The organism is Micromonospora sp. IBHARD003, from assembly GCF_056106285.1.
In genome coordinates this window covers 1-57671 of record NZ_JBWBBX010000002.1, presented here as the reverse complement: position 1 = coordinate 57671, position 57671 = coordinate 1, and the positions used below count along the sequence as shown (strand labels likewise).

Genomic DNA, 57671 nt, shown 5'->3' with positions numbered 1-57671 from the left:
CGCTGCCGCAGGCTCCCGGGTATCCGGGGAGCGCCCAGGACACGGCGCACATCACCATCGCCAAGAGCCGGTGGGAACAGCAGCTCGCGCAGCTGGGGCCGTCCGCGGCGTTCGAGATGGCCGTTCCGTACCCGCTCGGCGATCCGGAGCGGGACGAGGTCGGACGGACGCTGCGGGAGGCGCAGCGGCTGCTGACCGTGGGGGAGATCCGGGCGTCGATCCTGGAGGTCAGGCGGGCGCTGGAGTGGGTCCGGGAGAACGTCGACTGGGACAACCCCGGGCCGAGGAAGCAAGGCAGCCAGTGCAACCAGACCGAGCGGTGGTGGCGGATCCAGGACGCCCTGTACAGCCAGACGTGCGGAGCCCTGCACAACGACGCGGTCACCAAGGACTTCAAGTACGACCGGGCCGAGGCGGAGACGCTGCTGGCGATGACCTCCGCACTGCTGCGGAACGTGCCCGGCACCAGCGCGTGACGGGACGGCCCGGCGCCCGCCCCGCGACCGAGACGAGGACCGCATGGCAATCGAGCACAACGGCATTGCAGGCCCCTACTTCGAGTACGACGGGCTGCCCGTCCTGCACGTGGTGGACAAGGATCTGCCGCTGATCCATCCGTACGGCCCGGTGACGCCTGGCCGCTACGTCACGCCCGGCGGCGGCCGGCTCACCATCCGCCCGGCCGAGATGCGCGCCCACATCCGGATCACGCTGGATCACCTGGGCTGTCCAGCCCAGCTCACCGACGAGAAGAACGGCGCCTTCAAGCGGCTCGCCCTGGCCGCCGAGGGGTACTGCGTGCAGTCCGGGTGCCGACACCGCGCCGCGTACGCGGACGGGGTGTTCCGCATCTTCGAGGTGCGCAACGGAAGCATCGCGCTCGCCGCGTTCGTGCGCGCCGCCCTCGCGGTCGAGCTGGGCGACTTCGCTCCCACGGACCGGCTCGTGCAGGAGGCCGAAGCACTGGCCGGTCCTGTTCGCCGGGAGGGCGAGGAGGACCAGGCCAGCGGCGGCTAGACGCCCCATGTCCGCCTGCTGCAGCGATACGGGCGAGCCCCTGAAGGCGGGTCGGTGCGGCGCCACGGGGGAGCGCCGCACCTGCGACCAGCGTAGCGATCCACCCCTCTGCCGGGGCTCGTATGTGCGACCGGACGGTAGTCCTGCACCCATGGCTCGCCTCTTGAGCACGGCATGCGCCTTCTCCACCCACTCCGGCGTGTCGCAGGCGCCGTGGAGGTTCTGGGATGAGTCCGGGGCGGACAACTTCGGAGGGGGGCGTGGGGCGGGGACGCGAGCGTCGCGGGGTGTTCTCAGTCCTCGTCGTCGGGGATGTCGTCGTCCTGGGCTGCTGTCATGTGGCGGACGTTGATACCTGCCTGGCAGCGGGAGGGGCCGATGGTGGCGTGCAGGCGGGTGAACAGGTCTGGGCGGATGAGCAGGTCCGCTCCCGCGACCACGGGCAGGAGCGGTTCAAAGCTTCCGTCGTGGACGAGGTGGCCTTGCCACTGGCGGCAGATGAGTGCTTCCCCTGCTGTGTCGCTGAGGCTGAATCCGCAGATGCCGCCTGTGGGTTGGAGTCCGAGTGCCGCCACGACGCTGGCGGCGGGTGCAAGGACGTACGGGGGCAGGCCAGGGCCGCTGCGGCGCGGGGGTACGTCGACCATGGGCGTGGCGCTGGCGTCGGTGATGGCTACGAGGGCCTGGTCCGTGGCGCTGATGTGCTCGGCTGCCGCTCCCGCCTGGGTGAGGGCAGGTGCCAGGCGCTGCAACGGGCGGGTCCACAGCTGCCAGGGAGCCTTAGAGAGGGGCAGCGTACCGGGTGGTGGATCGTCGTCGGCAGCTTCGAGACCGATGATGATCAGTACTTGGCGGGCGGGCTGGTCTGGGTAGCGGCGTGCGGGCGTGCGTTGCCGCTCGATCAGTCCGATCTGGACCCAGCCCGCGTGTGGCCCGTCGTCCACTCGGGCAAAGGCCAGGGCGGCTTCCGGCAGGGACCGCAGGCCCGCGACCGAAGCGAGACCGAGTGGCGGCCAGGGCTCTTGCTCCTGGTGGCTGTCGCTGAACCAGGGCGCGGGATCGAGTGACCAGCCCAGCGCTCCGGGGCGTGTCAGGGGCCGGGGGATGCGGGCGAGTTCGCCGCGCAGGGCCGGTCGGGAGTCATCGCGCAGGCGTGCGGCCGTGCCGCGTTCGAAGGCCTGGGCGTTGACCAGGTGTCCGGCTTGGGCGAGCGCGGTACGCAGGCCTGCCGCGGCCTTCTGCAGGGCGTCTTCGGCGGTGGCCCGATCAGCGAGGTAGGCGTCGGGGAACCGGTTACTGCTGGGGTGGGTGAGCAGGTCCAGTTGGGTGCGCATCAGCGGCTCGACATGGCCGGGGACGGCCGCGGCCACGAGGTCGATGACGGCCTCGCGCAGCCCGGGAGCGGGGCCAGCGGCGTCGATGCGGGCGCCCAGGTAGTGGTCGACGAGGCGGGCCGCATAGCGCCGGGGGTCTTTCATGCGCTGTCCTGGGTGCCGAGTTGGGCGGCGATAGTTTGGGCGAGTGTCGGATGGGCCGCGGTTGCCGGTGGGGAGGGCGGCTGGTGTCCGGCGCGGGTGAGGACGGCGGAGGCTTCCACCCGCACGGACAGCATGTCGCTGGTGCCCAGGGCGACGAGCTGCTCATGCAGAGCGGCATCCAGGGGCCCGTCCGGCAGGTGACTGTGCAGGACGGTCAGGAGCCAGGTCAAAGGCCCGGCGCCGAGGTCGAAGGACAAGACGTGTGCCAGCGCGGCCAGTGCCTGGCGGGGGCGGGCGGCCAGCAGGACAGTCGCCGCGAGCAGGGCGCGGCGTTTGTCGCCGCGTTCGGGCAGGGCGATGGTGGCCAGGGCAAGACGGCACAGCGCGGTGTCGATGTCGTGTTGTGTGGCCGGCTCGGGCACCGGCTGGTAGGCGCCGTCGCCAAGGCGGGCATCACCGGGCAGACGGTGGGCGATGACGTCATACGCGGCGTCCCAGCAGGCGAGCGCGTCGGCAGCGGGGGGCCGGGAGGCGTCCGGGGGCTGGATGGCGAATGCCGAGACCAGGGCCTGGCTGATGCCGATGGTGCGGCTGTAGGACGGGTTGGCGACCGCGTGGGTCACCTGGTTGGCGAGGTCCTGCCGCGCGACAGCGGCATCCGCGGTGTGCGCCTGCTGCCATAGCTCCAGGCGGTCGTTGCCGGCGAAAGAGCGCCATCCGCCGCCGCCTCGGATCTTGGTGTAGGCGAGCATGCCAGCTGTCGCGGCGAGCGGGCCGAAGACGTCGGGGGCGATGCCCTGGCGCAGATAAAGCCCGGCCGCCACATCGGCGAGGACGTCAACGGGGCCGGAGGCGTTCATCTCCTGGGCGATCCGGTGCAACAACTGGGCGGCCACGTCGGGCCCTTGGCGTTCGGTGATCTCCACAAGCCGCCATCCGACCGCGTTGGCCAGCGCATCGGCCGACCACCGGGGCCCCGGCGGATCGTCGTACGCCTTGCTGCTGCAGTCACGGACCGCGGCGAGGACACCGGCTGCGCCTTGCGGCAGCGCGGGGCGCTGCTGGGCGTGCAGATAGGCGCCGGTGGGGTAACGCCCTTTGGGGCCGGACCAGTTGCGGGAGGACTTGGTGGGCACGGGCCTGGGTGCCCAGGGTGGGCCGCCCTCACCGCCCAGATGCTGTGCCGCCGCACGCAGGGCAGGGGTCGGCGTGTCCCCGGTCAGGTGCGATGCGTGGATCAGCGTCTGGTCGTCATAGGTGGAGGTGATCGCGTTGGCCAGCACCGGCAGGAGACGCAGAGCGTGGGCCGCGTCGTCGCCGGGCAGGTCGGCGAGCCTGCCCAGCAGGGTGATGTCGGCGTCGAGATTGCGGCCGCGGGGGCCGGCGGCGATACGGAGCGCTGCCAGGACGATGGGGTCGGCTGCGTCGGCCTGCATGGCCAGCAGCTGCTGGTGGGCCACGTCCACCCGGGCATCGGGCAGCCCCGGCTCGGTCAGCAGCACCCGGGCGGCCAGCTGCGCGGCGACTCGCGGATCCAGGCCTGCGAGAAGTCGCCACCACTCCTGTGGTGTTCCCGCCGTGCCCCGTCCGTCGGTGCATTCTGCAACGAGATACACGAGCGGCTGCGTACGTGCCAGCCGTACCCGTGCCTGGACGGGGTCGGCCTGCACAAGCTGGGGGAGTGGCTCCAGCAGTTCCTCGATGGTGATGTCCTTGTGGCCGCCATAGGCGCCCATGTAGCGGGCGGCACGTTCCCAGCAGCGCCGCGCCTCGTCCGGGTCGTCGCAGGCGAGGCTCACGCGGGCCATCTCGAGTTCGAAGTCGGCGTCCTCCGCATACATGGAACGGCGGTCGGCCTGCGCCGTGCGCAGTGTGCGCATCAGCTCGTGGATGATGTCGGACCCGGCCTGGCCCACGCTGTGGGCCAGCAGGGACAGCAGCTCCGTGGTGATCAGGGGACCGGACCCGGCCATGCCCATCAGGGATGTTGTGGTGCCGTGACTGACGGTCTGCAAGGACGCGATGCCCAGGGCGACGTCGTTACCGCGCAGCAGGGCGACCGCCTCGTGCAGCACCTGCCGCACGAGCCGGTGGATGTCGCCAAGCTCGCTGGCATTGGGTTGGCCCGTGAACGTGGCAGCGTGCTGGGCCAGTTGCTCAAGCGCCACACGGGCGGCAGTGGACGCACGCTCGGCGGGGATCCGGCCCGCATCGACGTCGCGGCCCAGACCGAGCGTGGTGACGGTGAACCGCAGCCAGGCACGATAGAAACCCTCGCCGTCCAGGAGGGCCAGCAGCCGGGTGGGCGCCTGCGGATCAGCGGCCTGGGCCACCTCCAGCAGCTCCAGCCACCTGCTGACCGGCCCCGACAGATCGCCGTAACGGCCAGTCAGCACCGCGTGGGTTGCTTCCTGAAGCACCGTGGTGACGTCGTCCCCGCGGAAGACCTCCTCGGCCAGGTCAGCCACCGGCACGCCCTGGTCCAGTAGACGTCGTAGGCCGCACGGAGCGCTGGCCCAGGCCGCGACGGCCAGTGTGCGCGCCGACGGCAGTATCCCGCCCGCGCCGTCGTGGGCGTCGGCGAGATGCAGCAGAAGGGCCGCACGCCGCTCGGGACGCTCGATGAGCGCCGCGCTCTCCAGCAGCGGCTCGGCGCCGAGGCAGTCCAGCAGCACACCGAGCGCCGGTTCGGGGGAGTCCAATGCCTCCTGATCAAGGAACCGGGCCACCCGCTGAGCGAGCGTGAGCGGGTGGCCTTCCGGCGACTCGCGCTTGTCGGCGCCGTGGCCAGGCAGCCTGATCTGCCCACGCAACTCCGCCAGGAACACCGCCTCATCGCCCGTGGAACCGTCGTGGCCGGACTTACCACCGCGATCCTTGTCCCAGGCCGTCAGATACGCCTCCCACGGGGCGGCGAACCCGGCCCGGTCGACCGCCGCGCACAACTGCAGGCCCCACCGCGCCGACAGCGTCGGCACACCCTCATACAGCAGGCCCGCCGCCACATGGTCGGCTCCCGACAGCGCCACCAGCACATCCGCATACGGCACCAGGGAACCCGGCAGGCCTTCTTCCTCATAGGTCGACCGCGCCCGGCTCAGTTCGATGCAGCGCACCAGCGTCGGCCAGTCACGGCACGCCGCCGCCCGCCGGGCGACGACGGCCAGGGTGTGGACGATGGCTTGCGGCGGCTGCAGGCCGGCGATCGCACGGGAGAGGAAGTCGGGCCCGATCAGCAGGGCCAGGTCCTCGTCACGTCCCAGAGCGGACAGGAGTTCGGGCAGGTGCCGGAAGGCACGCGCGTCCGTGAAAAACCCGCGCTGGGAAAGCCACTGGGCGGCCTGGGTCCGGACCTGGTCCACCCATCGGGAGTCACCCTCGGCCCGGCGCACGAAACGGCTGAAGCTCTCGTGGTGGATCTTCAGCCCGCCGATCCCCGGCTGCTGCGCGATGATCGGTGCCACCCTGGTCAGGGCGGCACCGATCATCATCGCCGGCATCGGGAAGATCTCCCCGAGCTCGTCCGCGCTGACAGCGAAGTCGCAGACTGCCAGCGTGCTGACCGCGTAACGCTGCTCGAGCGTCAAAGCCTGCAGCAGATAGGCGTAGTAGTCGTCCAGGTCGTGCGCCGATGACGGAACCGCGCGCAGCCGCTCAAGGGGATCACCCACAGCGCCCGGCGCAAGCGATGCGCCAAGACCAGGAGCCGGGCCCACGGCCTGACGGCACAGATACGTGGCGTAAAGAGCGTTGCCTCGTGAGCGCTCCTCGATCAAGGTGACAGCGGCCTCAGCATCCGTGGCAGCCCCCAGAGCAGCAGCCGACGGCGCCAGCGCCGACAGCACACCCAGACGCTCCGCCAACGCACCCAGCTCGGCGCGGTCGAGAGGGGGAACGGTCAAACGGGCGGCCCGGGCGTCGACCGCCTCCAGATGAGGGCCGGGCTGACTGGCCAGGACCAGAACGGCGCCGGGCGGCAGGCTGAGCGAGGTGAGTTCCTCGACCAGGCAGGCCGCCGGATCCACCGGCCCACCGAACGCGCCGCCACTGCTGTGCCCAAGGACCCGGCTGACGTGATCGATCCCGTCCACGACCAACGCGACGGGCCGATCCGGGAGCAGGCCGCGCACAGCCGTGACCGCTGCCACGAGCGTCTCCTTGGTGGCCGCGTAGCGGGGCCTGACCTGCGCCACCGCCTCCGGTGCGGCGCTCTCCAGCTGCCGCAGCAGGCTGCCGATCACCACCTCGGTCAGCACCCGCTCACCACGGTCGGCATCCGCAGCGCCGAGCCAGCAGTGATGCCGTACCGCCAGCCAGGTCTGGGCCAGTGCGTCGCCGAGCTGCTCGCACAACCACGACTTGCCGATGCCGGGAGCGCCGGTGACCACCACGACACCGCCCTGCTGCGCGGTGTCCTCCACGGCCGTGACCACATTTGTGAGCACGGCGGGGCGGGCCACCTCGGTGGCCCGGTCCACGGGCTGGCCCTCACGCACGGCCCCGAAGTCGGTCTCCAAACCCAGGCGGGGAAGCAGGTCCTCGACCGTCACCGTGCCCGTCCGGCTGCGGGCCGCCTTGGCCGTCTCGATGAGAGCCAGCGCCACGTCCTCGGCCGTACGGGTCCGGTTCGGCGGCCGTCCGGCACCGAGTTCCTCGGTGATGCGATGCAGCAGGGCCGCCTCGGCCGGCCCGGGCTCGCGGATGTTGAGCGAGCACGCCGCAACACCGGTGTCGACGATCAGACAGGCACAGGCACGCTGGAGCACCTCGTCTCTGACAGCGGCGAGCATGGATTGCCACGGATTGTGGGCGCGCAGCGCAGCGGCGTCGAACCGGAACCGCTTGCTGCCCAGGCCGTGCAGTGCCGGGCCCGGGTCGATGCCGCTGCTGACTGGCTGCAGCACCCGCATCAGATCAGGTTCGTCCGGCTCCGTGTCGCGGACCACGAGACGGTGTGAGGTAGCGGGCTGTGAGGTGAGGTCACGGTCGATGGAGGAGAAGAGGAGATCCAGGCGCAGACCCCGGCTGTCCTTGATGAAACTCTCCGCCGACAACGCGCGGTCGTGATCCGTGTGCTTGATCTGCAATCGCTCACGGCTGCCGGTGCCCCACTCGCACGTGGGCCTTGACCCAGAATCTTGGACACGGGCTATGCGGCTTGGGCCAGGGTAGTTGATGTTGTGTCGAGTGCTGTCTCGTAGGCGATGGGACTCCGTTGTCCGAGGTGGGAATGACGGCGTCGGGTGTTGTAGCGGTTGAGCCAGCGGAACGCGTCGAGACGGGCTTCGCGTTCGCTGGACCAGTGCTTTCGGCCCTGAAGAGCCTCGCGTTTGAACGTCGCGTTGAAGGACTCGGCGAGCGCGTTGTCCGCCGAGCTGCCGATCGCGCTCATGGACTGGCGGACGCCGGCTTGGCGGCAGGCGTCGGCGAAGGCCCGGCTGGTGTACTGGGCGCCGTGATCGGTGTGCATGACCGCCCCGGAGAGGCTGCCGCGGGTGCGTTCGGCGGCGGCCAGGGCGTCGATGACGAGGCCGGTGCGCATGTGGTCCGCGATCGCCCAGCCGGCCAGGCGGCGTGAGGCGAGGTCGATGACGGTGGCCAGGTAGAGGAACTTCCCGCCTTCCAGCGGGAGATAGGTGATGTCGCCGACGTACTTCGTGTTCGGCTCGCTTGCTGTGAAGTCGCGGCCGATGAGATCCGGGGCCTTCGCCGCGGCCGGGTCCGCGACCGTGGTGCGGTGCCTGCGGCGCAAGCGCACGCCCGCCAGACCGGCGGCCCGCATCAGCCGCGCGATCCGCTTGTGGTTGACGCGCTCGCCCGCCTCGCGGAGCTCGGCCGTGATCCTGGGAACGCCATAGGTGCCATCCGACTCGCGGTACACGGCCCGTATCCGGGCGGCGAGGCGGGCGTCGGCTGCCTGCCGGGCGGCCCGATCCGCGGCGGTGCGGCGCCAGTAGTAGAAGCTGGAGCGGGCGATGCCCAGGATGGTGCACAGCCGCTTCACGCCGTAACGGCGCTGATGGTCGGCGACGAACTGGAAGCGGTTCACCAGCGCGTCTCCCCGGCGAAATACTTCGCCGCCTTCCGCAGGATCTCGCGCTCTTCCTCCAGCTCACGGACCTTCTTGCGCAGAGCGGCGTTCTCCGCCTCCAGCGGTGTGGGCGGCTCGGCGGGCGCCTCCGCCCGCCGCCCCCGGGGCCGGCTCGCACCGGCCGCTCGGACCCAGTTCCGCAGGGTCTCGGGGCTGATCCCCAAATCGGCGGCGACCTGCCTGATCGTCGCCTCGGGCCGCGACTCGTACAGCGCGACCGCGTCCGCCTTGAACTGCGGCGGATAGTTCTTCATGACCACGAGATGTCCGTTCTCAGATCCTCAGGATCCAGTGTCTCGTGTGTCCAGGATCAAGGGTCAAGGCCCCGTGATGTCATCGAACCGGTCCCCGGCGAACATCTTCGTGTCCACGGTCACCGACCTCGCACGTCCCACCGCCAGATCCACCAGACGCAGCGCGGTGAGCAGATCCTGGTAGGCGTAACCGAGGTGTGTCGGGCGCAACCCCATGGTTACCTCCAGCGTGGCGTGTCTGCGCCCGCCACCCCCCCCCGGCGCCCGCCACACTCACCCTAGGCGCTTCCGGTCACCAAGACCGAAACCGGCCGCGCGGGATGCGCGGACGCGGTATAGCGGCTCCCAGGCCCGGCTTGATCTCAGGGCGCCCCCTGGGCTTGCCCTCGATCTCTCACAGCGGCCATGTCCAGCGACGCGAGCCGTAGGCACCTCGTCTTCAGATGGGAAAGGAAGCCAAGCCGCACACCGTGGCCGATGCGGTCACCTGACCGGGCCCTGACCTCAACCCGCCTGCGCCAGGGCGGTCATGGGCTGGCAGGGGGGTCTTTGTAGGCAGCCTCGATCGCACCGGCGTTGATCAACGCGATCCGCAGCTGTTCATGTTCGGCCGCGCCCTCCGCGGTGCTCTGGGCAAAGAGCAAGGCCGCATGCCCTTGGATCTCCTGCCGGTGGAAGACGTCCACCTGGGCGCCGAGCATGGCCGCGGCGATCAGCAGGGCATCGGCCGAATCGGGGTGGCGCGCTGCACGCTCGGCGATCGCGTAGGGCGCCTCCACCTCCGGCTGCCGGGCAACGGTGCGGGCGGTCAGCTCCAGCCAGACGGCATCGTCGAGCCGGTCGGCGTAGGCAAACCGCCCCGCACCGATGAGAGCAGCGGGCTCCAGCTGCGCCTCGAGCGCACAACGCCACAACGCGGCCGCCCGCTCGGGCCACGGGCTTGTTTCCGCGCAGCGGATCACGGCTTGGGCGAGGCGGGACAGCAACTCGGACACCGCTTGGGGCCCGTCGGCCTGCCCGCCGAGCTCGGTCAATAGCGCAGGGACCGGGCCCAGGGCTTCCGAGCCGGTGAGGAACGACAGGATGATCTTGTCGAGAGTGGGGATGCCGTCTGGGCCGGCCGCCGTCTGCAGCAGCGCCGTGCGATCCAGGCGTGCCAGGATGCCGCTGTGCGGGCGCCCATGCCGCAGCCAGGTAGCGGCGGGCCGCCAGGGAGCGTCGAGCGTGCAGAGCTGGTCGGCGTGCTCCTCGGCCCAGGCCGCATCGACGTGCGCCAGTTGGCCGAGACAGAAGCCGATGACCGACAGGGCCTGATCATCTGGCTCGCCCTCCAGCAGCCGGGCCAGCACAGCACGGACCGGGTCGGCCAGCTCCTGGCCGGTGCGCTGGGCCTGCTGGAGGCCCCAGGCGATCAGCGACAGCAGCGCCGCCCCGCCCGGCTGATCGATCGCTACCAGGAGCGGCTGCGGAGTGTCGGTACGGGGCTGCGTCCAGCCGGTGACCAGGCCTTCCAACCACTCGACGGCGCCGTCTGCCGCGCCCGATGAGTCCTCCAGCAGCAGCCCGTTCTCCCACGCCCGGTGCAGCAGGTTGCAGATCACCCGCTCCAACTGCCCTGCGCCCGACGTGTCCTGCCCGGCCGCCGGCCGGGCAGCGAAGGCGGCCAGAGCGATCGCAGCGAGCTCCCCGTCTGCGATCTTCCCTTCACGGGCGGCCCGGTGCAGGGAATTGAAGTAGGCGGCCAGCACGGCTGGATCGTCGGCCGCGGCGGCCACGCCGTCCGCATCGCGGGCCCACAGCTGCGGATCCTGGGCCACCAGGTCACTGAGCAGGCCGGCGCGAGCGTCACTGGCGTCGACGTCGGTGCGCTCGACGGCTGCGGTGGCCAGGTGGCCGACCGCGGCGGCCGGACCCTCCTCCGCCGCACGGGCAGCGAACGCCTCCGCTGACAAACCGCCGTGGCTCTCGATCCAGGACGTGACGCGCATGACCGGCTCCGGACGCGCAGGTGCGGGCTGTCCCGCCATCGCGATGAGCGTCTCCAGCAGTGGCCGCCACGGCTCGAGCACCTCCGGGGCCAGGACCTGGGACAGCTCCCAGACGGTGCGCCAGGCAGACGGCAGCGAGGCGTGCGCCGTCTCGTAGGCGTTCTTCCAGTCGGAGATCTCCTGCGCGGACGGTGCCTGTCCGAGACCCTGGGCCAGCACACTGTGCAGCCCGGCACGGTGCTGGTTGGGGCAGGCGTCCTTGAGCAGGGCGAGGAAGTCCGCGACATCCGCGCGCGGGGATCTGGCAGCCGCAAGCCGGCCCGCCAGCGGGAGGGCCTGCTCCCACCAGGTGCCGGACGACGCCGCATCTGCCCGATCGTGGTCGTAGCTCTCCAGCAGGACGACCGCGCGCAGCCGGTCGGCCACCGGGCCGGCCGGCAGCTTGTTGTCCAGCACCCGCAGCCGCTCGGACAACGGAACGCTCAGCCGGGCGTCCTCGCGGGCCAGGTCGAGTACGGCGCGCATCAGTGTGAACAGCACGCTGTGCGGCGGATCGGCCAGAGAGATCTCCCGCAGATCGTTGACCAGGCTGACCTCCCACTTGTCAGCTTCCGACAGGTGCACGGCGAGCACGGACGCCAGGGCGGACCGGATGATCACTCCCAAACGGTCCCCGTCAGACCGTAGTTGGCCCTCAAGGTGGGCGGTCTGGGCCAGAGCGCCCGCCAGTTGCGCCGCCTCCCAGGACTCCTGGGCGCCGAAGGACGGCTGACGCAGCACGTCCTCGACGACGCGGACCCACTGCCCGGTGCGGTCGGACACCGGGACATCCCGCGCCCAGTAACTGATGCGCAGCAGCACATGGCGGTCCTGCCGTGCCCTGGTGATCTGCTGCAGCACCCCACACGCCGTCATGCCCGCCTCGGCCACCAGGCTCACCGCCATGCCGACCGCGCCCGGGCCGCGCGCCTCGATTGCGGCAAGATGCTGCTCCACCCACGCGCACACCTGCGGTGGCTCGGCGGCCAGTTGCCGCCGCAGGTAGGGCAGGGCCGGCCATCGGGACGCCTCCGGCAGCAGCCGGTCCAGCGACAGCAGGCCAAGCCAGTGCCGGCTCACCGCGGCACGGAAGAAGTAGCTGCCAGCACGCGGATCCGACATCGATGCGATCTCGCCGGCATCCCGCGGCGACGGCTGCTCGCTCGACGCCAGCTGCCGCAGCCGCTCGGCACGCTCCGGAAGCCCCAAAAACAGCTGCTCGAAGGCCGCCACCACGCCCTCGAACCGCTCGCGGGACTCCTCGGGCGTGGCGCCCGACCCATGCAGGACACCAGAGGTGTCCCGGTAGAACCGGGTCCAGGAGTTGCGTACGGCCTCGGCCTCGGCCAGCCCCATCTCCTGCCGCGTCAGCTCCTGCACCAGGTGCCCGATCTGGCGTACGCGCCGCCCGCCCGGATTGTTCTCCTCCGCCCGCAGCGCATCGACCACGCCGGCGAGGGCGTCCAGTAGCCCTTCGGGGACCTGGTTGTCAGCGCGCCAGGCTTCGACGGCCGCCTTGGCGGCGTCCGTGACGGCGTTCTTGGCCGCCTCGATGCCCTCGATGTCCTTCGGCGCCAGGTTGAGGATGCTGTCGATCGCCCCTCGGCAGCAGGACTGGGCGACCTCGTACGGAGCGTTCCACCGGGCCGGATCAGACAAGACCGCCCCCGCATCCCGCAGGAGGTGCAATGCCCGCTCACCGTGCGGCCCTTGAGCGGCCAGCGCCATGGACAGTTCAGCAGAGACGGTGAAGGTGGTGCGGCCGGAAGTGCCGCCCGCCGAGTCGTTCGCGACAGTCACCCGGCCACCGTAGCGGCCCCTTCTGCGACAGCAGTCCCATGCCGCGGAGCTCAACGGCGCGGTCCCCGGGGCTTCTTCTGTCCCAGTGACAGACGTGAGCCGCGTCCTCTTGACATTTTATTCATGATTAGCGAATCATGAATCATGTCTCAAGAAGCCTTGGAGCGGCTGCGGGAGGCGTCCGTGCCGGTTTTCGGCAACCGTTACCGGGCGGAGCTGATGCTGGCGCTCGCCTCGGCGGACGGGCGCGGGGTATGCCTGGGTGACCTCGCAGTGACCCGTCAGGTGCAGTCGAGCGTTTATCAGGCACCGATGAGGGCCCTGGTGGAGGCGGGTCTGGCCCGCAAGCTGCCGCGTGCGGCGGGGGAGAGGCGCCGCTGGTACCGGCGCAGTGACGATGACGCGCTCTGGCAGTGTCTTGAAGGCCTGTTGAGCTGTTTGGCACAAGCACCCGTATCCATGCGGGTTGGATAGACGACGGGGCCGCCGCGAGCGGCCGGGGCCCGGTGAGGCAGGGTGGAGGCCATGGCGACCTTGGCGAACTCCGTGATCGACCGTTCCGTGCGGACGGCATCTGCCGCTCTGCTGGAGACGGGAGCGCAGGCCCAGGTCGCGTCCCTGCAGGGCGTGGAGGCTTTGTTCTTCTACCGGCTGGATTCCGCCGAGCACGCCCGGCGCCGGCATGCCGCCGCGGCCCGTCTGGACCGGATGGCGGCGCTGGAGACGCTCCTGACCCTCCCGGTGGGCATCCCCGTCCCGCTCACCGGCCTCGATGCCGACCAGCGGCGCGCCGTGCGGGCCCTGCCGACCGGGTGCGCGGATCGTGACCGCACGTCGGTGACCCGGCGCGCGGTGCGCCCGGCGCGCATCGATCTGGCGGTGGTCCGAGCCTCCGGGGGGCGCCAGGGGCTTCGTGATGCCGGCCGGTTCGCCCCGTTCTGCCGCCGCGCCATGCTGCTCACCCGCCGCCCCGCACATCTGGATGAGGCGCTGGCCGAGGCGGACTTCTACGGCATCGGCGTCTTCCTCGCCACCGGTGACGGCGTCGAGATGCTGCTGGAGCCGGCCCCGTACCGGCCGCTGCGGCATACCGCTGCCGCATGGTGCTTCGTGGAGGAGCTGTATCAGCTCTTGCGGTAGTCCTTCACGCCCGCCCGCAGCGGTGCCGCCTCATCGGCCGGGGCGGCCAGCGCCCACCGCTTGAGCTGCGGGGGAGCCTTGAACAGATCCGGCTGCAGCAGCTGCGCGTTCAGCACCGGATACCGGTCGACGGCCGTGCGGCAGCGTTCGTGCCACCACTGCTGGCACGCGCGGCCGGGAGCGAGTGCGGTCAGGGTGCGCAGCCACTCCATCAGGACCGCCACATTGTGCGCCGCCGCCCGCGCCTGCCGGTCGCCCGCGTTGCTGGCGAACGAATCCAGCGCCCGCACCCCCTCGCACGCCGCGCAGCCGCAGACCGGGGCAGCGGCGGCCGCGAAACGGTCGGCCAGTGTCTTGCCGAGGAAGAAGTCCATCAGCTCGGGAAACAGCACGTGCGGCGACTTCGAGAAGCCCTTGCTGGTCTTGGCCTTTTCGCCGGGGGCGATGATGTGCCGCAGCCGACTGCCGGCGCCGAACGCCGTGAACGCCGCCCCCGCGGCCAGTGCACCGAAGGCGGCCAGGTCGGTACGCAACAGCGCTGCCCCCGGCACCTCGGTGACGATGCGTCGCAGGTGGTCGACGGCCCTGGGGTGACGGGCGAGCGGGTCCATCTGCCCTCCCAGCATGAGGGCCTTGGGCCCCGTCAGCAGCCGCAGGAAGGCGATCAGCTGCCGCACGGAGTCCTCCTCCCGCAGCCAGCCCACGTCCACGGGCGCGGCGAAGACGACCTGCGGATCCTCCAGAGCGGCCACCCGGTGTACCGCCGCCTTGAGCGCGTCGGAGTCGTCCGCGTGGAGGTAGCCGGTTGGGGTCATCGGCGCGGTGACGCCCATGGCCCGCTGCTCCGCCAGCGACACGGCCAGCGGATCGTCGAAGGCGAACGTGTCCTGGGACGCGTGGGGAAAGGGTTCCTCCTCGCTCGCCGCCCGTACCTCGTACACGGCCGGGTCCACCAGTAGCGGTCCGCTGAACTGTTCCTCGCGGCGCAGCCTCCTTGCCTGGTGCAGCGCGTTGGGCCCGCACAGCACCAGCCCGCTGCGGCCCGCATCGAGCTGGGTGCGGAAGAAGCCGACGCGGGCCGGGCTCACGTGCAGCAGCATGCGGCCCTGCAGGACGCGCAGTGCACCGGTCAGGGCCTGGGGTGCGTCGGGCGGCTCGGTGAGATCCGAGCGTGGACGCGGCAGCGGAGCAGACGGGTCGATCATGGCCTCACCTTCGAAGCGGCATGGGATAACGAGCGGTTGCCTGCCACGTACAGGCGCTCAAAGTCCTCGGGCAGCAGGCGGGCGCAGGCTGCCGCCTGGTCGATTTCCAGGCCACGGTCCGACAGCAGGGTGTCAACCAGAGCGTCCACCCGCCGCGGTCGTTCCGGCGTGATGTCGATCGGTTCGGCGGTGCGGTAGCCGAGCGCCGACATCTCCACCGCCACAGTGCGGTACTGCCAGTCGCTGAGGGCGTTCAGATCGACCGCGCGCCGCAGCAGGGCGCTCATCGACACCCGCCAGATGCGCTTGAGCTCCGCCAGCCGTGCAAGATTGACTCCGCCGGTGAACGCCTGCCGTATGTCGGCCGCGGGCATCAGGAACTCCGAGGCGAAGGCGTCGGCCTGCTTTTCCTGCTCTCCTGCGGCGCCGGGTTCGGTGTGCATCACCAGATGCCCCAGCTCGTGAGCGACGCTGAAACGGCAACGGTCGCCCGGAGCACGGTTGTTGACCAGAATCAGCGGCATCTGGCGGCCATCCCACTGACTGACAGCGTCCAGTAGTTTGCTGCCCAAGTCCCGTACCACGACCCAGCCGCCCGCCGCTTCGATGGAGCCGATCACATCGGCCACGGGCCCCGCGGGCATTGCCCACTCCCGGTGCACCTGGCGCGCCGCGTCCCTGGCTGTCGTGAAATCGTCCAGGGCCACCTGTAGGAACCGGTGCCTGCTGTCCGGTACCGCGGCGGCACCCGCCATTCCGGACACCTGGAGCCGCACCAGGGCGAGTTGGGCGTGAATGCGCCGCAGCGCCGGCGCGGACAGTGACGCCCGCTTGCGGTGATGGATCAGCCCGACACCCACCCCGCCCACCTGCGGGTCCACACACAGCAACTCCGGGGGGTAGCCGAGGGCGGCGGCGTACAGCACCAGCCGGTCCTCGCCGACTGCCAGCCGTCCCGACTCCGCCTTGCTGACGTACCCCTGGGAGACGACAGTGGCCCCGTCCGACGCCTTGGTCATGGCATCGGCGACCCCGGTCTGCGTCATCCCCCGCGACTCGCGCGCGAGCGCGAGCATCCCGGGATGCGCCTGCAGGTCACCGGACGTCAGCACTCCACACCGCCTCAGATTAGACCTCGGAACATTAACACGAAATATTCCTGGACTGATTCGCGGATGGCGTTGTGCCGGTCACACCAACTCCCGCCCGACGGCGTCCTTGTGGCCGCCGGCACCGCGCGCCAGCGCTCCGCGGCGTGCTGGGACCGCCACCGGCGCTGCCCGGGCTCGCCTTCCTGCACATGTGCGGGGCCCACTCCTGGATCACACCCATGTGATCCAGGCGGTCACTGCCGCCGCTGCCGCGAGAGCGACCACGACGGCCCACCCAACGGGCACGCGGCGCAGGGGCGTTCGCCGGCCCCGCCCGATGACGCTGGCACCGGCCCTCCCGCCGTGCTGTGCGAGCGCGACCGGCGCGTGCACCTCGACGGAAGCGTGATTACCGGCATGGATGTTGATGCTCGGGAAGCTCTCCAGGACGCGCGCGACCTGCTCCGGCGCCGGGTCCTGCTGGCCGCGCGGCATGGCGGCCCTCAGTTCGTCGGCCAACTGGACTAGACATGCGCGGACTTGGTCCAGGGCGCTTTCCAGTGCCGACACGTGCACGGGCCAGTACAGAGACCGCACGCACGTGCTCCACACGCAGACGTCGGCGATGAGCCTGGCCACCAGGCGGGCGCTGTCGATGCCGTCCCGTATGGGTCCCGGACGATGCCGCTGACGGAGCGCATCGAAACTACAGCCACTACGGCCACCCTTGCCCTCGTCCGGCCGGGCCTGAAGCCATAGGCTCAGGCAAGGTCTCCCGCATCCCATTCCGGCGGAAGACGCTTGAGCCGCAGCCGTGCCTCGATGCCCAGGTGTTCATGCAGGAGAGACTTCAGGGCCCGACCATCGACGAGATCGATGCGACCGGAGCGGGCTGCAAGCGCACGGCTGCTCGCTCCGAACCAACCGGTCGTGACGAGGACGCCCCGGACAGCCTGCACGTCCAGCATCTGCCCGGCCAAAGCGTGAACCGTCTCAAGCGGCACAACGTGCTGACTGCGCCGTGTCTGCAGCACCCAGCGCTCGCCGGAGCGAGACCTGTCCCGGAAGACCGTGGTCGCTGCTCCCGGCCCGATCAGCTCCCGGGGCCCCTCTGCGGGGTCGTCGTGCAAGTTCATGTAGAGGCGGTGGACGAGGTCGCTGAGGTCCTCCGGATCAAGATGCGCAAGATCGATGCGATCGTCAACCACCGTTGTGGCCGGGGCTGGCGTGTCGTGGCGGAGCGCGGCGTCGTACCACGCCTCGTCGCTTTGGTAGGCAGGGTCTCCCTGGTGGAAGCGCTCTGCCCAGGTGGCGGCAGTCTCGTGCAGGGCCCGGACGCCGTCCCCGGGAATCAGGCACCGCAGTCCGGGGTCGTTTCTGCGGAATGCGGCAAAGAGCGTGGCCAGGGGACTGGTGTTGGACGCGAATCCCAACTTCTGGGCCCGCAGGGGAGCGAGCGGGCCCGGTCCGCGGATGGCATGGACGACCCCACGCCATTCCGGACTGTCGTAGTCGAATGCCGTATGGGTGAAGTTGACGGGTACATGATCGCAGTGGATCTCGCCGACCAGCCGCCCCTTTGCGGGCGAGTCCACCGGGTACTCCACGATGCCCTCAAGATCTTCAGTGAAGGAGAACAACCGTTTGTCCCTGGCAAGGATCTTCCGGCCGTCACGGAAGAAGTCGATGCCGTAGTCGCGCTGGTGCAGGTAGCGCTGAACGCCCAGCCACCCCCACACGCGGTGTTCGGTCTGCTCCAGCCGCGTTCCCTGGCACTGCGAGCAGGACGACGAGCCGAGCGGGCTGGCGTGCCAGCAGTCCTGGCACCGGTACAGCGTGGCCAGCACCATGTCGATCTTCTGCACAGCGCTGATCTCCTGACCACGTCTTTGGACGAAGCGGTTCTCTCCCCAGATGCACGGCTTACGGGGAGCCACCACAGCATCGGACACGGTCAGCTGGATCTGCTGTTCGCGCAGCAGGTAGCTGTAGACGTCGCCCAAGTGCCGCCGCAGACGGTGTTGCATGTTGGGGGGCCAGGCGGAGCGCAGGGCTTCGATGGTGATACGTGTGCCCTGCTGCCCGGTCTCCGTCTTGGGTTCTGCGCCGATGGGGACCTGCCAGGAGGAACCGGAGACGAAGGAAGCCAGATCGAGAGTGAAGACGGTCCATGCAGGCTCGTGTCGCTGGGCGGTGCGCAGCGTGATGCGTGAGCCCAGTCGAAGACAGGCCGCGAGGAATCCGGGGCCGAACTCGTTCTGCTCCAGGGGCCTGCCAGTCCAGCTGATCCGGAACAGCTGTTGGATGGCTGCACGGTCGAAACCGGCGCCCGGGCAGGAGATGGTGATCGTGCCGCGTTCGGGCACGGTTCCATCGTGCTGAAAGTCGACCGTGACCGAAGCGGGGAGCCCCTCTTCATGGCCTTTCCGGACGACGTCCACCACTTCTGCCACGGCGGCCCAGTCGGACAGGGGCAGATCACCGAGGACCGACAGCAGGGCCGGAGACGGCACCACGGCCAAAGGCTGCGGGGCCGTCGCCTTACGCTCACTGCGCAAGTGGGCCTGGGCGCGATCCCACGCTGCTGCCCAGCTGGCAGCGTCGTCGCCGCCCACACCCACGACGTCGACGAACGCCACAACCAGCTCCCTGCGCGGATATGATCTTCCGCTAAAAACGCTGGCCAAGGTAGTGCGCCTCAGTCTTCCCCCGCTCCGCTCGACCAGTTCACGCAGGCTCGGCCGGCCAGCCAGAACACGCAAGTGCCCCATCGCCACGCGCAGTTCATCGAAGGTGCCCACATGCGCGACTGCGATCACATCCGGGACTGGGTCGGTGCCCTCCGCGGCCTCTTTGGCCTTCAGCCACAGCACCCTGGCCGTGCCCACGTCCGTGCCGCAAGCCCGGGTGAACGCCTCCACGACCGGCCAGGACGAGCGCCAGCCGTTGGCTGCCCGGTTGAGACGCCCCCTGCTGAAGCCGGTAGCCCGCACGAGCTGCTCGTAGGTGAGGCCGGAGAGGTGGCGCGACCGCCGCAGCCAGCGCGCCACCTCCGCCATTTCCGGCACCCGGGGAACAAGTTCCATCTCCCGTCGCCCCGCCATGACTCGAACCAGCCGTCACATGCGGTCGTACGCCGACGGCTTCACCGCGGCCACCACCACCGCGGCCACCGTCTCGGCCACGAGCGCCTGGGCCACGCCCTGCCAGGCCGACGCCGAACCCAGCGTGCTCAACACCACGATCAGCACGGCGACAACCATCACCACATCGGACAGGTGACACGGCACCGGTGTGCCGTCCCCCACACACAGCAAAGCCTTACTCATGCGTGAACTCCCTTGATGCACCTCGGACATGTGTGCCACTACCGGCAGGAGGTTTGGGGCCGGCCCGCCGCTGCACACATCCCAGATCGTGCCGGACCAGCCCCCCTCAGCACCACCCGGAACCAAGAGTTCAAGGTATTGTCCCAACTCTGTCCAGAACAGGGACCTGATGCCTTTTACCTGCTCACAGACCTCTTTCGGCTAGCCGACCCGAGGCAGAACAACGATGTACCGCCTGTGTCCAGGTTTCGGGTTGCTTCCTGCGGCCAGCCTGGGACACCCTGGTGGCAGGATCTGGGCACCTCGGACAACGCCGTGCACGGAACCCGGACCGCAGCGCATTTGGGGTGCGCCCGGTCAGCGGTGAGGCCGCGCGCTCAGCGCGCGGCCCGCCCGCACTCCCATGCAAAGCGGCGCCTGAGCGCGAAGGCGCCGCGTCTGCTCGAGCGCACACGGCACACTGGGAATCATGATCCCGGTACAGATTTCCGTCGGCCTCGGCGAACACAAAGACGCTGCGCGGGCGTTGCTTCAACGCGAGTGGCCCCTGGCGGATCTGCCGTCCCCCGTGAACGAGCCCCGCATCTGGACCATGATCCGCTCCGGCTCGAACGCTCTTTCCGGGTTGGCCGTGGTGGCCAACGGATTCAGAGCCCCGGCGGCGTCAGCCGACGGCCCGCGTCCCTACCACCCCCGGCTGGAGTACCTGGTGGTTGACCAAGAGGCGCGGGGCGAGGGCTTGGGGCGGCAACTGGCCCGTCGCGTACTCGAGGACGCCAGCAAGGGCGCGCACGACGTCCTCATAGAGGTAGAGCGCACGCGCCCGGACGCCGTGCGTTTTTGGACCCGGCACATGCACTGCACTCTTCTGCCCGAAGCTGAGCAGACCGACCTCAAGATCTACCACTTGAGGTGGTCTCCCGCCGAGAACTGACACCTGGGCGCCAAGGTCCCCCGGGCATCTGCGGGAGCAGTGATACCCGACCGGGCCTGCGATGGCGACAGCCGTCTTTGCTTCCAGGCGCACGGGAGGCCAGTCGAAGCCCACCCGGTGCAGGACCACCGCAGCTTTGCCGCTGGAGGAACAGCGCCGCATGTGAGAGAGCCGGACGTCCAGAGACAGGGGGCTATCGGCTGTCGCCGCGGCCGATGCGGATGTCGTCGAGGAGCCGCTTGGTGATGGCCTCCGGTTCGTCCTCGGTGGCGGTTTCGATGGCTTCCTGCGCGGCCTGGCAGATCAGGTCGCTGAGGGAGGCGATGTAGCCGCCGGTGCGCTGGTGCAGGTACTTGGAGAGTTTCAGCAGGGTGCCGGGCTTGTGGTCGTACAGGCACAGGTCTTCCTCGAAGCCTTGGACGACGCTGTGCCAGTCGTCGCCGTAGGGGATGATCCCCGCCCACAGCACCGGCAGGTCGCTGAAGTAGGTCTTGCCCTTGAACACGTCGGGCAGATTCTTGCGCCGCCTGTCGTAACGGGCCTCGTGGACGATTTCCCGGGCGCCGGTGCCGCAGAAGATGAGTGTCACGTTGGTGCGGTCCTGCAGGGCCTCGAAGTAGCTGAACGCGTTGGCGATCTCGTTGTCCTGGATTCGGTTGATGCCGTCGATGAGGACCAGCTGTGTCTTCGCCTGGCGCATCACGTGGGCGACGGCCTCGGTCATGTCGGCGGTGCGGCGGTTGCGGTCGTCGGGGTTGAGGGTGTGGTTGAGACCCAGGAACTCGGCCAGGGGCAGCGACCAGTGCAGATTGCTCTCCCGCTCCGGCGGGACGGTGACGTAGATGACCGGGATGCGGTTGGGGTCGGGGCCCAGGTCCGATTCGATCAGGCCCTGGAAGCCGCGGCCGATCTGCACCAGCAGGGTGGACTTGCCGGTGCCCCGGTCCCCATCGATGATCATGTCCGTAGCGCGGCCGATGCTGCGGAAGCGGTTCTTGCGCAGCTGACGCCGCGCATCGAGCAGGCCACGCCACAGGGCAGGAGTGACCACGGGCAGCATCTCGGCGTGGTACATCAGGCGCGGGTCCCGGGGCCCGACCTCGGTGCCCTTGGGCGCCCAGTCGGCGCGCTCGAGCGGGGCGAGGCGACGCGAGGCCGCGAGGTTCCAGCCCTCCCGTGTGGTCAGCAGTGGAGGGTCGACGGGCTGGGTCACGGCCTCGGCTACGCCGGGGCCGAAGACGCTGATCAGCTTTTCTCGGTTCATGATGCTTCTCCGTCGTCTTCTTCGGCACCGGGCTCTGCGGTGGGGGGCGGAGCCGGTCGGGGGAGGGGTGGCTGGGTGATGCCGAATACCTCGGCCGCGCCGCCGCGCAGGCTCAGCGCGCCCGTCCGGTACGCCCGGGCGGATTCCTGCACACCCTTGCTGCCGGTGGCTGCGGGCTGGCCGGCAACGGCCGGTTCGACGTCCGTGTCGGTCTCCATGCCCGGGTCATCGGGTGGCGGGGGAGGGGCGGGACGGGGTGCGTGCAGGAAGTGTTCGGCGGCCATGGTTAGCGCCGGCGCCCGCACCACGGTGGCGGGGTCGGGGTCGGGGATGCCCTCGTACGGGTCGGCCGCGGGTACGTCCAGGTCGAGGGCTGGGCCGGTGAACAGCTGCGGCACCTGCACAGTGTCGGGGTCCGGGCCGCGTCGGGCCCGCTCGCGCAGACGGGACACCTCGCGGGCGATGCGCCGCTGATCCTCTTTGTGGCCGCCGTCCTCAAGGACGGCGAGGGTGGCCTGCTCCCAGGTCCATTCGGTCCAGTCGTCGCCGATGAGTCGCTGGTGGATGAACTCCGCCTCCACCCAGTCGTCCCGGTGGTGGTCCCATAGCCACACGAACCGCGGCGCGTAGGGGCTGTAGCGGATCTGCCAGCGCCTGCCCTGCCCTGGGATCCCGGTGTGCCGGTTCTTGTACTCCTGCAGGGCCTGGCTGTTGTAGATGCGGTTGCCGATCCTGACGCCCTTGTCGGTCACCTTCAGGTAGTTGAACGGCAGCAGCTTGCGGTTCTCGTGCGGCGTCAGCGTCAGCGGCACATGGCCCTCGGCGGCCACCAGCGTGGCGTACATGCGGTTCGGGCTGATCGTCAGGCCGGGCAGGAACGGGCTGCGCAGTCCGTCGTGCGGTTTTTGCTGCCAGTCCAGGGCGATCCACTCATTGAGCAGGTCCTGCAGCTCGTTCAGGCTCCACAGCGGCCCCTCGGTCACGTGTTTGCCACGCCGCTTCAGGTCGGAGCCGGTGTAGCCGGTGACGTACTGCGAGAACCTCCTCTTGATCGCGTTGAAGGTGCTCTCGATGATGGCCTTGTCGGTGGCGGTGCGTTCCCGGGCCGGGCGGACCTTGATGCGCAGCATCCGGCATACGTCGTCGAAGTGCTCGCTGTTGAAGATCTTGCCGTGGTCGACGACGACCATCCGCGGGCGGATCACTGGCCGGGCGGCCGCACCGGCCATCCGCGGATCGCACGCCACCAGATCCGCGTACGGCATCTCGGAGTGCTCCGCCAGCGCCCGCGGCGACCAGCCGGGCCGGGCTGGCATCGGGGCCAGGGCCTGGGCCAGCATGAGGACTGCGTCGAAGGAGCGGGTGGCGCGTCCGCCCAGCCGCCGTCCCCTGGGTCCGCGGCCCGGCACCTTCGGCACGATCATCGCGCCGATGATGGTCCTCGACGCCACGTCGATCGCCGCGGTCAGCTCCACCTGTACGGGCCGTCCGTCATCCCCGATCGCGATGATGTCCAGGCCGGTGGAGTCGATCTGCACCTGCTCGCCCAGCCGCCGTGCCAGGGTCGGCGTGTAGGGGGGAACGGCGCCGTTGGCCTCGTCCAGGCGCCGGTCGGTGGGCCAGTGCAGCGAGGCCACGTTGATGCCCAGCCGCCCCAGCAGCCGGTAGAAGGTGGCCCTCGAGATCATCAACTTGTCGTACTCGGCCTCGTGCTCACGCCACACGGCGGCCTGCAGCCGCTCGTACAGCCGGCTGGCGTCCCCGTCGGATTCCCCCAGCCCCGCTTTGACCTCCGCCAGCAGCAGCTTGACCACCCGCTCGTCGGTGCGCCCCCAGGGCGAGCCCGGCACAGTCTCGCGGATCAGCCCGAACACTCCGCGCGCCTGATACGCGCGCCGGCGCCGCTCGATCGTGCCGGCCGAGGCGTGCTTGAAGCCCAGCGTCTTCATCTCCGCGGCCTTGGCGGCCAGACGCTGGCGCACGGTGAAGCGGCCGGGGTCGTAGCCGGGGCGCGGCACCGCGCCTTCCTCGGCATCCGGGGGCACCCCGTCGTCGATCTCCCGAAGATGCCGCTCCCAGTCCCGCACCAGCTTCGAGTCGGCCTCCGACAGCAGGGACAGGCGGCTGGTGTCCGTCACCTGTTCCCGCTCGAGTTCCTGCAGATCCTCGTCCAGGAGAGCGAAGTCGTCGGCACCGACCACGGCCTCGACCAGGGCACGGGCATCCGCTCCCTCCTCGCCCAGGCAGCCCAGCTGCACTTCTGCGCCCTGCAACACCAGGACCCGGTAGGTGCCGCCCTGCCAGCGCAGCCTCGCCCCGAGCCGCAGCCCGGCCTGCTCTCGCGTGTCCGCCTGCCCCACGGCTGTTGCCATCGCCTTTATGCCTCCTCGGCATCAGCCGCCTGGCTGGCCCACACCGGCGAGGTCGGCAGCAGCGGCTTGGTCCAGTCACACGTCAGCTCGCCCGTCCACACCAGATGCCAGGCATAACCGGGCGCGTTCAGCCCGAGGCCCGAGGCGGCCGCGCCCGCCTGCAGTGGGCGCGGTGTGGCGAACACCTCCAGCAGGACCCGGCGGACGTGATCGTCGGGGGCGAACTCCGGTCCGCTGAAGTGCGCGGCACTTTCCAGCGAGGACCGCAGCACCCCCTGTGGCACCTGCAGCGGGCGTATCTCCCAGCCCGCCTCGTCGCCGGCCTGCCGCAGCACCCGCTCCTCCACGTCCGTCTCGTCGCGGGGCGGGTGCGCGAAGACCAGCCTGCGTCCGTCGCGGGTGCGGGCGACGAAGGCAGGCTCCACGGTGCCGTGCCGGCCCTCCAGCTCCCAGTGCACCTGCACCACACCGGACTGGAAGCACACGATGTCCGCATCGAAGTCGAGGAGCATCGCCGCGTCCATCTGCACCGTGCTCGTGCACCACACCGCCTGCCCGGTGGTGGCCGAGGCCCATTTGGTCAGGATGGAGCGGCGGCCTTTGTAGGCGCGCGGTTCGGACAATGGCTGCCGCTCCTCCAGCGGCACGCCCCGCACGCCAGCCGGTTCATCGCGGCACGTGCGGCCTGCCGCGCTGCGGTACTGCACCTGTATGTCCATCGGCCAGGACAACCCTTCCGCACCTGACATCCCGCAGGCCACGGCGGGAACAGTGCTGGACCGATGCTAGGCGACGGTCCGTATGCCCTGGCAGCCTGTCCCTGAGCTGCAGCCCGGACAGGGCTGGAAGGGACCAGCACGTCGTTGCGGCACGTACCCTGTCAGCCGTAGGGGCGGGGGCCGTTTCGGGCCAGGACTTCCCATGGGACACAGGTCAGTTTGTCTACGGAGGCCATCTCCGGCACGTCCCGGTGCGGGGCGCCCGGCAACTGCTGCCAGCGCTGTGCGGGATCGGCCTGGCGGCGTCTGAGCGGTGGATGCTGTCGGCTCCACGCGGCCAAAGCCGCCCCCAGCTGCCAACCCAGGTCCCTGGCGGCCTGGTCGCGCCAGTGCTGGTGTTCGTCGGGCTGCAGTCGGTGCTCCAGGCGGTGCCGTTCAAGGCGGGCCATCCGGGTAGCGACGCGGACCGCGATGGGCAGCAGGCGCAGGGGCGTGGTGCGGCTGCTGCCCAGGCGGGGCAGGCGTACGGCCTCGTGTGCCAGGACGCCGAAGGCATCCGCGACCAGCAGACGGCCCACCGGGCCAGCGCCCACCAGCCGCAGCCGACGTCGTTCGGCCTGGATCACGTGCGGGCCCGGTGACAGGTCGATGTAGGAAATCCTGTCCTCGCGCGAGTTGTCGTGGAAGCGGCCGTGCCGTACGCAGATGTGCCACGGGTCCGGTCTGATCAGCCACACTGGATCCAGCACACCGTGACGGGCCGCGCACAGCGCACATCCGTGCACCAGGAACCCGCTGAGCGGCCGCCACGGCCACTTGCACGCCGGAGCTCCTGACCCGTCGGGCAGCAGATGCTCATCCCGCAGGCTCGTCAGCGCTCTCGTCAGTTGCGCCAGCGGGCGCCTGGCTAGAAGCGCCAGCCGCTGCCGCGCAGCGGCGTTGAGATATAGCTCGCTCTCCCCGGGGTCGACGTCGGCGGCGGAGCGGCCCTCGCCCACCGTGGCTAGAAGGTGGGAGACGGACTGTCCGTGACGGGCGGCCAGCCGCGTCACGAAGGAACCGGTCGACTCGCCGTCCACCAGAGGCATCAGGTAAGGCAGCGGCCGTATGCGCTCCACCACTCACCTCCACCGCACATCGTGCCTGCGTGGATGTCCCGCCTGCGGCGGGAGTGCGCTGTGATCTCGGTAACGACTTTCCGTATCAGCTTTGAACAGCTGATACGGCTGACGCAAGGTCGACTCTGTGCCCGCCGCCCCCACCAGCCGGTATGCGGGCGGACAGTTGCTGACTGCACCGTCCCGCGAAGGGAGCCCCGGCTGTGGCGGACAGAGGCGTCAAACAATTGCGGGTCTACCAGCGCGAAGCATACGACGCCGCGGTGCGGGCCCTGTCTCGTATGCCCCGGGCCACGATCATTTCCGCCACTGGCACCGGGAAGACGATCACCGCCATGCGGATCGCGGAGCATTTCGCCGGGCAGGGGCACATCCTCGTTGTCGTCCCCTCCCTCAGCCTGGTCGGCCAGACTGCCTGGCACTGGCATGCCGACAGTCGCATCGCCCGCATGCTCGCCGTCTGCACGCTCAAGGCGACCACGGTGAGCTTTTCCGGGGACCGTCTCACCGCGACCACCGACCCGGCCCGCATCGCCCGCACCCTGGCCGCCTCGTCCGGTCCGGCCGTCGTGTTCACCACCTACCAGTCTCTGCCCGCGATCGTCCGCGCCCACCGGAACTACCAGCTGCCCCCCTGGGAGATCGTGATCATCGACGAGGCGCACCGAAGCAGCGGCAGCAGCAACAAGCAGTGGGCCATCATCCACCACGACAGCATGATTCCCGCCGAACGCCGCCTCTACATGACTGCCACACCCCGCGTCTGGAAATCCGAGGACCCTGCCAAGGAACGGCGGCGCCGCCGCACCCTGCAGCCTGGGGAACCGCCCGAGCCGCTGGCTTCCATGGACGATCCCTCCATCTACGGCCCCGTTGTCTACAACCTCGGCCTCGCCGACGCCATCGACCGCGGCATCCTCGCCGACTACCGCATCGTCGCGCCGGTCATCACCGACGACGACCTGCATGACATCCTCACCACCGACGACATCTCCCACCATCCCAACGGCCTGCGGTTGGCTGCCCTGCAGGTCTGCCTGCTGCATGCGATGAGAACTCACCGCGTCCGTCGTGTCATCAGCTTCCACAGCCGCATCGCCTACGCCCGCCAGTTCAGCGAAACGCTGCCTCGCACGGTCGCGGCCGCCGCCTCCACTACCCGGGTGCGCCGCCTGTGGACCCGCGCTTTGTACAGCAAGCAATCACCGCGCCTGCGCGCCGAGTTCCTGGCCGAGTTCGAAGGTATTCCCCTGCTGCGCCGCCGCTCAGGCCCCGCCGACCAAGTCGACGGAGCCGTGCTGTCCAACGTCCGCATCCTGGGCGAGGGCGTCGACGTGCCCGACGCGGACGCCGTCCTGTTCGCCGACCCCAAGCGCAGTGCCTCCGAGATCATCCAGGCTCTCGGCCGCGCCCTGCGTCAGCCCCCCGGAGCAGGCAAAGTCGCCGTCCTGATCATTCCCGTCTACATCGGTTCGCGCCAAAGCACCGAACAGGCCATGCTCTCTTCGGAGTTCGCCATCCTGTGGGAAGTCCTCAACGGGCTGCGCACCCACGACTCCCGCTACTGGCGGCGCCTGGGCGGCGGCCACACCGATATCCGGCGCATCATCCCCCGCCCCCCGCCGCCCGAACGTGCAGGGGAGGTTGCCTCTGTCACCCAGTTGCGCACCCACCTGGTCGACACCGGGCTGTGGGAGATCGGCTGGGAGGCCGCCGTGCGCTTCTTCGAACGCCGCGGGCACCTCGACGTGCCCAGCGAGTACACCGACCGTGCCGGATACCCCCTGGGGCTGTGGCTCGGTCAGCAACGCTCGCTCTACGCGCACGGAAGCCTCGACGCCCAGCGTGCCCTCGCCCTGACCAGCCTCAACATCTCCTGGCCTCACCCCGAGAACAGTTTCGAAGCCCGCCTGGAGCAGGCCATCAATTTCGCGGCCCGCCACGGCACCCTGACCGTCACCCGCGCCCCCACTCCGGACGAGCGGCCGCTGCTGAGCTGGCTGGCCCGACAGCGCCAGCTGGTCGCCGACAACAGCCTGCACAGCGACCGCATCGATGCCCTCAACGCCGTCGACCCCTGGTGGAACCCGCCCTGGGGCGTGGCATGGCAGCACGACTACACCCATCTCACCCTCACCCCGCGCACCGCCCCCGCCACCCCCCTGCCGGCCTCCGGCCACGAGGCCGGCACCTGGCTGGACCACCAGCTCAACCAGCTGCACACCCTGCACCCCCAGCAGACGCGACTACTAGCCCAACTCGCCGCCCAGCACCCGCACTTGCACCCTCACGCCATGCTGCTGCTGCCCGACCCCGCACCGCGCGCCCGCGCCTTCAGCCGCGGCCTGACGGCGGCCCGCCAGTACCAGCGGCGCGAAGGCCACCTGAATGTCCCGCTCTCTCACCGGGAAGACGTCCACGGCGACGAGGTCCGCCTCGGCCAGTGGCTGCGCAAATGCCGCAGCAACACCGCACAGATGACCGCGCCTCAGATCACCGCGCTCACCGCCCTCGGTATCGACCTGGACCCCGTCTTCCGGCCCGTCCCCACCGCCGTCGACCGCACCGAGGACCCCATGGACGACGACGCCCGGTGGCCCGGAGAAGATCTGTCGTGGACCCGACCGCCTCCTCTTGCCCTTCGATGAGCGCACCCGTGCATACCATCGCCTCACCCGCCGGATGAAGGAATCCTGGTGCCCCCAGCACGCATCCACCGGATCTCACGATCCGGTGGATGCGTGCTGGGGTGGGGGTCTCTCCTCGGCGCCGGCCGCCCCATGCCGCAGGATGAAGGCCGGTGCGTAGGCGACTGCAGTGCATACGAGAAGGCGGGGACGTGCGAGAGCTGCAATATCTGTCAATCGCGAAGCTCGATGACTTCTACGAGCCGCCGCGAAGGAGGCTCACCGATCGCGCCGTCGACGCCGAAGCCAACGTGCTGGGCGTCGGTGCGCGCGTCGCCTTCGGGGAAGGAACGCCGATGGAGCTAACGCCTGCCGAACGCCTGGAACCCGTGCTGGAACATCTCAGCAAGCAGTGCTGGGCGCGCGTATGGGAGCCCGCGGCTTGCGCGCACTTGGGACTCGACGCTTGGCTCGAATTCCGGGGCCCGTTCCGCTACGGCCCCGCAGCCAGAGATGTCGGATTCGACGACCGCGGCGTCTTCGCCTACGCGTCACTGGAAGAAGGCCACTGCCCGCACCATGACGGCGAGTTCTGCCCTAACATCGAGCTGCTGCTGTGTGGCTCAAAGCAGCACGTGAGGGATCATCGCGATCATCCGCCGACCAGGATGGGCTCCGGCTCGGACTGGCTGCATGACATGGCGGCCGACTTGGTCCAACGAGAGGCAGACGGGGACACGACGCCCCCGGAAACATTGGCCTCCACCAGGCTGAGCGATCAAGAATTCGCCGCCAGGTCTGCCTTCTCCATGATCTCGATGTTCTACCGGACTCCTGGGTACCTGCGCGGTCATGCCCCCGTACTGTGCAACTTCCCGCCAGAGCGGCTGCGGCACCGAATGATCGTGGCCACCCCCTTGTATGTGGAGGCCGGCGTGCAGCCCGTTCCGCCACTACCCCAAGCCGGGGATGCTGAGCGCCGTAGGCGCTGGTGGCGACCGCAACGCCTGCACGCCTCTCGTGAATCCGATACCGCTTGAGCACGTGCACCTGCCGTGGCGTGTGCTCGTGCACCGCTTGTTACCCTCCTGGTGGGCTGACTGTATTCGGCGCAGTTCTCCGCTGCACAGGAGTTCGGGGGGTCAGGACGCCGTCGGCCAGGAGCTGGCGTCCTGCCAGGCCACTCGTACGTGCGTCAGGAACGCCGGTGCTTTCTCCTGCTCAGAGGTCATCAGTCGTGCGTTTCTTGACGGTGCGGTGCCTGGCCCGCAGTCAGGAACGCCGCGCGCGCCAGCTCTTGCAGTTCTTGGCTGCCTGTGGAGATGGTGGTGCAGCTCGTCGCCCCGTCGCCGAAGCGCTGCGCGCTTTGCAGGCAGTGCCAGGTGTCGCCGAGCCTGGTCGGCGACACCCCTCGCGCGCTCGAGGTGCTGTCCGCGGCGGGCGCAGCTGAGGGTCGAACGGGCGGTGTGGAAGGGATGAGAACGAAGCTCTCCGTGTAGGTCCACCTGCGGAGAAGGCGGTGTCAGACATGGTCGGCGTTCGTTGGCAGGGTTCAGAAACTGCCAGCTGTTCAATGAAACAACAATACGTTGTTTCATTGAACAGTTGGGGTATGGTGCCCCCCATGACACGAGACGCGCGCGATGAGGCCCGGCGGCGGCTGGCTGGACTGCCGGAGGACGCCACCGCCCACTGGGCTCCGGCATGCCGTCTGGAGCAGGACGCCGCTCTGCTGGGACGGCTGCTGACAGCTGCGGCCGGCCAGCAAGGCGGCGGGGCGGCAGACGTCACTGTGGATGATGTCGGCGCAGCGCTCAACCTGTTCGAGGACATGCGACATCAGCTGGACCGGCTGGAGTCGCATGTGGTCATCGAGGCCAGGCGCCGAAGCATGGACTGGCGCCAGATCGCCGAGCGTCAGGGACTGAACTCATCGCAGGCTGCTTCACAGCGCTATCAGCGCCTGATGACCCGCCTCGAAGAAATCCGCCAGGGCGTCAGGTAAAAGGGGAAGCACAGATGACCGACCAGCCCCAGGAACTGCTCGCCGCTGTCGACTCACTGCTTGCCGCCGTCGACAACGGCACCGTGCTGCCCCTGCCCGCCGAGCGAGTCCGCCTGCGGGAGGCGGCCGGGCTGACCCAGGCCGCCGTCGCTCAGGCGCTCGGCACCCGCGTGCCGAGCGTCGAAGCCTGGGAGGCAGGCCGGGCCGAGCCGAAGGGCCAACGCCGCGAGGCCTACCGCCGCCTGCTCGACGGTCTCGCCCAGCGCCATCCCGCGCCCGCCTCGTCCTCCGGCACGCGTGCAGCCCGTCACGAGCCGTCCCCTGCCCTCCAGGTCCAGGACACATCGTCCTCACCCACGCCGAAGGCGCGCACCGTCCAGGCGAAGGGGTCCATCCCCGATGACCGCTCGCAGTTCCCGAACGGGCCGCTCGCGGTGCTGGACGCAGACGGCACCGCTTACTGCCCGGGGGGAGTGCAGGTGCCGTGAGGCTGCACCGCCACGGCAAGGACTCCGATCCGCTGATCGTCCTCACCGCCCATGCCGCTGCCCGTTTCGGACTGCCCCCCGCCCTGGAGGACCGCCGCGCGCTGCGCCTGGCCGACAACCACCCGGTGGTACGTGAGCTCGCTCGCGCCAAGTGGAAGCTGACCCGCCGCGGCTTCGGCCCCTGGCCGCGTATCTACCGGCCCGCCCAGGATGGGCGCCGCCAGTGCGTCCAGCTGGCCGTCGTGCCCTGGGGCGCGTTCGATGCCCGTACGTGGGGGAGTGCTGACCAGCTGCCGGCCCCGGAACTGGCCCAGGTACTGGGCGACTACGCCGCCCGGGTCATCGTCCCGCGCGGCTCGGCCGCCGTGTGCGGCCTGGAGCTGATGACCGCGCTGCGTCCGCCCACCCGCCCGGTCAAGGACCCCGTTACCGGCACCTGGACATCGGGCCCCAACCCCGGCGCGCTCACCCAGCCGGTGGACCCCGCCCCGCCGGAGGCCCCCGACGAGCACCCCGTCGTCGCCGCCCGCTACCCGCGCGGGCATCAGCGCACTCCCGCGGAGGTCCTCGACGAAGAAGCCTTCGAGTGGATCCGCGACCCGGAACAGCTCACCGACGACGAATGCGCGAAGTCGTTCGCGGTGGGCATCGACGTCAACATGGCCTTCGCCGCGGCCGTCAACCGGCTCACCGTCGGCCTCGGCGCCCCCGTCCACGCGAGCCGCCCCCGCTTCGACAAGAAAGCGCCCGGCAGCTGGCTGGTCGACCTCTCCCACATCGACTTCGACACCCGCCTGCCCAACCCCTTCACCCCGCACGGCCTGCGGCCCGACGGCCCGGCCTGGTACGCGACCCCCACCGTCGCCTACGCGACTGAACTCGGCTACGACATCACCCCACTTGAAGCCTGGCTGCGCCCGGAGTCCGGTCCCTACCTGGACGGCTGGTACATCCGGCTGCGCGACGCCTACCTGGCCATCATGGAACGCCTCGGCGTCACTGCGGGTATGAACGAGACGGACTTCCTGGCCGCCATGGAACACCACAAGGACGCCGATCCCGCGCAGGCCGCCGTCCTCTCGGCGATCAAGGCGACCGTCAAGGGCGGCATCGGTAAGCTCCGCGAACGCCCCCAGGGCGCCGGCTACCGGCCCGGCGAGCGCTGGCCCGCTCTGGAGCGCCCCACTTGGCGGCCCGACATCCGCGCAGCCGTCATCGCCGCCGCACGCGTCAACATGCACCGCAAGATGCTCAAACTCGCCGCCACCGGCCTGTTCCCGATCGCGGTGCTGTCCGACTGCGCCGTCTACCTCTCCGACGGTCCCACCCCGCTGGACTTCCTGCCCCGCACCCCCGAGGGCAGGCCGCTGCCTGGCGGCTTCCGCCTCGGGGTGAGCCCCGGCATGGTCAAGCACGAAGGCACCCAATCACTGATGTGGGCGGTGAAGATGCTGGACCAAGGCCACAACCCCGCCCGGCACATCAAGGGCACTGACGCCGCCGCGGGCGGGGAGTAGGAACCGCACGTGGGCATTTTCAGCGACAGTCTCGACAAGGCCACTGCCAACACCTTCACTCGCCCTGTGCCCAAGTCCCCGCAGGCCCAGATGCGTTTCCTCGTCAAAACCGCCAAGGGCACCCGGGCCGCTGCCGAAGCGCTGGGCATCTCCCAGCGCACCGTCGAGCGCTACCTCAAAGGACAGATCAAGCAGCCGCGCCCGGACCTCGCTATGCGTCTGGTGGACGAGGTGCGCCGCCGCTGGCAGCCCCGGGTGCGCGAACGTGCCAAGAGACACGCCGCGACCACCGGAGGCATCGTCATCGAAACGCGCGCCCGGTTCGGCTTCAGCGCCGCCCCAGGCACCACCGACGACGCCCGCATCCGCCTGATCACTCAGCAGCTGCCGCCCGATTACGCGGCCCGCCTCCTCGACGCCCACACTGCAGGCGCCACTGACCAGCAGCTCCAGGAGATCGCCGCTGAAGGCCTGCAGGAGATCTACTTCAAAGACCGCGGACGACGTGCCCCCGGCCTGCAGGTGGCCTTCACCGACATCGACTACGTTGAACTCGACTTTTGAGGGATGGTCAAGGAATCTGCCCGCACGCCTCTGTCACCTATGCGGGGTTGTTGCATTTTCGCTCCGGCGCGGAGCGCCGGAGCGTCTGGCTCTATCCATGTGAACGGGTTCTGGATCAACTTGTTTGCTGCTGGCAAGGCTGCGACACGTGTCGGCCCGACGGGTGCCGCGCGGGCCCTTCTTCACACGGATCAGCGGGGCGCGCAGGGCAGTGGCCGGGTCGTCCAGCGTACGCGTTGCGCAGGGCGATCTCGAAGTTGCTCAGGCGCGCAGGACCGCGCAGCTCACGCTCGTGTTCCACTCGTTGGGCGGCCATCACCTCGGCGCCTCGTGCTGCAGTGGCCTGCGGTGTGCGACGGCGTCGCAGCCAGGCGGTGCGCGCGGGCCGGTCGTGATGTCGGGTTCGGCATGGCGCGCCCTGGTTCGATGGCGGGCGTCGGGAGGGGACCCGCTTCACGGTACCTCGTCGGCGGACTGTGTCACTGGGTGGAAGCCCGGGGAGGGATTCTCCCCGGGCTTCCCGGCTGTCGTCCGTAGCGGCGGCAGCTCTCTGCGTCAGGATGCCGCGCTGAACGTCGCTCCCAGCTGGCTGAGGAGTCCGACGTAGTCCTCGAGGTGCCAGCTCTGCACGATCCGGCCGCCTTCCACCCGGTGGATGTCGGATGCGTTGAACTCGACCTGCCTGCCCGTCGCGGGGATCCCCATCATCTCGGCCTTGTGGGTGCCCCGGGCGACGGTACGCACCGCCGCCCGGTCGCCGGAGACGACAACGTCCTCAATGGTGATGGTGATGTCGGGGAACACGTGGCGCAGGAAGGCGATCGTTTCCTTGAACCCCTCGGATCCCGCACTGACGTTGGGGGCCAACGGGTTGTTCTCCCAGTCGGGCGCCAGTACTTCATCGACCAGCTTCGGAGTCCACGACCGGTACGGCGAATCGGGTAGCCCCGACGAAGTCCTGCGCAAGTTCCAACTGGCCGGTGACCAACTCGCTGACCGGATCCATGACTTCGTACGACGCGGCGCCGCCACCCGCCCCACCGCTGGAAGACGACTCCTATGACGATCGACAACACGCTCCGCCCCCGCATCGTGGCCACCCGGACCCTGCCGGACACAGCGCTCGCGCGACTGCGTACGGTCGGTGACGTGTGGGTCTCCCCGCACGACAGACCGCTCAGCCCCTCGGAGCTGGGGCGCGCCGTCGCCGGGGCGACGGCCGTGGTCACGATGCTCAGCGACCGGATCGACGCCGCTGTACTCGCCGCGGCCGGCAGCGGCCTGCGGATCGTGGCGAACACGGCCGTCGGCTACGACAACCTCGACGTCAGAGCCATCGCCCGGCACGGAGCGGTGGTCACCAACACCCCAGGCGCCCTGACCGATGCCACGGCAGATCTCACGCTCGCCCTCCTGCTCGCGGGGACACGGCGCGTCGCGGAGGGCGACCGCCTGGTGCGCTCCGGGGCGGCGTGGACCTGGGATGTGTCGTTCATGCTCGGCACCGGGCTGCAGGACAAACGGCTCGGTGTCATCGGGATGGGCCATATCGGCCGGGCCGTGGCCCGGCGCGCTGCGGCCTTCGGGATGGAGATCGTGAACTCCTCACGTCGCGACTCCCGTCCTGAAGCGCTCTCCCTCCCAGTCGGGCTCGACGAGTTGCTGGAGACCTCGGACGTCGTGTCTGTGCACTGCCCGCTGACTTCGCAGACCCGGCACCTGATCGACGCGGTCGCGCTGGAGCACATGAAGCCCAGTGCGTTCCTCATCAACACCGCCCGCGGAGCGGTCGTGGACGAAGCGGCACTGGCCCAGGCGCTTTCGACGGGCACGATCGCCGGCGCGGGCCTCGACGTGTACGAGAACGAGCCCGATGTGCATCCCGGGCTGCGCACACTCGACAACGTGGTGCTCGCCCCCCACCTCGGTTCCGCGACGGTGGAGACTCGCGCGCGCATGGCGGAGCTCGCGGCGGACAACGTCGTTGCCGTCCTGTGCGGCAGGGACGCGATCACGCCGGTCTCGGTGCCGTGATGCGGACAGGCCGCGACGGCTCCGTCAAGCCCCCTCACCGCGCCGCACGGGTCGCCGCCGGTGCCAGAGCGCAGCCTCATTGGCTGTCCGGATGAGAGGAGCAGGGAACTCCCTGCGCCGGTCGGCGCAGGGAGCTCTCGCGCCGAGTAGTCCGGGTGGAGAGGCGGCGGCGGACGGAACAGGGCCGTCTCATCTTTGTGGTGTGGCGCGGTGGGGCGGGGAGTGCGCGGGCAGCTTCCACCGGACTTCGTCGTTGTCGTGATGGTGGTGCCAGGCGGTCACGATGCGGGTGCGGACCAGCTGGTCGAGGAGGTCCTCCAGTTGCTGGGGCGGCTGCCCGCACTGGTGGGTGAGGGCATCGAGCTCGCCCCCGCCCGCCCCGGCGGTGCTGTGGGCGGCGAGGGCGAGTGCGGTCAGCCGCAGGGCGGAGGGCAGGGCGGGCGAGAGGGCCAGTGGAGCGGGATTCAGGGCCCATTGGGCGGCACGGATGCGCGCGGTGCGTCCCGGGGCCTGGTGGAGGACGGCGGCGTCGAGCAACTGTGCCTGGACGGGGGAGCCTCTGCGTCTGGGGCGGTGCAGCCAGCCGGCGTGCTCCAGCTCGAGCCACAGCTCCGCGCGGCCATGAAGCCGCATGCCGCGCAGGAACCCGTGGGGCAGGCGGATCTGCCCGTGGCGGTCAGCGCGCAACGCGCACTGCAGGGCGAGCAGCCGGGCCGCGGGGGAGGAGAAGCGGGGCAGCGCTGTGGCGAGGTAGGTGAGCATTTCGCGTACGCGCTGCTGTTCTGCCGGGCCGAACGCGGGCGTGTTGCGCGCAGGGCGCGCCATGCCGGCGGCCGGCATGGCGCGGCCGGTGCCGAGCAGGGTGGGCGGTACGACGGCGGTGTGGCTCATCGCCGCCGCGCAGGCGGCGCAGGCATCGGCCAGCCGCCACGCGCGCCCGCTGCGGTCGCAGGTCAGGGCGAGCAGGACGGGTCCCGCGCAGCCGCGGTGGCGCGGGTGCCAGTGGCAGCCTCTCGTCCGGCACTGGCAGGTGCGCAGATGCCCGGGCAGCGCGTCGGCGCGGGCGTGGCGGGCCAGATGGGTGAGGGCGGCCGAGCGGGCGGAGGCGGCCGGCAGGACAGGGCTGTGTGCGCAGCGGGGGCAGGTCAGGGCCGGTCCGCCCGTCTGCGGGCGCAGGTGCACCGTCCAGATCCGCTGCACCGCGGAGTGTGTGCTGGCAAGCCGCATCGGCTCGTTGTCCCTCCGGTCTGGTCCGCGTCGGCCTCGTGCGGTGGTCTCCCGGTACGCACGCGGGAGCCGCCCGCACCGTAGTGCAGATCTCTGCACTCGCGCAGTGCGAGTGTCCAGCGCGTCCACCTGCAGCGATAGTGCAGAAATCCGCACTGACAGGGCAGGTGTCTGCACCGTCCGATGGTGGGGTGACGATCTTGCCGCCCGACCCGGACCGCGACGCCCTGCGTGTGACGCTGGCGCGGCTGAGGAACGCGCGCGAGTGGACCTTCGACGAACTCGCCGGCCGCAGCGGCCTGGCCCGGCGCACGCTGATCGACCTCGAACACGGCCGAGCCGCAGGCACCGTCACCACCTGGCACGCCCTCGCGCACGCCTTTGATGTCCCCATCGAGCAGCTGCTCGGCTCGCTCTGCGACGACCACACCCCGCCCGGGCCCAAGGGCGCCTGACTTCGGTCGCGTCAGGCCTGGCGCGCCGCGTAAATCACCCGAACCGGCGAGCATGCATAGAACGCATACTCGTCGACTCGCATTGCCGTTCTATAGCGCTGGGCCGCCCGAGGGACTGCCCGCCCGCCAGCCCCACCCTCGGGGCGTGTCGCCTGGCACGGTCCTCGCCATGCGCCCCAACTCCACGCCCGGCTGCCACTGGGACGGCAGCCCCCGCACCGCCCCGGCGCGCCGTCCGCTGCGGGTGGCCGCCACCAGCCCCAGCCGCCTGCTGCGCGCCGGTCAATGCGGCCGCTGCCCCCGGTGCGGCAACCGCATCGACCTCTACCCGCGTGCCGACGGGCGGCCCATCGCCCTGCATCCCGCCGAACTGGCCACCGCCCACGTCCCCGCCTCCTGCCACTGGCACCTGAGCTCCGGCATCGCCCACCCGCACAGCGACGGCAGCGCATGGTGCCGCATTCCGCACGCCGTGCTCTGCCCGCAGCGCACTCCCCTCTGCCGGATCAGCCCACCCCTCAAGTCGGTGCGCCGCCAACTCGCCGTACGCACTCGCCGCCTGATCGACACCGGTGTCTTCACCACTCCCACGGCTGCCCCCACCAGTACAGCGCCTGACGGCCCCGACTGCCCGCTCGTGCGGATGCTGCTGGGCCACTGCCTCGCCGACAGCCCCCTGGAGGCCATCCGCTGCGTAGCCCAGACCAGCCACCGAACCCGCTGCCCCCGTCCCGTCCTGGCCCCGGATGCCCCGCCCGGATCGTGGAGGCTGCTGCCTATCGGCCACCGACGCGGCCAACTCGCCCTGCCCGAGCAGACGACGGCCGTCTACGACCTCAGCCAGCTGCCCCATGCCGAACAACGGCGCTGGCGTATCCAGCGCTGTCCCGCGCACGCCACCACCCATGGCGCCGCCGGCCTGGCCCTGGCCGGATGGCAGATCTTCGATCCTCTTCTGCATGCCAAGCACCTGCGTACCGGTCTGCCGTACCCACCGGCACACGGCAGCAAAGAGAGGTGACGATGCCGCACCACGCCCTGGAAATCCTCCTGACCCGCCCGTTGGTCCCGGCTGAACTCCGTGACGCCGCCCGCGTGCTGCCGCTCGCGACCAACCACGACACCACCCGCCTCATGACCCTCGTACGCGCCAAAACCCCCGGCCGCGCCGCACACCGGCTGCGCCAGCACCTCGCCACCCGGCTCCCCGTGGACGTGATCACCAGCCACTACCCGGACGCCGACGGGCAGGTCCTGCTCAACCTCGCCTTCCCGCCCGCCGTCCACGCCACGATCCGCCAGGCCGCCCAGGAGACGGGGCAGAGCCCGGAACTCTTCGTGAAGCTGGCCCTGCACCGTGCACTGGCCCAGCACGCCAGCGACGAGGCCGACCGGCTCGACCGGGCCGTGCAGCAACTGCTCGCCGGCACCACGACCGCACACCTCCTGGCAGCCGTCGGCCACGCCCTGACCCGCACCCCCGGAGCAGCCCCCGCATGAACCCGACCGACGAACAGACGGCCGCGGCCGACGCCTTCCACGCCGACCAGCACCTCGCCCTGCAGGCCGGCGCGGGCACCGGCAAGACCACCACCCTGGCCCTGCTCGCCCGCACCACCAAACGCCGCGGCCGCTACCTCGCCTACAACCGGGCCATCGCCCAGGACGCGCGCGCCCGCTTCCCGTCCACCGTCACCTGCAAGACCGCCCACGCGCTGGCCTATGCCGCCGTCGGCCACCGCTACACCCGCCGCCTGAACGCCCCCCGCCGCCCGGCCTGGCAGACCGGACAGGCCCTCGGCATCACCAAGCCCATCCGCATCGGCGAACGCGACCTGTCCCAAAAGACCCTCTCCAACGCCACCCTGCGCACCGTGGCCCGCTTCTGCCACACCGCCGACCCCACCATCACGAGCCGCCATGTCCCGCACCTGCGCGGCCTGGAAGACCGCGCCCTGCACGCCCAACTCGCCGCCCACATCGTCCCCTTCGCCCGCAAGGTCTGGGCCGACCTGCAGCACCCCGACGACGGCGCGGTGCGCTTCGACCACGACCACTACCTGAAGATCTGGGCCCTCACGAATCCGAAAATCGAGACCGACTTCCTGCTGCTGGACGAGGCCCAGGACACCAACCCCGTCGTCGAACAGATCTTCCTCGCCCAGCGCGGCCACGCCCAGTTGGTGATGGTCGGCGACTCCGCCCAGGCCATCTACGACTGGCGCGGCGCCAAAGACGTCATGACCGGCTTCGACGGCACCCAGCTAGCCCTGTCCCAGTCCTTCCGCTTCGGCCCGTGTCTGGCGCATGAGGCCAACCGGTGGCTGGCCATCGCCGACGCCCCGATCCGTCTCACCGGCACCGAGACCGTGCCCACCGAACTCGGTCCCGTCGCCCATCCGGACGCGGTGCTGTGCCGCACCAACGTCGGCGCCATGGCCCAGGTTATGGAGCTGCTGGCCACCAGGCACCGGGTGGCCCTGGTCGGGGGAGGAGACAGCCTGCGGGCCCTGGCCCTGGCCGCCCGCGACCTGAAGGAAGGCCGCCGCACCACCCACCCCGAACTGGTCCTGTTTCCCTCCTGGGGCGAACTGCAGGACTACGCAAGCCACGACCCGGCAGGACGGGACCTGCAGCCCCTGGTGGATCTGGTCGACACCCACGGCACCGATGCCATCATCAGCGCCGTCGCGCGGCTCACCCCAGAACAGCAGGCTGAGGTCACCGTCTCCACCGCTCACAAGGCCAAGGGCCGCGAATGGGCCCGTGTGAGAATCGCCTACGACTTCGCCCCGCCCAAGGACAGCGACCAGGACGACGGCACCGGACGGCCGGTGCCCGCGCCGATCGACGACGGCGAGGCCCGCCTCGCCTATGTCGCCGTCACCCGTACTCGTCGCCGGCTCGACATCGGCGGCCTGTCCTGGATTCACGACCATCCTGATGGATCCCCCCGGGCGCCCACGCGGATCGAGCCGCGTGCGCAGCACGCCCGTGCGGATGCGGCCAAGTGAGAGCCAGCTCACTTCTGCCGCGCCCGGGCAGAGCCGGGTGACGATCGCCGGACAGGCCCGACGGCATGTCCGTATCTGTGGGGTGGCTGGCCATATCGCCATGGCGCCGTGGCAAGCTTTCCGAGCTCTCCCGAGCGGCCGTCTGTGAAATCCCGGGCGAGCTGGTCTCGCTCGGAGAGGTGCTGGAGATCGCCACGGACAAGCGAGCATCCGTCTGCACCCGCATCAGTCGGCGGAGCGGTGGGACCGGCCGGAAGTGCGGCTCGAGATGGTCGCCGGGCACGGCACGAATGTCCGCACAACCGGGCGGACCGGGGCGGCTGTTTTTTGGCCTGCGTGTGGAAGAGCTTGCCGTCGGTGACGCCGAGGATGTCGGGCGCGGTGCCGTTGCGGCGGGCTTCGGTCTCGATGAGGTGGGCGAGGACGGCGGCGAGTTTTTGGCCGTGAGGCTGGACAGGGCGCGGGCCAGGCCGGGCTTGAGCCGCAACTGGACGACCGCGTCCATCTTCTGGGGACGCCAGGGCAGTGATGAGGCCGACCAGCTACGGGTGGCGGGCGCCGTCGCGGGTGTAGGGGAGGTCCGTGGGGGACAGCCAGTAGACCCTGCTGCGGGAGGGGGAGCGGTGCCGGTGCAGTCTCCGGCTGGAAGGTACTGCGCCGTGCGGACGAGGACGGTGCGGGGGTTCGAACGGTACGACGTACGAACCCGCGCATGAGGGCCTGCATGGCCATACCCGCATTCGACGTAAGTGGGGGCCTGGAGCGACGATTTCGGGGTCTGACCTGCGGGGACAGGGGTGGAACCACCTGGAGGGCGTTTCTCTTACGAGCACGTGCACGGTAAGCGGTGAGGCGTCGAGAACTTCGTTGTGGCCTGTGTTCACGTCTGCGGTGTCGGGTCCAGGTCCGCGATCTGCTGGTGGGACAGCAGGCTGGCGACGGCCTGGAGGGTGTCGCTGATGTGCTCTCGGCGACCGAGGTGTCGGGCCAGGTCCCGCCAGTTTTTCAGGTGGGCGATGCCGTGTTCGACCCGGATGCGGCGTGAGGAGTGGGCTTTGCGCTGTCGTTCGTGTATCTCCTCGTACCAGTCCAAGGCGTTCTTCTTGCACTTGCGGTGTGGTGGTGTGATCACCCGGCCGCCGGTCTGGGCGCCCAGTCCCTGGTAGCCGGCATCGGCGAGGATCTCGACCGCGGGCCCGTCGGCCAGGAGCTTGACCAGCCCTAACTGGCGGGCGTGGGTGATGTCCGCGCACGCGGCCTTCGCCGTCGGTGACGACCATGGACTTGACGGCATTCTGCTTGTTCTTGCCGGAGATGAACGTGTCCTGGTCCTTGCGTCCGGCGGCGGGCCGACGGACGCGGATCTCGGTGCCGTCGATGATGCCGGTCGTCCCGCTTGAGCCGAGGTGGTCGACGACCTCGGCCAGGGTCCGCAGCCGCACTCCGGGGCTGACCGTGCAGCCTCGCTCGGCGAGCAGGGGCCGCACCTCGCCGATGGCCCGGGTGATGGTGGAGCGGTCAACGCCGAACCAGCAGGCGAGCACGTCGTGGGTGGTGGCATGCCGGAGGTGCACGAGCGTGGCCAGGAGCCGATCGACGAACACCAACCGGTGCTTCGCACCCGCGCCCACAGCGCGCTTCCGCGGCTGGGACGCAAGCTTGGCCTGGTGCCGTTCGTGCCACAACGGGCCCAGCTCTGCGACGAGTTCAGCGATCACGTTGGCCGACAGGCCCGTGATCCTCCGGTCGCTGATGATCGCTGCACGAGACGCGTTCCCCACCACACGACCATGATCGACGATCAGAAGCTCGACGCCTCACCGCTTACCGTGCACGAGCTCGTTAGGCAAAGTGCATGTGCAGGGGCCCGGGCTGGTCGTGCTCGACGTCGCGGCTGCCGACGCTGTAACTGCGCTCACTCTTCAGGCCGTATTCGCCGAGCGGTGGGCGACGGCGATGGGCGGTTCGCAGCCCGGGATTGTCGTGCCGAGCCAGTGCGAACCGGATCACCCCGGCAAGGCGTAGTGCTGAACTCACCGAAAAGTCGAACGCTTTATCGAATTTCTAGAGCGTGAAGGCTCATCCTCAACGGCCACGCTTATGGCCCGGGCTTCATCCATCAACATGGCTGAATACCTTCCTGTGACTCGCGTAGGTGAAGGCTGCGATTCCCCCTGCCGGTGAACCGATTCCGCAGGTGGTCCCCTTCTCGCCGCAGCAGCCATCGATGCAGCTCAAGCACTCCAGTGACAGTGCGGCGTAGGGGAGTTGACCGGGAGCGGTTCTTGATCGCCTCTGTCCGAGGAGGATGTGATGCATTTACGTCACACACGGCATGACAGGGGATCCCTGAATTCATGCCTTTCCGAGGGCGTTGTCAGTGGGGGCGTCTACTTTTCAAAGGAGGCTTGGGGCAAGCGGCCGTTGGCGTCGTCGATGGGGGAGTGGTGTCACCAGCAGAAGAGAAGCCCGCCGCAACCGACGGCGTGACCGACGCGCGTAAGGTCGTGGGATATCTGGTGCGGCCGGAGTCCAACGAATACATCGCGATCATGGATGTGCTGGAGGGGTCGGTGACTGACCTGACGGTTGCCGAGATCGCGGCAGCACTGGCGACTTCCGGAGTGCGCTTGGACGCACGCCTGGTGGAGAAGCGCTTGGACGCGCTGAAAGACATGGGCGCGGTTTCGTTCCGGTCGGACACCAGCCACGCACGCCGGTACGCCGAGATCCTGGCCCGGAACTGGCGTTACACCGCCAGTCCTGCGGGCCGGCACGTCCAGCGTTTCTACCGCCAGGTCCTGGCGGGAACGGTCACCGCGCGGGAAATCCCGATCGTGTCACTCAGCCGCATCGTGTCCCACCTCGAGCAGCTCGCCACGGCCCTGGGCAAAGGCGAGCCCGATGCCGGCCGCCTCGACGCCGCCGTGTTGGACGCCGTGAGCACCGTGTTCACCAGCCACGATGACCTCGATGCCGCCCTGGTCGGGGCCGAGGACGCGCTGATAGGTCTCGCGGACCGGTTCGACCTGGATGAGGAACGCACCAATGACCTCAAGGGCCTGCTGGTCGACTATGCCACCCGCGTGGCAGCCGAACTCGACTCCGGTTCCGCACGGGCCGCAGCGGCACTCGTGGTGCTGCGGCCGTGGTTCGGCCTGCTGGCACAGGCGGCTGTGGATGCCTCCCAGGCGCGCGACCTCATCGCCGCCGGAGCTCTCAGCGCCTCTCGCGGTGGCCGCGCGGAGGATTGGGAGGGGCTGCGCGCCTGGTTCGATACCCGCACTGGGCGGGCAGCGCGGTTTTCGCTGCGCCTGGTACGGGCGCTGCCGGGCATGCACGCCAACCTGCGCCGGCTGCACTCCTCGGCGGGCACCGCCTCCACCCGCAGCCGCGCTCTGGCTCTCGCCCGGGCAGTGCTGACCCCGGAGATCGGGGTACAGATCTTCCAGGCCGCGGTCGGCGACCACTCCTGGCGCAAATTCTATGGCCAGGCCGACGAGGACGACACGGGCCGCAATCCGTCCTGGCGGGGCGGGCCCCAGGTACCGGTGCCGATACTGCTGCGCACCGTCGGCCGGTCCGGTCCGCGCGGCAGAGGCGCTGCACCACGTGACGACACCGCGGCCAAGGCCCAGGTAGCCGAGGCCCGGGCACGCCGCCAGGCCGGACACCAAAGGGCACTTGCCGCGGTCCTGGCCTCGGTCCCGGGCCAGCCGTTGGACGAGGCGGCAGCCCGAGCCGCTCTCGCCGCCCTGATGGCCGCCGCCCGGACCGCCGCAAACGGACCCCGCCGCACCGGGACCAGTGGCGGCCTTGCCTGCACGCTCGTCCACACCGGTTCCGGCACCGGCATCCTGAACGCCCCTACCTGGCGGGTGCTCCTGCCCGGACGCATCCCGCTCTTCCACCAGCCCGGCCAGCGCCCTTCCACCGCGGCCCTGGCCGCCCTGGCGGGCACCACGACAACAGACGACCCCTCGGCACACACACCCCTGCGCATCATCCCGCACACCAGCCCGAACACGCCCGAAGTCGACACCTCCGACCTCATCCCCCGGCAGGAGGGCGCAGCATGAGCGAGGCCACGGACACCCCCGCACACGAGCCGGCGCCCGCACCAGACACGGCAGCTGCTCACCCTGCGCAGCGGAGGCGCAGAGCATGGCACCCCGAGGCCGACGCCGAGGCCGCCGCACTCCTGCGCCGTCTGGCGGCCACCTGCTGGCTCATCGGCGGCCGCCACGACGAACTCATCGCTGCGGTACGCCGCAACGAGCACGCGCTGCGCTCCGCCGTCGCCCGGCTTGGCTGGGTGCTGATCATCGAACGCGACCTGGTGCGCCTGCGGAAAAGCCCGCCACCACGCCCCCAGGCGTGGGCCGCCCAGGGACCGAGCCCCGCCGCCTGCTCCTGGTTCTTCCTGCTGCTGGCAGCCGCCGAGTCGATGCCGCCGCGCACCGCCCTGGGACACCTGGTCACCCAGGGCCACGCCGCCGCTGCCGAGGCCGGACTGCCCACCCACCACGACATCGCAGAACGCCGCGCCATCCTGGCCGCCCTGCACATGCTTGATGACCGCGGCGTGGTCGAGCGTCTCGACGGTGACCTCGACCGTTACCTGCACGACGAACAGGCGCCCGTACTGCTGGCCGTCCACCACACCCGGCTGGCCTATGTCATCGCCAACCCCGGCACCCTCGACCCGGCCGCGGATCCGCACGCATGGCTGGAACAGGCCCACCGCGAACCGGACGCCGCCCGCCGGATGCGCCGCGCGCTCGTGGACGACACCTGCGTCCACGCCGCGCTGCTGGACGATGCCGAGGCGCAGTGGCTGAGCCAGCGCGTGCGCGGCGACGACGGCGGCCCGCTGGCCGACGCCTTCGGGCTCGTGCTGGAACGCCGAGCGGAGGGCGCCGCATTCGTTGTGCCCGACGAGGCCTTCCGGCACTTCCACGAACTCGGCCCGATGCCCTTCCCCGCACCCGGCACCATCGCCCATGCCGCGCTGCTGCTGCTCGACCACGCCGCCCTGCACGGCACCACCGACAACGCTCCCGGACCAGGATGGCGCGGTCTGACCCAGGAGGCGGTGATAGAAGCGCTGACGGCATTCGGCGCCAACAACGCCTCCGGACGCGGCGGCTGGAGCACCGAGTACACCCAAGACCCCCTCCTGCTGGCGGGCAAAGTCGGTGACCTGCTGACCGGCACCCACCTGGCCCGACTGACCCACACCGCCCCGCAGACCGACGAGAAGACGATCTCCATGTGGCGGCTCGCCCCCACCACCGGCCGCTGGGCGGAGGAAGGCACCGCCCTCCCCAAGACCGCCCGAACCCGCGTTCCCCGCGGCACACCGACCCCCAAGCACCCCCGCATCCCCTTGCAGCAGGGCCTGTTCAGCGAGACCGAGGCCGAAGAGAACACGGAGGAACGCACCGCATGAGTGACATCCTCGACCTGGACTTCGCCCAACCCCCGGCGCCCGCACCGTCCGGCGACACCGGCCGCTTCGGCGGTCGCTGGCGACTGGTCGGCGCCGGACTGTCGAACGTGTGGCGCTACGGCGACCTGGACCTGCCCGCCGCATCGGGCCGGCTCCTGCTGCGCGGACCCAACGGCACCGGCAAGACCACCGCGCTGGAAGCCCTGTGGCCCTACCTGCTCGATCTGAACGGAGCCAAGCTGGCCGCAGGCAAGGCACGCCCCACCACACTGAAACTCCTGATGAGCGAAGGCGCCCCGGCCAAGGGCCGCCGTTACGGCTATCTGTGGCTGACGTTCGCCGCCCCGGCCGACGAACCGGCACCGAACGCACCGGACGGGATGGCAGCAAACGGCAGTGTCGTCAGTTTCGGTGTCCGGCTGCAGTACTCGCCCAGCTCCACCCCCGCCGTCAGCGTCGTCCCCTTCACCGTGCCCGGCCGCCCGCTGAAAGACCTGGCGCTGCGCGGTGCCAACGGGAGCGCGCTGGAGCATGAAGAGTTCTCCGCCCACATCGAGGCCGCCGACGGACGGGTCTTCGCCGAACCCGAGGAGTACGTCGAAGACCTGGCCGCCCGTATCTGGTCCACCACCTCCGCCGAACTGCGTCTGCTCGCCGCCCGGCTGCGGGAGGTGCGCAATCCGACCCTGCTGGGCGACGTCTCCCCGGCCGCAGCCGCCGACGCGCTGCGCCAGTCCCTGCCGGGCGTGGCCGAGGACGTTCTCACCGCCACCGCCGAGGCCCTCGCCGAGTCCGACACCACCCGTGAAGCGTTCGAACGCGACGAGCACGCCGCCACCCTCCTGGAGGAGTTCGCCCGCGTGTGGACCGGGCACGTCGTCGACGTCACCCGCGCTGCCCACGCGGCCGCACGCCACGCCCACGACGACGCCAGCACACGTCGCCGCCGCGTCCAGCAGTGCATCGGCCTGCTGGAGACCGCAAAGGCCGATGCCGACCAGGCCGGTGGCGACGTCCAACGGTTCGAGGAAGCCCACCAGGAGGCCCAGGCCGCCGCCCGTGCCATCGAGACCAGCGATGCCTACCGCTCCCACGGGCGCGTCATGGACCTGCGTAAACGGCTGCGCGCCGAGCAACACGCCGCGGTCAGCAGTTACGACAGCCTGCATGCTGCCGCTCAGCAGGCCCGGACACAGACCAAGACCGGCCGGGACGCCCTCGACGACATCATCGGCGACCTCGAGGAGAGGGTGGCCGGCGCGGAAGCCGCCGGTGCCCAGCCCGTTGCGCTGGAAACCCTGCTCGCCCACCACCCCCGGGCCCGCGTCACCCGCCCGGTCGCCGACCGCGTTGCCGATCCAGGCCCGGGCATGACACTCACCCACGACCGCGAGGGTCTCGAACAGCTTGCCGCCCAATGGACAGCCCGAGCCCGCAATCACTGCTCCGCGGCCGACAAGGCCGCGCTGATTCTGCGCGACCACGACCCCGTCGCCGCGGCCCAGGAGACAGCCGCCACCGCACACCACACGGCAGCCAGGGCCGAAAGCGACTACGACGAAGCCAGCCAGGCCCATGACCGCGCCACCGCAGCAGCCCGCACGGCCGCCCGCCAGGTCCTCGCCGAGGTTGCCCAGTGGGCACCAGGGCATTCCGCTCTGCGTGGCCTGCACGACGAAGCGGCCTTGGACGGGGACGAGCTGACGGTGTGGGACACCAACGACGTCGATGCCCTCACCCACGCGGAACCCGCCGCGGTCCGTGACCAGCTCAACGCCTGGGCCGACCAAGCCCTGCGCATCGGCGAAACCCTCGCTGCCGGTCACGAGAGCGCAGCCCATCAGCACCTTGCCACCGCAGCAAGCCTCGATGTCACCGCTGCGCAGCACCGCTTGGAAGCCCGCCACCTGCGTTCCGGACGACTCCTGCCGCTGCCGCGTCCTGCCTGGGCGGGGCCGGGCGAGGACGACACCGCCCTGGGCGCCCTCCTCGAATGGCACTCCGCCCTGCACGGTGCGGACGACCGCAAAGCCCTGCTGGAGCTGGCCCTGGCCAGCGCCGGAATCCTCGGCGCCCACCTGCACGAGGGCGGCGCCACCACCCACGCCTGGCACATCAGCCCTGCGGGACCTGTCCAAGAGCACAACCTGACCGCCGTTCTCGACATCGCGTCCGGCCATCCGCACGCCAGCCTCGCCCGCGCAGTCCTGCAGCGCATCGCCGTGGCCGACACCGCCACCGACCACCGGCACACCTTGGCGCTCGTCATCGGACGCGACGGCACCTTCACCGCTGGCCCTCTCACCGCAGACCCCGTTACCGCCCTGCGTACCACCGGCCATCAGATCCCGGCCGCCTCGCACATCGGCGCACGTACCCGCCTGGCCCGGGCCCGTGCCAGGGCCGACGAACTCGACACCGCCGCGCTGGAACTCGAGTCCAGCGCTGGCCACGAGCGCCGACTCGCAGCCGAACGCCGCACGCAACGCGACACCCTCCGCGACCAGGGACGAGGCTTCCCTCCGCGGGACGCGCTGACCACCGCCGAGGCTGAACGCGCCCGCACCGCGAAGACGGTGCATGAACGCCACAGCACCGCACGGACCCTGCGTCAGCGGGCCGAGGACGCTGCGGTCGAACACACCCGCCTGCGCACCGCCTGGGAGACCCGCGCCCGAAGCCTGGACATGCCCGCCGACCCCGCCGATCTGGCCCAGCTGATCGAAACAAGCCGGGAATCCGCCGAGAAGCTAACCGGCTGCGCCACCCAGCTGGCCACCCGGCTGCTGCCCCGACTACAGCGCATCGTGGACAGTCTGCCCGATGAAGCCGCCCTCACCGAGCGGCTCGCCGACCTCCAGCACACCGCCCAGGGCATGCACACCACCGTGCTGGAGACCCAGGCAGAACTCACAGAGGTCCAGTCGTCCCACGGCGACGCCGATGACGCGGCACGCCGCTACGAGCAGGCCACCGCACAGGCCAAAGAGCTTCACAAGCAGCTCACACTCGCCCGCGAACAGGCCCTTGCCGCCGAGAAGCACCTCAGCACCCGCGAAGGAGAGCTCACCGCCGCCCAGAGCCGCCTCAACGACGTCCTCCCCCTCCAGAAGACCACCCAGGCACATCTGACCGCCCTGCTCGCCTGGCCTCCCCTCGCCCAGGCCCTGGGAACCGACCCCCACCTCGCTTCCCAGAACGCCGACACCGCCGATCTCGCCGCCGTCGGAGACCTGCTCGCCCGCCGCCCCACCGCCTCCAAGAAAACCCTCGGCGAGCGCTACGACACCGTCCGCGCCGAACTCGCCCAGACCTGGACCATCGCGCGGGACGACCCGCCCGCCGGCATGGAACAGCTCGACACCTTCGTCCTGACCCACGCGGAAACCCACTACGACCCCCTCAGCGCAGCCCAACGCGCCCGAACCCTTGCCGACCGGGCCAAGGCCGCCCTCGACGCCGCGGAAGCGGCAGCGCTGCGCGACTTCGTCATCGGCCGGCTGCCCACCGCGATCGGTACGGCATGGGCTGCCCTGACGGGATGGAAGAAGACGGTCAACCGCAAGATGCGGGCGGCCCAGGCATCCTCCGGCGTCGGCGTGCAAGTCCAGATCGACCTGCGCAGCGACCTCGACGCCGCCACCCGCACCGTGTACGAACTGTCCTGCAAAGTCGGCGACGCCCTGCGCACCGACGCGCAGAAGGAAGAAGTCGGCCAGGCCCTGCAGTCCCTGCTGGCCGCCGCGGACGGCTCCACCATGAAAGAACGCCTCGCCACCGCCGTCGACATCCGCAACTGGGTCGAGGTCCGCTACCTCGTCGAACGCCCCGGCCCCGGCGGAAGGCCCGTCACCGGCCACTGGGGTTCACGCACCGGCCTGTCCGGCGGCGAACGGCGCCTGGTGGTCCTGGCACCCATGCTCGCCGCGATCGCCGCCAGCTACGACCGCTTTCCCAGCACCGGCCTGCGCCTGGTCCCCCTAGACGAAGTCCCCGCCGAAGTCGACGAACGCGGCCGCGAAGGGCTGGCCCGCTACCTCGCCGAACTCGACCTGGACGTCCTGTGCACCTCCTACCTGTGGGACGGCGCACCCGGCGCCTGGGACGGCATCGACGCCCACGACCTCGAAGCCGGCGCCGACGGCACCATCGTCGCCTTCCCCATGCTGATCCGGACCGGCCAGGCCCTGCCGGAGGACACCGATCCCGCGCTGCCCGCCGGGGGGCCCGTATGAGCTGCCCGCTGTGCGGCGACGCCTGCACGGACGCCGATCTGACTCCGCTGCTCACCCCCGAACTCACCTGGCTGTGGCTGGCCCTGGCGGCGGCGGCCGACCGGCGCGGGGACGAGACCCTCACCGCAGGCCCCGCGGTCACCGTGACGGTGCCGGCCGCGCCGGCCGAGCGCGCGGCAGCAGCCGGCCTCATCGGCGGACGCCCGCTGGAGCCCGGCCAGCGGCGCCGCGTCAGCCTGGAGGAACTGACCGCGGCGTTGGCCACACGCGGCCCCTCACTCACCCCCGGCGCTGTCGCCGCCCACGCTAGCACCCGCCGCCTGGCAGCAAAGGCCCGCAGCCGCGCCGAGCACACGGCCGCATCCGACCGGCTCCGCACTCAACTCGAAAGCGCCGTCGCCGGCCTGCCCCACCACGTGCGGGAACGCGTGGGAGCGGACACCGTCTTCAGCCGTCTGCACAGCGCCGGATGGATCACCCGACTGCTCAACACACCGGATCCCGCTGCGCTGCTCGCCCAGGCGCTGCAGGTCGCCGGCAGCCTGCCTCCACCCGGCCGGCGCATCGACCGCCGCACGCTGGTGCCGGGCAACCCCCATGCACTGGACAGCGGAGCCCTGCCCGCGCTCGTCCTCGCCCTGACCGGATCCTCCGCGAGCACGGTGCGCTCCAGCTGGGCCCGACTCGGAGTGGACTGCGACGACCTGCTCGGCGGACTCATCATCACTGGAATCACGCCCCGAGGATGGCGGATACCGCCCGGCGCGACCTTCACCCTGCCGCCCAGAGAACTCGCCAAGATCGCATGGGAGCGTCCCGAGATCCCCGGTACGTGGGTCTTCGTCACGGAGAACCCGTCCGTGCTCGCCGCGGCGAGCACCCACGCCCTGGCCCAGGACACGGCCACCACACCACGGGTGATCTGTACGGCCGGCACACCCTCACAGCTGGAATGCGAAGCCGTCGGTGCGCTCTCGGACGCCGGCTGGCGCATCGCCGTCCGCGCCGACTTCGATCAGGCCGGACTGGCGCACATGCGCGCTCTCCTCGCTGCCGCACCGGCCGCGGTCGCGTGGCGGATGAGCGCAGCCGACTACCTCACGGTTGTCCCCGGGGGCACCGAAACCCTGCACCTGCAGGCATCGGATGCTCCCTGGGATGCGAGCCTGGTGTCCGTGATGCGGGAGCATTCCGTGCCCGTATACGAGGAGGACCTCCTGCCCGCACTGCTCGCCGACATCACCGTCGGCACGCCGGGCTCATCCCAGCCCTAAGGTTCCGGCAGTCCTGCCGCGGCCCTCGCCATGGTGTGCAAGCTCAGCGAAGACGTACGTGCCAAGATCCAGGCCAACTTCCGCGGTGTGCTCGCCTCACACGGGCGCCCGGCCGTGGAAGAGATCGAGGTCAAGAAATCGAACCTGCCGGACCGCGTGTACGAGTACCTCACCCAGGAACGTGGCCTGGTGGACGTCTCCGTCGACCTTGCCGAACTGCTCTGGGACAGCCAGAAGGGGAAAAGCAGCTCGGCCGGGCTCCTCCTCGTGGCGACCGCCCGCCTTGCTGGCAAGCGGGCGCTCCTCATCGTCAAACTGGAACAAGAAGGCGGCCTCCGGGCCCAGGACGTCCTCGTCAACGGCAAACGCACCTTCGACATGAGCTACTTCGCCGATCTTCTGATGACCGAGCACAACAAGATCTACAAGGCCGCTCTGTTCTGCGTCGACGGCGTCTCCGAGGACAGCCCTATCGAGGGACGGGCTGCCAGGCCCCCACCGGAGCCCTGCGTATCGCCATCCTCCCACCAGACACACGCAACGCACCGGCGGGTGCGCGCAACAGCACCGGCCACGACGTGCTGGTGCCTGAGCTTCGGCCGCTTCACGAACGCAGAAACCCCGGCTCGGTAGCTGGCCGCCGGGACCAGGGACATGAAAACCGGCACGTTCCGGCACACTGCCGCAGACAGGCCAAGTTAGGCCGCACGTCCGCGCCGTAACGTCCCATCAACTTGCCCGTAAAGCCCGCCTTGTTCGCGCCCGGACCGGACGGAACCGCTCAAGTACCACGCATGCAAAATAAGTCACACGGATATGACTTGGGGGACACGAGCCATTATCAGCCACTACGCTCACCCATGACAGAGCGTAAGCAACACGGCCGGGGGGAGCCTGCCGTGCACGACGCTCCCCGGGGGTGTTCCAGACGAGCGCCCCTTCTTCTTCCGCAGCGACCCGTCCGGGATGCGCGTCCGCGGTTCTCCCCGGCGCCCCCAGATCGGGGGCGCGCCTGGCCCTACACCGAGGTAGAAATGCGTACGGATTTTGGTGAACTCGTCATCAAGCAGACCATCGTGCATTCGGTGCCCACCCGGCTGAAGAAAGATCCCAGGAGCTACACGGTCGAGCTCAGCGACGAGGCCAGCCCGCTCTCGGACAAGGTCCAAAGCGCACTGGAAAAGCGGCTGGTCAAGATCTTGAATACTCATGCCTGTTCAGTGACGGAGGACCCCGAGCCCAAGTCCCCGCTCCCGGACTGGGTGCGGGACTTCATGGCCGAAGAACAAGATCTTGTCGAGGTCTCCGGCCACCTGGCTCGCCACCTCCAGGACTGCCAGACTGGCTCCAACTCCCGCGGGCTGCTGGTGGTCGCCCAGGTCCAGCTGGCCCGGCAACGCGCCCTGCTGCTGGTGAAGCTGGAGCAGGAGACCGGCATGCAGGCCCGGCGCGTCGGGGAAGAGGGCAAGCGGACTTTCGACGTCCAGTTCTACGCCGACCTGCTGTTCACGGAGAAGGCCAACGTCTTCAAGCTGGCGCTGTTCACCGCCGACGGCGCCAAGGAGGACATGCTGCAGGCATGGGCCGCCGACCGGCAGCGCTCCACCCGGCGCATGGCCGGCTTCTTCCTACACGACTTCCTGGGCTGCACGTTCACGGAAGACCCGGCCGAGGTGACCGGCAGGTTCCACGACGTCGCGCTCAAGTGGGTCAACAGCCGCCTGAGCGAGCCGGCGGACGCCCAAGCCCGCATCGACTACACCATGGCGATTCTCTCAGAGCTGCAAAGCACCCCGGAGACCATCAACCCCCGTGAGTTCACCGACCGGAACCTGAAAGGAGATCACAGGAGGGAGTTTTTGGCGCACTTGTCCGAGAACGGCATCCCAGAGCAGACCTTCGTCAAGGACACGGAGCTGATCGAGCCGCGCCTGCAGAAGATGCGAGTCGATTTCTCCAGTGGCGCCTTCCTCGTCGCCCCTCTGGACGCGGTGGAGGAGACCGTGACGTTCGAGGCTCTGGCGGACGGCCGCACCACGGCCACCGTGACGGGCGAAGTCACCAACACCCAGGGCTTTTCACCGCCCGGCGGACGCAGCAAGAAGCCGAGCCCGGCCGCACAGACGACCGTCACCAGCCCGGTGGAAGACAGCCGTGACACTGACGGTCAATGAGGCCTTCCACCGCTACGTGGCGGAAGAACCCCGCATCAAGGAAGCCGCCCGGTGCACCGCCGACCACATACGCCGGCGCGCCGTCCGCGACCAGTTCGACTGCGTCGTCTCCCAGCGCGTCAAAGACGTAGGGCGCTACGTCGCCAAGATCCACCGCAAGGGCTACACGGATCCCTGGAAACAAGTCACCGACAAGGTGGGAGTGCGGATCACGGTACGCCATCCCGGCCTGTTCGATCCGGCTCTCGGCCTGGTCAAGGACGCCTTCGGGGTCGGCGACGAGGCCGTCCAGGACTACCGCCGCATGCTGCCGGGCCGCGAAGACCGCTTCGAGTACCCCCGACTCCATGTCCAGGTCCCGGCCGTCGGTGACTACACGGACCCGGACGGCCAACCGTACGAGTGCGAGATCCAGATCCGCACCCCCGTCGTCGACGTCTGGGCCAACGACTACCACCGCCTCGCCTACAAGCCCCCCGGCAACCTGCGGATCCCCTCCGATGTCAGTCGTGCGCTGTACCGTGCATTTGCCCTGGTAGAGCTGTACGACGCAGAGATCGGGCGGGTGATGGAGGTGTTGGATCAACATCCCGATTTCACCCGCGGCAACAGGCTTTTCGTCGAAGCAGAACGCATCTACCGCACGTTTGCCCAGCACTCCTTCGACCGGGAGCTCTCCCATGAGGTCATCGACGTACTCCAGCAAGTGATCCCCGACGACATCAGCGGATACAACTACCGACTGTTCGAGTTCGCCGAGCGCTACCGGGACCGGTTGACCCGCGACTACGTCAGGTTCGGCCCGACCAGCGACCACTTCCTCGAGGACGGCCGCTACATCTTGGCCTCGCAGCCGGAAAGTCTGATCATCTTCGAGCGTCTCGACTACGACAGCTTCACCCTGCGGGACCTGTGGAACGAGAGCGCGTTCGCCGACACCATGCTCTATGACCTGGCAGAAATTTGGGGGATAGACCTGTGACCCGACCGCCGCAGCCCGAACCTTCCGGTGTCGTGGCCGCCACCGCCATGTTCGTCGAGGTCCTCGTTGTCGGCATCGGCTTCCTCACCGGCCTGGGCATCCTGGCCGCGGCCATCGCCGGCGCCGACAACACCCGCCGACTGGCCCCTGCGGCGGGCACGCCCCTCGCGGCCGGCGCAGCCCTCGCATGCGCCTACGCCCTGGGCATTCTGATCGACCGCGCCGCCGACACCGTCCTGGCCGCCGTCCGCCGCCGCCTGCGCAGCCAGTCCTTCCCCACAACCGCCGCCTACGCCCAGGCCCGCCTCAAACTCGCCGAGATTCCTGCCCTGGCCGCCCGTGCCGACTACGCACGCTCCCGCCTGAGGATCTGCCGCGGCTGGATGCTCAACAGCATCTTGTTCACCTTGGCCACCGATCTCGCACTGTGGCGCTACCCCGTGGAGCACCGATCCCTGCTCCTCGCCACGGCAACCGTCCTGGGAGCCCTGGCCGCTGTCGGCTTCTACCTGTCCTGGCACACCATCACCGCTACCGGCTACCGCAAACTGGCCGCGCAGACCACGCCCGCTGTCACGCACACCGTGCCCTCCCAGCCCCCGGCGCCCGCACCTCAGACCCCCTGACCCCGGGCCAGCGACGGAGCTGCACGCGCTGTGCGGGAGGGACAGCCATGACGGTAGGGCAGGACTGACAGAATCGGATGGCGCCTGCCGCCACCGGCCTGCAACGCATCGCCCGGAGACTTCCTTGGAACCGTCCCTGCCCCCGGCGGCTGAGCCGCAGCCGCTCACCGCCCAGAACCTGCACACTCTGGGGCTGGACCTGCCCTCACGCCGTGGGCGGCACCCCAAACCGGTATCCCTGTATGAGGATCAGCAAGAGGCCCTCCGCAGGATCCTCAAGCACCTCAGCCGTCCAGGCACCCGCGGCTCGTATGTGGCCGCGACCGGCACCGGCAAAACCCTCGTCGCCAGCCGCGCCGCCCGTCAGCTGGCGCGCCGACTGTTGTTTGTTGTCCCCACGCTCGACCTGGCTGCACAGACCGCCCTGGCACTGCGCCGCGACGGCCACCGTGAACCCCTCGTCATCGTCTCCTCCATGGACGCAGCCGCCCACGACGCCCTGGCCCAAGCGCGCGTCGCCTCCGTCACCGACTACCGCCTCCTCGCCTCCCTGCTTGCCGCCGTCGGCACGGGACCCAAAGCGCTTCCCGGCCTGACGGTGGTGTGCACCTACGACTCCCTCGACAAGATCGAGAACACCCAGCACACCTCACACCAGGTCCCGCCCTTCGACCTGGCCGTGATGGACGAGGCCCACCGGATCGCCGGCCGGTCCGACAAGAAATGGGCCGCGGTCCACGACACCACGCGCATCCGTGCCGACCGCCGCCTCTACATGACTGCCACCCCACGCATCTTCGCCGCACCTGACCTGGCCGAGTCCGCGAACCTCTCCCGCCCCCGCGGCCGCCTGCTCACAGCGGGGGAGGGGAGCGAGGCCCGCGCCAACTCCATGGACAACCCCGCCGTCTACGGCAAGAAGATCTTCGAATACCCCCTCGCCCGAGCGATCGAGGACGGCCGGGTCGCGGACTACCGGATCATCGTCCCCACCCTCACCGACGACGACCTCCGCGCCCGCCTCAACCTGCCCGCCCCCGGCACCACCACGGACCAACAGCCCGCTACCGACGAGGCCCTGCGCACCACCGCCCTGCACCTGGCCGTCCTCAAAGCCATGACCACCCACCAACAGCGCCGCGTGCTGGTCTACTTCAACCTGGTCGAGGACGCCAAACGCTTCGCCCGCGAACTGCCCCACACCCTGCGACGCCTGCGCTCCCACGCCGACCTGCGCCCCGACATCGACCCGCGCGTCTTCTTCGTCCACGGCGACATGCCCTCCGCGCAACGCGCGGACACCTTCGCCCAGTTCGCCGCATCCTCCTGCGCCATCCTGACCAACGCCAAAGTCATCGCAGAAGGCGTCGACATCCCCAGCGTCGACGCAATCGTCTTCGCCGACCCCACCCGCAGCGTCATCCGCTGCGTCCAGGCCCTCGGCCGCGCCCTGCGCCTGTCCGTCAGCGGCAAGATCGCCAGCCTGGTCATCCCCGTCTACATCCCCCCGGGCACCGACCCCAGCGACATCCTCGGCACCGCCTACGAACCCGTCTGGGCCATCAGCACCGCCCTAGCCAGCCACGACCACCGCATCCTCGAACGCCTCCCAGGCAAAGCCAACCGCCTCCCCAAAGAGATCAGCGACCTCATCCAGCACCGCTGGCACTTCGACTTCACCGTCCACCCCGAGCACGTCGCCCGCGCCCTCGACCTCACCTCCTTCAACCCCCACGACACCGCCGTCTCCCGCTCCCGCCGCGCCGGACTCGCCGCCGCCCAGGCCTACCACGACACCCACCACCACCTCGACGTCCCCGCCGACTACACCGACCCCTACGGCTACGCCCTCGGCAGCTTCATCACCGCCATGCGCGACGCCCGCACCGCCGGCCGCCTGGACGCCGCCTGGGCCGCCGAACTCGACGCGCTGGACATGATCTGGGACAAACACGACGCCGCCTGGCGCGCCCAGATCACCGCCGCCACCGACTACCACCGCGCCCACGGCCACCTCGCCGCCCCCGCCACCACCCCCACCGGCGCCTGGCTCGCTGAACAACGCTCCCTGGCCGCACGCCGCGGACTCGACCCGGCCCGCGCCGCCGCACTCACAGCCATTGACCCGGACTGGCAGTTGCCGCACGGCCCGGACTGGCACCGCAAGTACCACCTGCTGCGCACGCACCTGGCCGCCGGGAACGACCCGGCAGCCCTCGAACGCCACACCGTCCTTGACACGGTGAAGATCGGCAGCTGGCTCCACCGCCAGCTCACCGGCTGGAGCAGCCTCGCCCCTCGACAGCGGCTCCTGCTGACCGACATCGGCCTCACCCCGCAGACCCATCCGCTAACCATGAGCCGCCGCTCCCGCCGCACGTTCGCCCAGACCGTGCAGATCCTCGAGCTCTTCCTCCACCGTGAGTACCGCGCGCCCACCGCCCGCGAGGAAATCACCGTTGACGGCGAGCGCGTGAAGATCGGACCCTGGCTCGCCAAAACGCGTTCGCAGCACAGGGCCGGCCAACTACCCCAGGAACATGCCGCGTTGGTGGCATCACTGTTCGACGGTGACTGGATCGACGAGGGCGCGCTTCCCGCGTCCCTGCCGTAAGTGCCCTACGCTGCCATCAGCGTGCCGCCTTTCGGTCCCCGACGTGGTTGAGAGGGAGCTGTCGCGGGCGGACGGCCCTGGCGGGGCCTTCTGGCCATGACTTAGCCCCGGCGACGTGACCGAAGCCGGCGGGAAAGCGAGGCCGTCCCCGCGCCGTGGGGAGGATCGCGGAGACGGCTGCCGGCGTACAGGTGAACATGCTCGGCGAGGTACAGATGGATGCGTTCAGTCGTAGACCTGCTGCGGTGGCACGCGGTGGGGCAGTGGCTGACGCCAGTCGCCCAACCGGGCGACGAGGATCCGGCGGGCCAGAGTTCGTACCTCGCCCCAGCCCGCATCGGTGGTGCGGGCTGGGGCGAGACCATCTTCTTGCTCGGACACACGACTCCTGACACATCGACAGACGACCCCCTCCCGACAGCCGCAGGGGGAACGGGATCCGCGAGCGTCACGCCAGCTTCCCGACCCAGGAGAGGCATGAGCCCCAAATCAGGAAACCCAGAAACTTTTCGCCGAAGAAAGCACCCGCCCTCTTCCAGAGCCC

The 57671-nt window shown here is 70.0% G+C and carries 44 protein-coding genes and 1 pseudogene (1 of these 45 running past the window's edge); 26 read left to right on the top strand and 19 right to left on the bottom strand.

Annotated features, from left to right (window positions below):
* Together ACTWOL_RS36060 and ACTWOL_RS36055 are read left to right on the top strand one after the other, a co-directional pair.
* Positions 1–476, top strand: the 3' portion of a protein-coding gene (locus ACTWOL_RS36060) for a hypothetical protein (protein ID WP_474301371.1). 349 nt of this gene lie to the left of the window's left edge; the window shows 476 of its 825 coding nt (coding positions 350–825); its start codon lies beyond the left edge, outside the window; the stop codon is at positions 474–476.
* A gap of 43 nt (positions 477–519) precedes the next feature.
* A complete protein-coding gene (locus ACTWOL_RS36055) occupies positions 520–1017 on the top strand; it encodes a DUF6420 family protein (protein WP_474301370.1) in 498 nt (165 codons plus the stop codon).
* A 293-nt stretch (positions 1018–1310) separates the two neighbouring features.
* On the opposite strand, the gene ACTWOL_RS36050 is transcribed toward ACTWOL_RS36055, so the two are convergent.
* From ACTWOL_RS36050 to ACTWOL_RS36030, 5 genes are all read right to left on the bottom strand, one after another.
* Positions 1311–2495 carry a hypothetical protein gene (locus ACTWOL_RS36050; RefSeq protein WP_474301369.1) on the bottom strand — a complete coding sequence of 395 codons (1185 nt, stop codon included), beginning with the start codon at positions 2493–2495 and terminating at the stop codon, positions 1311–1313.
* On the bottom strand, positions 2492–7582 hold the full coding sequence (locus ACTWOL_RS36045; RefSeq protein WP_474301368.1) for an AAA family ATPase: 5091 nt from the start codon (positions 7580–7582) through the stop codon (positions 2492–2494). Before ACTWOL_RS36045 ends, ACTWOL_RS36050 begins: the two co-directional genes overlap by 4 nt.
* A 62-nt stretch (positions 7583–7644) precedes the next feature.
* Positions 7645–8846, bottom strand: a protein-coding gene (locus ACTWOL_RS36040) for an IS3 family transposase (RefSeq protein WP_474294256.1) whose coding sequence is annotated in 2 segments (ribosomal slippage) — positions 7645–8555 and positions 8555–8846 — 1203 coding nt in all. Because the reading frame shifts where the segments join, the coding sequence is not laid out codon by codon here.
* 57 nt (positions 8847–8903) lie between these two features.
* Positions 8904–9056 (bottom strand): hypothetical protein, encoded by a 153-nt coding sequence (locus ACTWOL_RS36035; protein WP_474301367.1) that lies wholly within the window; start codon positions 9054–9056, stop codon positions 8904–8906.
* A 311-nt stretch (positions 9057–9367) separates the two neighbouring features.
* Complete coding sequence (locus ACTWOL_RS36030) at positions 9368–12667, bottom strand: hypothetical protein (protein ID WP_474301366.1); 3300 nt, start codon at positions 12665–12667, stop codon at positions 9368–9370.
* Between the two features lie 144 nt (positions 12668–12811).
* Between ACTWOL_RS36030 and ACTWOL_RS36025 the strand changes: the two genes are divergently transcribed.
* A complete protein-coding gene (locus ACTWOL_RS36025) occupies positions 12812–13141 on the top strand; it encodes a hypothetical protein (protein ID WP_367490622.1) in 330 nt (109 codons plus the stop codon).
* A gap of 51 nt (positions 13142–13192) precedes the next feature.
* A complete protein-coding gene (locus ACTWOL_RS36020; RefSeq protein WP_466073220.1) occupies positions 13193–13807 on the top strand; it encodes a hypothetical protein in 615 nt (204 codons plus the stop codon).
* Here ACTWOL_RS36020 and ACTWOL_RS36015 read toward each other — a convergent pair.
* The 5 genes from ACTWOL_RS36015 to ACTWOL_RS35995 all read right to left on the bottom strand — a co-directional run bounded on the left by ACTWOL_RS36015 (position 13792) and on the right by ACTWOL_RS35995 (position 19432).
* Positions 13792–15012: a hypothetical protein gene (locus ACTWOL_RS36015; RefSeq protein ID WP_471621342.1), complete on the bottom strand. Its 1221-nt coding sequence runs from the start codon at positions 15010–15012 to the stop codon at positions 13792–13794. The genes ACTWOL_RS36020 and ACTWOL_RS36015 overlap by 16 nt on opposite strands.
* Entirely contained in the window at positions 15009–16088 is a 1080-nt protein-coding gene (locus ACTWOL_RS36010) for an ImmA/IrrE family metallo-endopeptidase (RefSeq protein WP_474301365.1), read from the bottom strand. The genes ACTWOL_RS36015 and ACTWOL_RS36010 overlap by 4 nt, the downstream gene beginning before the upstream one ends.
* 246 nt (positions 16089–16334) lie before the next feature.
* On the bottom strand, positions 16335–16622 hold the full coding sequence (locus tag ACTWOL_RS36005; protein WP_474301364.1) for a hypothetical protein: 288 nt from the start codon (positions 16620–16622) through the stop codon (positions 16335–16337).
* A gap of 242 nt (positions 16623–16864) precedes the next feature.
* Positions 16865–19189, bottom strand: coding sequence for a restriction endonuclease (locus tag ACTWOL_RS36000; RefSeq protein WP_474301363.1), 2325 nt, complete (start codon positions 19187–19189; stop codon positions 16865–16867).
* 33 nt (positions 19190–19222) lie between these two features.
* Positions 19223–19432 carry a hypothetical protein gene (locus ACTWOL_RS35995; RefSeq protein WP_367490636.1) on the bottom strand — a complete coding sequence of 70 codons (210 nt, stop codon included), beginning with the start codon at positions 19430–19432 and terminating at the stop codon, positions 19223–19225.
* Between the two features lie 469 nt (positions 19433–19901).
* Between ACTWOL_RS35995 and ACTWOL_RS35990 the strand changes: the two genes are divergently transcribed.
* Complete coding sequence (locus ACTWOL_RS35990; RefSeq protein WP_367490639.1) at positions 19902–20366, top strand: GNAT family N-acetyltransferase; 465 nt, start codon at positions 19902–19904, stop codon at positions 20364–20366.
* Between the two features lie 193 nt (positions 20367–20559).
* Here ACTWOL_RS35990 and ACTWOL_RS35985 read toward each other — a convergent pair whose 3' ends face one another.
* From ACTWOL_RS35985 to ACTWOL_RS35970, 4 genes are all read right to left on the bottom strand, one after another.
* Complete coding sequence (locus ACTWOL_RS35985) at positions 20560–21630, bottom strand: ATP-binding protein (RefSeq protein WP_474301362.1); 1071 nt, start codon at positions 21628–21630, stop codon at positions 20560–20562.
* A complete protein-coding gene (locus ACTWOL_RS35980; protein WP_474301361.1) occupies positions 21627–24002 on the bottom strand; it encodes a transposase in 2376 nt (791 codons plus the stop codon). Before ACTWOL_RS35980 ends, ACTWOL_RS35985 begins: the two co-directional genes overlap by 4 nt.
* A gap of 5 nt (positions 24003–24007) precedes the next feature.
* Complete coding sequence (locus ACTWOL_RS35975) at positions 24008–24625, bottom strand: hypothetical protein (protein ID WP_474301360.1); 618 nt, start codon at positions 24623–24625, stop codon at positions 24008–24010.
* A 257-nt stretch (positions 24626–24882) separates the two neighbouring features.
* A complete protein-coding gene (locus ACTWOL_RS35970; protein WP_474301359.1) occupies positions 24883–25839 on the bottom strand; it encodes a TniQ family protein in 957 nt (318 codons plus the stop codon).
* Between the two features lie 203 nt (positions 25840–26042).
* On the opposite strand from ACTWOL_RS35970, the gene ACTWOL_RS35965 reads away from it, so the two are divergent.
* The 6 genes from ACTWOL_RS35965 (at position 26043) to tpg (ending at position 33040) form a co-directional block, all read left to right on the top strand.
* Complete coding sequence (locus tag ACTWOL_RS35965) at positions 26043–28487, top strand: helicase associated domain-containing protein (protein WP_474301358.1); 2445 nt, start codon at positions 26043–26045, stop codon at positions 28485–28487.
* A gap of 191 nt (positions 28488–28678) precedes the next feature.
* A complete protein-coding gene (locus ACTWOL_RS35960) occupies positions 28679–29506 on the top strand; it encodes an SAVMC3_10250 family protein (RefSeq protein ID WP_474301357.1) in 828 nt (275 codons plus the stop codon).
* Between the two features lie 584 nt (positions 29507–30090).
* Entirely contained in the window at positions 30091–30471 is a 381-nt protein-coding gene (locus ACTWOL_RS35955; protein ID WP_328336044.1) for a hypothetical protein, read from the top strand.
* A gap of 14 nt (positions 30472–30485) precedes the next feature.
* Positions 30486–30959, top strand: coding sequence for a helix-turn-helix domain-containing protein (locus tag ACTWOL_RS35950; protein ID WP_474301356.1), 474 nt, complete (start codon positions 30486–30488; stop codon positions 30957–30959).
* Entirely contained in the window at positions 30956–32476 is a 1521-nt protein-coding gene (gene tap / locus ACTWOL_RS35945) for a telomere-associated protein Tap (RefSeq protein WP_474301355.1), read from the top strand. Before ACTWOL_RS35950 ends, tap begins: the two co-directional genes overlap by 4 nt.
* Positions 32477–32485: 9 nt before the next feature.
* Complete coding sequence (gene tpg / locus ACTWOL_RS35940; RefSeq protein WP_367490664.1) at positions 32486–33040, top strand: telomere-protecting terminal protein Tpg; 555 nt, start codon at positions 32486–32488, stop codon at positions 33038–33040.
* A 555-nt stretch (positions 33041–33595) separates the two neighbouring features.
* On the opposite strand, the gene ACTWOL_RS35935 is transcribed toward tpg, so the two are convergent.
* Positions 33596–34006 (bottom strand): ester cyclase, encoded by a 411-nt coding sequence (locus tag ACTWOL_RS35935; protein WP_328336041.1) that lies wholly within the window; start codon positions 34004–34006, stop codon positions 33596–33598.
* A gap of 93 nt (positions 34007–34099) precedes the next feature.
* Between ACTWOL_RS35935 and ACTWOL_RS35930 the strand changes: the two genes are divergently transcribed.
* Complete coding sequence (locus tag ACTWOL_RS35930; RefSeq protein ID WP_474301354.1) at positions 34100–35074, top strand: 2-hydroxyacid dehydrogenase; 975 nt, start codon at positions 34100–34102, stop codon at positions 35072–35074.
* 189 nt (positions 35075–35263) lie between these two features.
* On the opposite strand, the gene ACTWOL_RS35925 is transcribed toward ACTWOL_RS35930, so the two are convergent.
* Positions 35264–36301, bottom strand: coding sequence for a hypothetical protein (locus ACTWOL_RS35925; protein WP_474301353.1), 1038 nt, complete (start codon positions 36299–36301; stop codon positions 35264–35266).
* 191 nt (positions 36302–36492) lie between these two features.
* Here ACTWOL_RS35925 and ACTWOL_RS35920 point away from each other — a divergent pair, with 191 nt between their 5' ends.
* The 4 genes from ACTWOL_RS35920 (at position 36493) to ACTWOL_RS35905 (ending at position 39770) form a co-directional block, all read left to right on the top strand.
* A complete protein-coding gene (locus ACTWOL_RS35920; protein WP_351746911.1) occupies positions 36493–36756 on the top strand; it encodes a helix-turn-helix transcriptional regulator in 264 nt (87 codons plus the stop codon).
* 145 nt (positions 36757–36901) lie between these two features.
* Entirely contained in the window at positions 36902–37777 is an 876-nt protein-coding gene (locus ACTWOL_RS35915) for a DUF6083 domain-containing protein (protein ID WP_474301352.1), read from the top strand.
* Positions 37778–37779: 2 nt separating this feature from the next.
* A complete protein-coding gene (locus tag ACTWOL_RS35910) occupies positions 37780–38256 on the top strand; it encodes a hypothetical protein (protein ID WP_474301351.1) in 477 nt (158 codons plus the stop codon).
* Complete coding sequence (locus ACTWOL_RS35905; protein ID WP_474301350.1) at positions 38253–39770, top strand: UvrD-helicase domain-containing protein; 1518 nt, start codon at positions 38253–38255, stop codon at positions 39768–39770. Before ACTWOL_RS35910 ends, ACTWOL_RS35905 begins: the two co-directional genes overlap by 4 nt.
* Before the next feature lie 880 nt (positions 39771–40650).
* Here ACTWOL_RS35905 and ACTWOL_RS35900 read toward each other — a convergent pair.
* A complete protein-coding gene (locus ACTWOL_RS35900) occupies positions 40651–41064 on the bottom strand; it encodes a transposase family protein (RefSeq protein WP_328336034.1) in 414 nt (137 codons plus the stop codon).
* A 223-nt stretch (positions 41065–41287) separates the two neighbouring features.
* Positions 41288–41344 (bottom strand): annotated as a pseudogene (locus ACTWOL_RS35895) (hypothetical protein); the annotation flags it as partial.
* A gap of 277 nt (positions 41345–41621) precedes the next feature.
* Here ACTWOL_RS35895 and ACTWOL_RS35890 point away from each other — a divergent pair.
* From ACTWOL_RS35890 to ACTWOL_RS35845, 10 genes are all read left to right on the top strand, one after another.
* The gene (locus tag ACTWOL_RS35890; protein ID WP_275116395.1) at positions 41622–41795 is read left to right on the top strand and encodes a DUF6207 family protein; all 174 of its coding nucleotides are present in this window, start codon (positions 41622–41624) and stop codon (positions 41793–41795) included.
* Between the two features lie 461 nt (positions 41796–42256).
* Positions 42257–43849, top strand: a complete 1593-nt coding sequence (locus tag ACTWOL_RS35885) for a DUF2397 domain-containing protein (RefSeq protein ID WP_474301349.1) — start codon at positions 42257–42259, stop codon at positions 43847–43849.
* Positions 43846–45222, top strand: a complete 1377-nt coding sequence (locus ACTWOL_RS35880; RefSeq protein ID WP_474301348.1) for a DUF2398 family protein — start codon at positions 43846–43848, stop codon at positions 45220–45222. Before ACTWOL_RS35885 ends, ACTWOL_RS35880 begins: the two co-directional genes overlap by 4 nt.
* Positions 45219–49457: an SbcC/MukB-like Walker B domain-containing protein gene (locus ACTWOL_RS35875; RefSeq protein ID WP_474301347.1), complete on the top strand. Its 4239-nt coding sequence runs from the start codon at positions 45219–45221 to the stop codon at positions 49455–49457. Before ACTWOL_RS35880 ends, ACTWOL_RS35875 begins: the two co-directional genes overlap by 4 nt.
* The gene (locus ACTWOL_RS35870) at positions 49454–50731 is read left to right on the top strand and encodes a DUF2399 domain-containing protein (protein ID WP_474301346.1); all 1278 of its coding nucleotides are present in this window, start codon (positions 49454–49456) and stop codon (positions 50729–50731) included. Before ACTWOL_RS35875 ends, ACTWOL_RS35870 begins: the two co-directional genes overlap by 4 nt.
* A 114-nt stretch (positions 50732–50845) precedes the next feature.
* Entirely contained in the window at positions 50846–51364 is a 519-nt protein-coding gene (locus ACTWOL_RS35865; protein ID WP_474301345.1) for a hypothetical protein, read from the top strand.
* Positions 51365–51816: 452 nt separating this feature from the next.
* Positions 51817–52905 (top strand): nucleoid-associated protein, encoded by a 1089-nt coding sequence (locus ACTWOL_RS35860; protein WP_474301344.1) that lies wholly within the window; start codon positions 51817–51819, stop codon positions 52903–52905.
* A complete protein-coding gene (locus ACTWOL_RS35855; protein WP_328336026.1) occupies positions 52886–53887 on the top strand; it encodes a RelA/SpoT domain-containing protein in 1002 nt (333 codons plus the stop codon). Before ACTWOL_RS35860 ends, ACTWOL_RS35855 begins: the two co-directional genes overlap by 20 nt.
* Entirely contained in the window at positions 53884–54513 is a 630-nt protein-coding gene (locus ACTWOL_RS35850) for a hypothetical protein (RefSeq protein WP_474301343.1), read from the top strand. Before ACTWOL_RS35855 ends, ACTWOL_RS35850 begins: the two co-directional genes overlap by 4 nt.
* Before the next feature lie 124 nt (positions 54514–54637).
* On the top strand, positions 54638–57127 hold the full coding sequence (locus tag ACTWOL_RS35845; protein ID WP_474301342.1) for a helicase associated domain-containing protein: 2490 nt from the start codon (positions 54638–54640) through the stop codon (positions 57125–57127).
* 225 nt (positions 57128–57352) lie between these two features.
* Here ACTWOL_RS35845 and ACTWOL_RS35840 read toward each other — a convergent pair whose 3' ends face one another.
* Positions 57353–57508: a hypothetical protein gene (locus ACTWOL_RS35840; RefSeq protein WP_161198861.1), complete on the bottom strand. Its 156-nt coding sequence runs from the start codon at positions 57506–57508 to the stop codon at positions 57353–57355.
* Between the last annotated feature and the right edge of the window lie 163 nt (positions 57509–57671).

What these genes read in the sequence shown, in the direction of transcription:
- ACTWOL_RS36035 (WP_474301367.1), bottom strand. Translation starts at nt 9,056, where the DNA reads ATGGGGTTGCGCCCGACACACCTCGGTTACGCCTACCAGGATCTGCTC.
- ACTWOL_RS35985 (WP_474301362.1), bottom strand. Translation starts at nt 21,630, where the DNA reads ATGAACCGAGAAAAGCTGATCAGCGTCTTCGGCCCCGGCGTAGCCGAG.
- ACTWOL_RS36000 (WP_474301363.1), bottom strand. Translation starts at nt 19,189, where the DNA reads ATGGAACTTGTTCCCCGGGTGCCGGAAATGGCGGAGGTGGCGCGCTGG.
- ACTWOL_RS36050 (WP_474301369.1), bottom strand. Translation starts at nt 2,495, where the DNA reads ATGAAAGACCCCCGGCGCTATGCGGCCCGCCTCGTCGACCACTACCTG.
- ACTWOL_RS35980 (WP_474301361.1), bottom strand. Translation starts at nt 24,002, where the DNA reads ATGGCAACAGCCGTGGGGCAGGCGGACACGCGAGAGCAGGCCGGGCTG.
- ACTWOL_RS35900 (WP_328336034.1), bottom strand. Translation starts at nt 41,064, where the DNA reads ATGCCGTCAAGTCCATGGTCGTCACCGACGGCGAAGGCCGCGTGCGCG.
- ACTWOL_RS36015 (WP_471621342.1), bottom strand. Translation starts at nt 15,012, where the DNA reads ATGATCGACCCGTCTGCTCCGCTGCCGCGTCCACGCTCGGATCTCACC.
- ACTWOL_RS36020 (WP_466073220.1), top strand. Translation starts at nt 13,193, where the DNA reads ATGGCGACCTTGGCGAACTCCGTGATCGACCGTTCCGTGCGGACGGCA.
- ACTWOL_RS35880 (WP_474301348.1), top strand. Translation starts at nt 43,846, where the DNA reads ATGAGCGAGGCCACGGACACCCCCGCACACGAGCCGGCGCCCGCACCA.
- ACTWOL_RS35955 (WP_328336044.1), top strand. Translation starts at nt 30,091, where the DNA reads ATGACACGAGACGCGCGCGATGAGGCCCGGCGGCGGCTGGCTGGACTG.
- ACTWOL_RS36010 (WP_474301365.1), bottom strand. Translation starts at nt 16,088, where the DNA reads ATGCTCGCGCTCGCGCGCGAGTCGCGGGGGATGACGCAGACCGGGGTC.
- ACTWOL_RS35995 (WP_367490636.1), bottom strand. Translation starts at nt 19,432, where the DNA reads ATGAGTAAGGCTTTGCTGTGTGTGGGGGACGGCACACCGGTGCCGTGT.
- ACTWOL_RS35875 (WP_474301347.1), top strand. Translation starts at nt 45,219, where the DNA reads ATGAGTGACATCCTCGACCTGGACTTCGCCCAACCCCCGGCGCCCGCA.
- ACTWOL_RS35870 (WP_474301346.1), top strand. Translation starts at nt 49,454, where the DNA reads ATGAGCTGCCCGCTGTGCGGCGACGCCTGCACGGACGCCGATCTGACT.
- ACTWOL_RS35990 (WP_367490639.1), top strand. Translation starts at nt 19,902, where the DNA reads ATGATCCCGGTACAGATTTCCGTCGGCCTCGGCGAACACAAAGACGCT.
- ACTWOL_RS36055 (WP_474301370.1), top strand. Translation starts at nt 520, where the DNA reads ATGGCAATCGAGCACAACGGCATTGCAGGCCCCTACTTCGAGTACGAC.
- ACTWOL_RS35910 (WP_474301351.1), top strand. Translation starts at nt 37,780, where the DNA reads ATGCCGCACCACGCCCTGGAAATCCTCCTGACCCGCCCGTTGGTCCCG.
- ACTWOL_RS35905 (WP_474301350.1), top strand. Translation starts at nt 38,253, where the DNA reads ATGAACCCGACCGACGAACAGACGGCCGCGGCCGACGCCTTCCACGCC.
- ACTWOL_RS36025 (WP_367490622.1), top strand. Translation starts at nt 12,812, where the DNA reads ATGTCTCAAGAAGCCTTGGAGCGGCTGCGGGAGGCGTCCGTGCCGGTT.
- ACTWOL_RS35950 (WP_474301356.1), top strand. Translation starts at nt 30,486, where the DNA reads ATGACCGACCAGCCCCAGGAACTGCTCGCCGCTGTCGACTCACTGCTT.
- ACTWOL_RS35925 (WP_474301353.1), bottom strand. Translation starts at nt 36,301, where the DNA reads ATGCGGCTTGCCAGCACACACTCCGCGGTGCAGCGGATCTGGACGGTG.
- ACTWOL_RS35930 (WP_474301354.1), top strand. Translation starts at nt 34,100, where the DNA reads ATGACGATCGACAACACGCTCCGCCCCCGCATCGTGGCCACCCGGACC.